This window comes from Phormidium sp. FACHB-592 (assembly GCF_014695795.1).
Lineage (GTDB): Bacteria > Cyanobacteriota > Cyanobacteriia > Leptolyngbyales > Leptolyngbyaceae > Stenomitos.
Genome location: NZ_JACJOZ010000074.1, coordinates 172,511 through 230,181, shown reverse-complemented (window position 1 = coordinate 230,181; position 57,671 = coordinate 172,511). Strand labels below are relative to the sequence as shown.

Genomic DNA, 57,671 nt, shown 5'->3' with positions numbered 1-57,671 from the left:
CGTTCGCATTACTGACTACCACATTGATTTCTACGGTTATCGCAAGCCTCAAGATCAGTAGAAATTTAAGTATTGAGGCGCTCCCGTCGGAACACCTCAATTTTATTTAACGAACCCCCAGGTATCGTTAGGCAACCAGGTATCGCTGCACGACAGCCACCAATGTTTCAGTCCAGTACGTTACGAGATCGGCAGTAGCAGCCTCTACCATGACGCGAATAAGGGGTTCTGTGCCTGAAGCCCGCACCAGAACACGTCCTCGATCGCCCATATCGGCTTCTGCTTGAGCGATCGCCTGTTGCAGTGGATCGCAGTTTTGCCAGTGCAGCCGACGATCGCGGTCTTCTACCCGCACATTTTGCAGCCGTTGAGGATAAGTTTGAAAGCTCTGATCAACCAGCGTCGTTAACGAAACACCCGACTGCTGCACCAGCGAGGCTAGATGGAGTGCTGTTAGCAAACCATCACCGCTCACACCATAATGGCTACAGAGAATGTGACCTGACTGTTCACCACCTAGCACCGAGCCGTGGCGCAACATTTCAGCATGGACGTATTGATCGCCAACCGCAGCACGAATCAGCGTACCACCCTGTTTTTCCCAAGCACGTTCAAAGCCCAGGTTGGACATAACAGTTGCAACGATCGTATTGCCAGGTAGCTGCTCTGACTGCCGCAGGGTTTGCCCCCAGAGGTAAAGAATGTAATCACCATCCACCATGCGACCGCTAGCATCCACTGCCAAAACGCGATCGGCATCGCCATCAAAGGCAAACCCCATATCGGCATTATGCGTTTTCACAGCCGCCTGAAGTGCCCCTAAATGCGTTGAACCACAGTTCACATTGATACGACTACCATCTGGCTGGTCATGGAGGCAAATGACTGATGCACCAAGTGAGCGAAACGCCTCTGGTGCCAGATGCACAGCTGCGCCCCACGCCAGATCCAGGACAATACGCATTCCTTGCAGTGGCAATGCTGCTTTTGATAGAGGCTGCTGAATAGCAATGAGATAATCGTTGAGCAACTCTGAGCGATAATAATGCTGCCCATAGCGACCGTTATCGTTGATCGCTAGAGTGCTTTTACCACGTAAAGCTGCCTCAATTTGCTCTTGAAGTGCTAGCGCTAGCTTGCTGCCGTTAGAGCCAAAAAACTTGATGCCATTATCGTCTGGTGGATTATGGCTGGCAGAAACCATCACACCACCGATCGCCTCAGACGCATTGGTCAGATACGCAACGCCTGGAGTTGGGCACAAACCCAAATTCCATACATCCAAACCCGCTGCGTTTAACCCGGCTGAGAGTGCCATCGCCAGCATATTGCCAGACTGACGTGAATCCTGCCCAATCACGACCGGACCCAGTGCCGCTGCTTGCGATCGCCCTGTGGTGCCCATCTGTGACCGCAAAATATGTCCTGCCCAAAACCCAATCTGTAAGGCCAGCGGCGCGGTAAGTAAATCCCCAGCGCGTCCACGAATGCCATCGGTACCAAACAGGCGACTGGTCGGTAGGTTTAACCCGCCCCAACCTGTGTTAGCAGTTGCCAGATTAGCCGTTTCTTTACTAACTAATGGCGGTGCTATAAAGGACGATCGCCCCAATTCTGTCGATCGTAGAGACGACGCAATGCCGATATCATCAGACTCTTGCGTCCTGACTGGAGATTGAACCATACACTGAAGAACCCCACACAACACACTCATTGTGGAGGATAACACTTTCTTTAGAAAACCGACGCTGGACAGAACCAGTAAGTTAAGCGTCTTCTCTATACGCCCGCTGCCTCAAGGACTGGTTGTATGGTTTCCCAGGTTAGCCCCTGCTGGATGTAGCGCGGTTCATTAGGGTCATAGGGACTATGGAGCCGGTCGATCGCTTGGATGATGGCATGATCGGGCAGCACTGGCAGATCAGGATCAAACGCAGTTGATCGTACTAGAGAGCTAGAGAAACCCCGAAAGATAGCAACCTGATCAACGACACCATCTACTTCAGCCATCACAAGCAGCACTTCTTGCGGACGCTTTTCGGTGTAGCGTTCCAAGCGAGTTCCTGCTGTCTGCGTCAAATCAACCATGACATCTATTGCCCTGTCGCCGATCGACCCTGCCGACCTAAGCGAACGACCACAAAGTAGCCCAAATAGAGCACATAAACTGCCAATGCCACCAATGCTAAAAAGCCCAGAAAAAACGGCTTTGTTGTAGCATGGATGGCTTCTCTAAGCGCCCAAGGTGGCTCAAGCCAGAGACGGCAAAACGGATCTCCTAACAGCGTATTGGCACCCAAAAAGGCACAGCGTAGAACTGGTATTTGAGCCAGCGCACCTAAGCCGCAATAAATCGAGACCGCCCAGCGCCAGGATGTAAAAGCCAGTTTTAAGCGACTAGACGGCTGCTCTGAAATTTCTTCGTTCAAATCTGCCCAAAACCAGAGCGATACCGGAATCAAAAGCCGTGCCAGCCAGCCAGTTACAAAGCCAACAGGCAACGCCCCAATCAATAAATAGACCGTAATGGCTAGCAAGCTCGAAACACGCCAGTAAATAGCCAGAAGGCTCTGCATCGCTTCTGCTTTGGCAATAAATGTCCATAGCAGCAGTGCCAGCGGGAACAACACTGTGAAAAGAAGCGCCAATCGGTAGTCTGTCCAGACAAGGGATGGCAACCAGGAAGGAAACGGCATAAGAATACGGTCAACGGCAAAGACAATAACCAGTAAACATGAAAATTGACGAGTAGCCTCAACGCCAACTAGGCATTCTGGGTACTCGTCAAGATTCGCGCATCCAGTATACCTAAGGGCTACAGGAGGCGGGAGATAGGAACTTCAAGCTAACGGGCTTTAGTCCTCGTAAATCCGACATTCAGCCGCTTCAGGATTGTCGTCGCAGTAGATCTCAAGGGAGTTTTTCTTTGGTTTAGCTTGCCGTTGGTGAGCCGCTTCAGATTGCAGTTCTTCGACGGCATCCCAGGCTGCGGCACACTCAGGCGAGTTGCTGCCGCTAACATCACAAGCAGCACGGGCTTGCTTCAACTCATCTTCAATTTTTTCTTGAATATCACTCATGGATTCTTCGCTGGTAATAATTCTCATCGAGTATTGGGGCAACGCAGATAAATTACTGCTTCGTAAGTTACGGTTGCCGTCCCAAACATCAGCACTTTGTCGATCGCCCGATCAATGTATGCTTACATCCATCGCTTTAGCCGTTTCTGCCTGGGTGAAGCAGAAAGCGATCGCACTTCAGTAAAGCTTGCCTCATCGCTAACGATTTTGGCTAACCTCAAAGAAGAGGCTAATTAGGCTATGCTCTACCTTTACTTATCGTAACGCTAACTCCACCTTACCAGATCCATTGATCGCCATGGCGAAGCTTGAGAATTGTTGAGGTGGTTCTAAGAATTGCTCGTAATCGTTGAGACGATCGAAACATTTCCAGCTACGCTGAGAATCATCCTTTGCCTCAAGGGGGAACGCATGACAGGAGGAGACAGCGCGAATGCAATGCAGTGGGTCAGCACCTTATCAACTCGTCCGTCTTTAGAAGCCGCTGTTGATGACGTGGTGCAAAAAGCACAAGCGCTACTAAACAATGCACCCACTGTTGGCTTTGTTTTTATTGCCGCTGCGTTTGCCAGTGAATATTCTCGGTTGCTGCCGCTGCTACGGGAGCGGTTGCCAGACATTCCACTAATTGGGTGTGGTGGTAATGGAGTCGTAGGGTCAAAGGGCACAGAGCAGCCCCAGGAAGTAGAAGATGAACCCGCGATCGCGCTCACCTTGGCAACCTTGCCAGACGTTAATGTGCGATCGTTTCATATCACAGTAGAACAGTTGCCAGACTTAGACAGTGCGCCTGATGCCTGGGTGAAGCTGATCGATGTACCCATCGACGAGCAACCCCAGTTTGTTTTGCTGGCTGATCAGTCATTTCCTAAAATTAACGACCTCCTGCAAGGACTTGATTTTGCGTACCCTGGCTCAGTGAAGGTAGGCGGCGTTGCCAGTGCAGCCACCCCAAACGGCAGTAGCGGCTTATTTTGTAATGCTCATCTACATCGTGATGGAGTCGTTGGCATTGCGCTCAGCGGCAACGTTGTCCTGGAGACGATCGTCGCGCAGGGTTGCCGACCGATTGGGCAACCGTATTGGGTAACAGAAGGTGAGCGAAACATTCTGCTAGGGTTGGAAGAACAGGCAGATACTAGCCCAGTACCTCATGGTGGCGGTGCGCTAGTGTCACAAAAACGTACGCCGCTGGAGGTCTTGCAGGATCTTATTCAAACGCTGGACGCAGATGACCAGATGCTGGCGCAGAATTCGCTGTTTGTTGGTGTAGCGCAGAATGAATTCAAGCAAGATCTGGAACAGGGAGACTTTTTGATTCGGTATTTGCTCGGTGTCGACCCAAGAGTGGGCGCGATCGCGATCGGCGATCGTATCCGCCCCGGTCAACGCATTCAGTTTCATCTGCGCGATGCCCAGACCTCTGCCGAAGATCTGGAAATGCTGCTAGAACGTTACCAACAGACTAAACCAGCCTCTGCGATCGGAGCGCTTATGTTTGCTTGTGTCGGACGAGGCAATCGGCTGTACGACGAACCCAATTTTGACTCCCAGCTTTTTAGCCGCTACTTACCGGATGTGCCCCTCAGTGGCTTCTTTTGCAGTGGTGAAATTGGTCCCGTTGGTGACAGTACGTTTTTGCATGGGTTTACGTCTGTCTTCGGTATCGTACGCCAGCCATAAGCGTAGCGTTTGAGTGTAAGTGCTAAGTCTGTATGAGCCTTCAGCAGTCAGCGATCAGCTAAAGATCCATCAACTTTAGGACAGCAATAGCGTGGCGTTGTTATCGATGCACTGCGGCTGACCGTTAGCGTCGATCGCGCTAAACCGCTCAAAGTAGCGACGAGCGGATGCGGGAAACGTAGGGAAAGCAAACCTTGCATCACCATTGGCGAGATCTGCCCAAAAGGAGTGTAGATGGGGAGCTAACTCCGCTGCTTCTGCCTGAGACAGCTTTAACGGGGGCTGCATCAAAAGTTGAAGCATGAACGGCTGGGAGCGCTCGCCCATGAAATCGCGCGACGTTTGCTGTAACGTTCCCCAACCGGGTACTGATTCAACCCGTCCAGAGGCAATGTGCAGTGATCGCTGCCCACGATCGTCCGTTCGCAACTCCAGTACACGATAGGGATGCGGATAGCTCACTAGCGATCCCGTCGTGATGTCATAAACGCCCTTAGAGCAGGCAATATCCTGCACGTGCAAATGCCCTGTAAACACGAGCTGTACGTTTGCTTCTCGCAGCATTTTTAACAATGTCGGCGCATTGTCTAACATATAGCGCTGCCCTATTGGGTTCCGCGACTGCCCCGGCAAATGCTCCACAACATTATGGTGAATCATCACTAGAATCAAATCATCCTGATGCTCTGCTAAAACGGTTTGCAGCCAGCTTAGTTGTGCATCATCCAGGCAGCCAAGCTGTTTACCATGACGATCGAACTGATTAGAATTCAATCCAATCAACCGTACTCCTGGCAGCAGTTGGCAGGTGTAATAAAGTTGCCCTGGATTGTCATAGCCGTACGAACGGTAGTAATGTGGAAAGTCCGCCAGCCCGATCGCGTTACCATCAGATTCCAACGTCGGTACATCATGATTACCAGGCACCACATACGTTGGGTAGGGCAGTTGTGCTAATCGTTCTGCCAGCCAGGTATGGTTTGCTGGTTCGCCATGCTGGGTCAAATCACCTGGCAGCAACAGGAAATCTAGCTTGAGAGTGCTTAGGCGATCGAGAATGTTTTCTAAAACAGGAATGCTCACTTCAACCAAGTGAAAGCGGCTGGGATGATTCCAAATGGTGTGGGGTAGAGCGATATGCAGATCGCTAATGACGGCGAAGCGAAAATTAAGACTCATACGATCGATCCTAAGCGATGTGCGAAGCAATCAGCTAGAAGGGAAAGGCTAAAGGGGAAAGGCTAAAGGCTAAAGTTAGAAAGCTATCATCAGTGTTGACTAAAACGTATCCCCTTTCACCCTTCTACCCCTTCACCTTTTTACCCTCCACCCTTCATCCCTTATCCTTTCTCTAAGAGGCTCTTCTCACTTGTCTATTGTCCGAGTGCGCGAACACGTTAATCCGCTTAGCAAAAAATATCAGACTCCCATCAACCCACCGGATTGGAGCCATCTTTATCATGACCTCCATCGCCCACTTTACTTAGATATTGGTTGTGGCAAGGGTCGGTTCCTGCTGCAAATGGCACAAGTGCAGCCAGAGTGGAATTTCTTAGGGCTAGAAATTCGGGAGCCACTGGTAGAGCAAGCTAATGGCTGGAAAGCGGAGTTGGGCTTGACTAATTTGCACTATTTATTTTGCAACGCCAACAACTCCCTGCGACCGCTACTGAGGTCATTACCTGTTGGACGGCTTCAGCAGGCGACCATCCAGTTTCCCGATCCGTGGTTTAAGCGCAAACACCAAAAGCGCCGCGTGGTACAGCCAGACTTAATTGAGGCGCTAGCAGAAGCAATAACGCTTGGTGGCAAGGTCTTTATCCAGTCTGATGTCGAAGAAGTCGCGGTGGAGATGCGCGATCGCTTCGCTGCCCATCCTGCCTTCGTTTGCGAACATTATGACTGGCTAGACTCCAATCCCCTCCCCATTCCCACCGAACGTGAAACGTCAACGATGGAACGGGGAGAAGCTGTGTATCGATCACTGTTTATCAAAAAATGAGTTGAGGTTGCCACCCTTCCACCCCTTCATCCCTTATACCCACGACGGTAGCCACATCCGTTGTTGAAAGCCTTCGGTCGAGAGGGGTAGCCCTAAATAAATGGGTAGCCAGAAGATGAATGCCAGTACGATCGCTACGATCGTCAGCACGCCCATCGTGCGGAGCTTTGACTTGCTGCTGTGGAGCCAGCGATCGACTAACCAAGCGATCGCCATCGACGCAAATACCGATGCGCCCATGTAGTGATACAAAAACGTGCAGCGCGTGACTTTAACCCAGGGCAACAGATTGGCAGCGTAGTTGATGCCCAGAAAAAGCGCGAGCCAGAATTCAGTTGCGTTTAAAGGAGGTCGGCGAGTAGACGGCTGTCCTTCAACATACGACGGTTTCTCAAGCTGAGGCGGCGACAGCCAGTGGAGAAGCTGCTGCACCAGGACGACGAAGACAAGGATGACCGCCAGTGTCGATAGCCACCAAAGTATGGGGTTGCCGATCGCGTGGACATCGTAAATTACGGTGTTGCCTGCTGGTACAGCCGGATCGGTGGACAACAGCGGACCACCCTGCGCCTCCACTTTGTAGTAATACGCTAACGGACGCAGCATCAAAATCCACGTATACCACTCAGCGCAGTAAGGATGCACTTGCGTACCACTGCCTACCCGCTCGTGGTAGTTCAGTATTTGCTTTTGCAAATCCAAAAAACCGACGGCTGTGTTGAATTTCAGATGAGGAATCCAGATCAGGTAATAAAACGTGGCTGGCACAATGCCCAAATTCAACGCGATTTGCCACGGTGCTAACTGAGCCAACCGTTGTAACGGACTTTGTACTGTGTGATCGTTTTGCCCAGGTTCCGCCCCACTAGACAAAAGCAGACCAGGGTGATGAGAGAAACGAGACTGAAGCCAACGGAGCAACCAGGCAGACACCCATAGCCCGTAGGCACCAAAGAGAAACCATAGTCCATTCCACTTGATCGAGGCTGAAGCTCCAAAAAATACTCCAGAGGCAATTAAGTAGAGACTACGCTGAATTGATCGCACCTCTAACGCTAGCAAAAGACACCACAAGCCCAGCAGCCCAAAGATGACCAGGTAAACGTTATTGAGTGCATAGCGTGATTCCACCAGAAACAAGCCATCTAATGCGGCAAATAGCCCAGCAAGGAAGGCATAGCTGCGGCGATGGCTCAACTGATACGCAATGCCTGCCACCACCAGCGGAATAAACGCACCCGTCAGCGCATTTAGCCAACGATAGCTCCATGTGCTGTAGGGCGCACCCGCAAGACTGTTGACGGTATCACGCCCGATCGACATCTGATTACCAAGCCAGATACCGATCGCAATTAAATATTTACTAAGCGGTGGATGCCCATCAAAAAACGGTGTTTGGGTCAGGTAGTTGTGGGCAAATTTGACATAATAAACTTCGTCAAAGACCAAACTGTTAAACCGCCCCAAGCCCCAAAAGCGTAGAGCAAGAGACAGCACCAGTAACCCCACCATACCCGGCGCAAACCAGGAGGCAGACCCACCCGATGTTTTCTTTAACAAGGTCATAACTCACGTTCAGCCTACTGTATGCGTTCCTACTTTCGCATGGGGACGTGCATCAGCCATAGCCCTTAAGTGGCAAAGTTAAGCCGTCGCCCCTCCTACTGCTTGCATCGATCGCAGCTCCTGTAGAATGAATCAGACTTGCTGGGTGAGCGATCGCTAAACCGAGACTGCCATAACCACACAACGGTTAGACACCATCGACCATCGCCTTGAAATCATCACCGAGCATCGGTCGGCTCACCGAAAGCACAACCGCATCTAGAGCCGACATGGCAGAAATCAAGAAGATGGTTAGAGAACAGTCTAAAACGAGCCAGCAACAGCCTAACAGGTAGCACGGCTGTCTCAGTGAAACTCTTTGCACTCCCTTTTTTCTAGCTTATGAACCCTACAGCCGTTGTGTTACTTTCAGGCGGGCTTGACTCTGCAACGGTGGCAGCGCAGGCGATCGCCGATGGCAACACGGTGATTGCTTTATCCTTCAACTACGGTCAGAGTCACGCTCGTGAACTCCTTGCTGCCAAGCAGATAGCCGCGCATCTAGGTATCCAAGACCATTTTATTATGGACGTTAACCTAGCGAAGTGGGGCGGTTCAGCACTGACTGATACAGCAGTAGCAATGCCCTTAAATGGCGTGCAGTCCAATGTTATTCCTGTTACCTATGTGCCGGGGCGCAATACTGTGTTTATTGCGATCGCGCTTTCGCTGGCAGAAGCCAAAAATGCTGTTGCTATCTATCTGGGCATCAACGCTGTAGATTACTCTGGTTATCCCGATTGCCGTCCCGACTATTTAGAGGCATATCAGCAGCTTGCAAGGCTCTCATCTAAAGCAGGACTCGAAGGCAACGCGCCTACCCTTGTCGCGCCGCTAGTAAACGATAGTAAGGCAGATATTGTGAGACGGGCTGTGCAACTGGGAGTGCCGATCGCCCAAACTTGGTCGTGCTATCAGGGGGATACAGTACCATGCGGCTTGTGTGATTCGTGTCGCATTCGCGATCGTGCCCTTATCGAAGCAGGGTTCGCTGATCTAGCCACACTGATCGGTAAACAACTTTACAGCGCCTGCTTTGAACCTTAGCCTGACCGATCTCCGACTGTGAAGTAGCCGGAGATCTAGTGATAGCGATGCGCTACTCTTCCTCTTCTTCGTAACCAGTTTCTTCCTCTTCTTCCTCGTAACTAGCTTCGCTGCCTTCCTCTTCCTCTTCTTCCTCTTCCTCTTCTTCCTCGTAACTAGCTTCGCTGTCTTCTTCCTCCTCTTCTTCTTCCTCCTCGTAACTAGCTTCGCTGTCCTCCTCCTCTTCTTCTTCCTCTTCCTCCTCGTAGCTTGCTTCGCTAACTTCCTCTTCTTCCCCTTCCTCTACGTCCTCCTCATAGCTGGCCTCGCTTTCGTCGTCCTCTTCAGACTCTTCTTCATAAACGTCTTCAGAATCCTCTTCTTCAGAGTCTTCGTACTCCTCTTCGTAATCGGCGTAGTAGAGCGCTTCCGCCTGGTCGTAGTCAAAAAGTGCAACGTACTGTCCATCGACATAAACCGACTGTTCGGTATATTCAACGGTGTAGTTATCGCTGTACTCTGCCAGGTTGCCAACGCCAGCAGTCTGGATAGCATGGGCGATCGCGGCAGTGGCGCTATCAAACAACGAAGCTTGTTCAGTTTGAATATCTTGGCTTAGATCAACATCAACATCAGCAACATGGCGAATCGCCCACAGGTCGCCGTTTAAGTCGGGGTTGGTCATGTAATCGTAGGGGATGTAGCAATAGCCACGATCGCCCCAGCCTTCGCCCCACGAATTGCGAACAATAAAGACCTTATCGCTATCGGAATAACCAACGCAGAGCATTGCGTGTCCACCGTCGTGTTGCTCATTGTCCGGCTCAGGCATAGGCACTAAGCCTTTTGAACCAGCCTTTTGAAACGACGAGAAGAGATGTAGCCCAAAAGTAAAGGGATAGCCATCTGCCAAACATTGCCGCATTGCGTCGAGATCGATGTCCACCCGGTAGGCATCTTCAATCAGGAAGTTAGTGGCTTCGGTGTAGGCACTTTCATGGGGTGGTTCAAAAATGCGCTCTAGATCAAAAGGCCAGGTTGCTTCAGCACAAGTGCCATATTTTTTTAGCACCTTGATACAGCTCCGGAGATAGGTGCCCTCATCCGCATCAATGGCACCATCTAACTCACGGGCATTGTAGTAAATAAATAAACGGCTCACGTCATGTGCAGACCCTTTAATGCGCTTTGCCAGGTATTCGTAAGCGCCTGCCATAGCATTTGCGGTACAGCTATTAGAGTTGCCCTGGTTCTCCACCGGAGTCATGTAGGGACGCAAATCGACGTTAGATGGTAAATCGTCCGTTGAGTGGCTAGATTTATAGGTTTTGTCTTTAGGATTTTTTTTATCGGGACGATAGGTGCCTAATTTGATCTGTCCACCATCAGGCGTTTTAACGATGCTTGTCTTACGGACATGACGGAAATGCTTGGTTGGCATCGGGAAACCTCGAGGAGTGATAAAGCGGTGTGCTTATTACTACAGGTTTCCCAATGTCACAACTGGGCTAACGAAGTCGAAAGGCTAGAAAAAGCGATCGCGTCTCAGCGCAGAGATCGCCCTTAAGGAGCGTCTACAAGTAGCCTAGAGAAAGTAGCGATCGATCAATTCACTTAAGGTGTGAGATGCGTATTAGTGTTGAAATAATAAATCGCTGCTACTAGCAGACCAGTTAGTACGACGCCGATAGTACTGAAGATTAGGGTAAATGACGCTTTCTTACCAGCAGTCTTTTCGGGTTGGTTTAATTGAGAAGACGATCGAGAGCCTTGATCAGTAGTTTTCATACAAGCAGTCCTAAAAAGGTTTATGCCCCATCTTTGTTCGAGAGTCTAAAGGCTGCATCTAACTTTCGGATTAATCGAGTCGATTGCTACCGTCTCTTGTAAAAATAGTTACTAACCAACTGTGCTGCCAGCACAATCTACTGCATTCGATCGATGGTACGGTACTGAACTGCCTCAGCAACATGATGCGTTTGCAGGTTCTCGTCGCCTGTCAAATCAGCGATCGTTCGTGCCACTTTAAGGATGCGATCGCTTGCCCTAACTGACAGGCCCAATTTACGAATCGCGGCTTCTAGCAAGTTACGAGTTGGGTCATCCAATTGGCACCATTGCCTCAAGTGACGGCTTTGCATTTCAGCATTACAGCGCAAGGTTGTGTCTTTGAAGCGATTGGAGGCGTGAGCGCGGGCAACCTGAACGCGATCGCGCACTGACGCGGATTCCTCGCCTTTTGGCTGCTGGGTGATTTCCTCTGGCTTCAGACGGTTCACTGCTACTTGTAGATCAATGCGATCCATGAGCGGCCCCGATAGCCGTGCCCAGTACTGTTCTCTAGCTCTGGGAGTACAAGTGCAGGGCTGGACTGTATCAGCAAAATAGCCGCAGGGGCAAGGATTAGCACTGGCAACAAGCGTAAACTGAGCCGGAAAAGTGACCGATTGGCGTGTGCGAGAAATGCTGACATAGCCATCTTCTAAAGGCTGGCGCAAAAACTCTAAAACATCGCGCTTAAATTCTGTAAGTTCATCAAGAAACAAGACGCCTCGATGCGATAGAGAAATCTCACCCGGTCTAGGAAAGCTACCGCCACCCACTAGCGAGGGTCCCGACGCAGAATGATGGGGACTGCGAAACGGACGGGTTGCTACCAGCGAACCTTTGTTTTTGAGCAACCCAGCAACCGAGTGAATTTGGGTAACTTCGAGTGCTTCGTCAAAGGTCAGCGGTGGTAAGATGCCAGGGAGCCTGCGAGCAAGCATTGTCTTGCCACTTCCTGGCGGTCCCACGAACACAAGATTATGCCCACCTGCTGCGGCAATTTCGAGGGCACGTCGAGCGTGTGCCTGTCCTTTGACATCCTTGAGATCGGGTCCGCTAAGTTGAGCCTGTTCTAGCTCTTCCAGGCCATTGACTTGTGTTGGCACGTATTGCTCTGGCGCGCAGAGAAAGTTAGCAACATCAGATAAATGCTTGAAGCCGAAGACTGACAGACCTCTAACGACAGCGGCTTCACGAGCATTATCGGCAGGTACGACTAAGCCTGAGATACCCAGACGTTTAGCAGCGGCAGCGATCGCCAATACACCTGCAACTGGGCGTAAGCTGCCATCCAGTGAGACTTCTCCTAAAAAAAGATAGTCATCTAGTAGATCAGTCTTCACTTGCTCTGATGCTGCCAACACGCCCACACTGATTGGCAAGTCAAAGCTGGGACCTTCCTTCCGTAGGTCGGCTGGAGTCAAGTTGACGACAATTTTCCGCATAGGAAAGGCATAGCCTGCATTCTTCAGCGCGGCTCTGACTCGTTCTTTAGATTCCTGCACTTCCTGGCTAGGCAACCCAACAACAACAATGCCCGGTAAGCCGCCCGCAATATCAACTTCTACGCCAACTTTCACTGCGTCAATGCCAACCAGTGATGCACTCCAGACTCTAGCAAGCATACTTTCCTGCGCTCGTTGCTTTGCCAGCATACCCAGAATGACTCATTCGACAACACGGCGATCGCCTGTACAGCTACAGCAACAGTCCTCCTCACCAAGAATGCAGGACGATAGAAGTTTTGTGCCAGAGCCATCTACAGAGCGATCGCGCCCCCTTGCTCCTTCACCCCTTTTTACTCCTTTACCCTTCACTCCACTAGGGTTTACTTACAGTTTTTACCGTCAAAACCTGAGGCGGAGTAGAATCGGGCGGATAGAGAAAGTCAAGCTGTACGAGGCGACGATCGCCCTTTGGCATACTCAGCGAAATCAACGGCTCACCCTCTTGTCCCCGCTGCATCGTCAGGTGAGTGTAGCGGGTTTGAGGCGCACCTTTATCATCCGTATAGCGCACACGCACGGGACCACGAAAGAAAACGCGCTCTTCTGGGGGTGTAAAAAACAGCAATCCACCTTTGATTCGATCTTCCTTGACAGGCGTTTGAAGGGCTAATGTCACTGTTTGGGGTTGTCCAGTAGTGTTGTGAAGCGGCAACGTTAGGCTGTACTGAATACCGTAGTTGCCATGAGCCCGGTAGGCTGTATCGTCATAGCGAGCCACCAGGGGAGCACTTTGCACTTGCCCTGTGCCAAAGGTGCCCCGCTCAAGCATACTAAGCCCGTAAGAGAAAGCACGTCCCCGTTTTGGAATGCTGAGAGCATCAGACTTCGGGCTGTCTGTTAAGTTTGCCTTCCACTCCGACCCCATTGCTACGCCTGCCACGCGTCCATAAATGACGGTTGCATAATCCTTCAAGCGGCTAATCGGCGTTGGCGGAATATCACGTGGTCCTGCCAATCCGCTGTTAAGCAGTAGGTTTTGCCATTCCTCAGACGAGGGGCTGCGCTCTGTTTTATCAGGATTCAGAGGCGCAAACATGGCTAGACTCGCCATGTAAATGGGTCCGCTGCTTCGTAGTCGCAATAGGGTTGAACGACCGTTGGAGGATGGTGTGACGGTGCCCACTGGGATGGGCAGGTTCATAAGCATCCAGCTTTGGCGGGGCGGAATGACTGTGACAGCGGGCCAATTTCCCTGCCGCCGTCCGCGCAAGACATCGTTGACTGCACGGCTACCGGGTCCTGCATACACTCGACCGATCGGATCATCTACGTAGGACGGTAAATTGATAAACAGCGCATCTGGACGGGTGAGGTAGCTTGCGCCTTGCAAAATATCAACTGTGACAGGCTCATAGGTTGGGTTATAGAGCAACACTCCCTGGAATAGGGTGCGCGTCTCGCTAGCATCTTTCGCTTTCGCGATATGGTGCGAAAAGATGTCAAACCGACCCTGGAAGGGAAAATTGAGATGAGCGGCGGGCACTGCTTTCCCGTCGGGTGGAAAGGTAGAGAGCAAAATCCCTTCAGTTTGCACCAGCTCTGGACTGTTACTATTGAAAACCGGCACGTTATCAAGCTGACCAGGCAAGGGGCGGAGTTCTTGCGGTGCAAATACCTCTTGACGCTGCAATGGTTCCAGGGGTGGTAAGCGTTGCTCCTGCGATGGCACAATCTCTTGCGGGGGCGGCACCCTGGACGGTTGCGGCGCGGGGAAGCTTGGAGGTGATGGTAAGGGAACGGGAGCAGCGATCGTCTGCGCGAGAGTGAAGAACGAGAACAATGACAACATCAGCAAACCCGAAAGAATCCTACAACAAAGGCATTAACAGGCAGCAACGCAAAAAGGAGAGGAGTAAACCTCGTTCGCGGCGATCGCTGCCAGTTTTCACCACAGCACTTGAGCCAAACGTAAAGTCTGAGACAGACAAAGAGAGGCAAACAGATGGCATGAGCATGACGGCTGCTGCAACATCAAGCTTTTTATACCCACAACATCAACGAGGACAAGTATAAATCCAGAGTTGGAGTCAACATCATTACCGATGCTTACACTAGCTAGAGACCATCATCAGGAGCTTTAACAGTTTCTCGTTAAGCGTTCATCCTGACAAGCGAACGTTTACCCTGAACAGAATACGTATCTTAGCTGATTCGATACCGTAACCTGCTACATCAAGGCAACAATCTGCACTGCTTCATCATGGAGAGAATTTTGCTTAAACCGCTTTCATTCCGCTCTCTAGGGCTGATGTTATGGACTTCAATCAGTATCACCAGTGCTGGTTATGGCTATGAGGCCCTTTTCACCCCAGCGATCGCCCAAGCGTCTGACTCTGATGGCTACTGCAAGGGGCGAGGGAGCGAGGGCTTAATCAACGGTAAAGGCGTTTGTACCTTTCCAAGTGGCAATCGCTATGAGGGTGAACTCCGTGATAGCCAACGCCAGGGTAGAGGCACATTCATTTTTACCAATGGCACCCGTTGCGAGGGAAACTTTCAAGATAATTTGTTGAATGGTAAAGGCATCTGCATCTTTCCCAATGGTAGCCGCTATGAAGGCAACTTCCGCAATAATCAGCGTGAAGGTAGAGGGATTGTCACCTTAGCTGATGGCACTCGTTGCGAGGGTGAGTTTCGAAACAATTTGCTAAATGGTGCTGGTGCCTGCGCCTTTCCGGGTGGCAATCGGTATGAGGGTTTGTTTCAAGACAGTCGTCGGCAAGGCAGAGGTACGTTCACTTTTGCTAACGGCACCCGCTGCGAGGGCGATTTTCAGAATGAAGTGCTGAACGGGTTTGGCATTTGTACCTTTCCCAGTGGGAATCGGTATGAGGGAGAGTTTCGCAATGGCAGGCAAAACGGCAAAGGTACTTACATTTTTGCAGACGGCGTTCGCCTGGAAGGCGTTTGGAGAGACGGCAGCTATCTTAGCAATGCTAAAACGGGGCGATCGTAAAAACGAGAGTCACAATTACCGTTTATCTTTTTCAGAAGTTTTTAGTTTTCTTAAGCGCAGTGCTTAAATTATTGCTCTTTGTAAGGATTGCTGTCTCTCAGAACACATCATCCTTTAGGCTGAAGATTCGTTCTGAATTTTAAGCACTTAGGTCACAAGGATATGCCACAGCTTTCCTGGCACGATTATTTAATGGTCTTCTCCTTTTTCGCTGCGATCGCAGGTATTGGTCTTCTTTTTAGCAGTAGCCAAGCATCTGAGAGCGATTGGGAAATTACTGATCGGGTACTCATGTTAATGACATTTACCTATTGGCTGGTTTATTGCGCCGCGGCTGGCTTACAGCGCTTTATTTTGCCCGAGTGGGAAATGTTGCTATGGAGCGTGAAATTGACAGGTGTCCTTTCCTATCTGCTTACGGCAGCGTGTGTCTTGAGCTTGCCGCTGCATCGAGTCTCAGTGCGTCAGCCGGAGTAGTGTCTCTTCTTATGTGAATCGGCAAAAACGTCAGTTGGGTTGAGCCTCTGAAACCCAGTAGAGTAAGACAGGCGTTAAGTTTCACGCTGTTCGATCCAACCGACGTTTAGCAATTCTATCTTCTACAAAAAGAATTGGTTTCAGTTGTCCCCTCATGCTTTTTGTAGCGGCATAAAACTAGGCATTCCCTTGTCCTCTCATGCTTTTTGTAGCGGCATAAAACTAGGCATTCCCTATACGCTCTCTTGCTTCTAGCGCAGCATCATAATGGCGCGATTAAGGCAACAGATGAGAGTTGAATTATGTGCCTTTTTAATCTTAGAAAACTGCGCTGAAGGCTGGTTATAAGCAACAGTTTGCTTGCGAGACTAGCGACGAATCGTCCAACGACGTGTTGCCAAAAACAACCTATCGCAGTTGAAGAGAGAATTAGGACAGATTAAGGTTCCTAGTTCTGCTTCTGGTAAGAGTTCTACTTAATCCTTTAGCCTTTTGCAATATCAAGGCTCTTGTTCATTGAGTTCTGCCAGTAATTCGATCGTGCTTAAGCGGAACCCGCAGGACTGGAACAAGCGTCGTGCATCGTCGTTGGCGATCGCTGTATCAAGCCGAATCTGCTGGATCTTTTTGTGCCGAAACTCTTGTAGCGTGCGCTCGACTAGTTGCCGTCCCAATCCTAATTGACGGTAATCAGGCTCAACCCAGAGATCGTGAATGAAACCAAACTCCTTGAGGCGATAGATGGGAATTTCGGCTTCGATCGTAGCAATTACGAAGGCAACGAGCTGTTCAACCTGATCTACAGAGGCTCTATGTGTGGCAACCAGGAAGACGCTGCGATCGTTCACTGTTTGTTTTGCTAACCAACGCTCATACCGCTGAGCAGGATTGGGCAAAAAGCCATATTTAGCAGGGTCCCACGCTTCATGTAAGGTGCAAATCTTTGCCACCATCGGCAGTACGACAGGCACATCAGCAGGCGTAGCGGGGCGAATTTGCATCACAATGGCTAGCGGCGTTTGATGACAAAGGCAATTGCTGCTTCGAGTTGCTCCTGTGGCAAGAGCGTCAAAATAAAAACTTCTTGTACTGTTTTACCCTGACGTGCGATGACCTTAAAGCCCCCGCGAATGGGCACCGATATCTTTAGCACCAGCTTGGGGGCATGAGAACGCACAGGACCAATAACACCAGGGGTGATAGTTTGAATGCCTGTTTGACGGGTTAGCCGCTCTAAAACCGGAATCAGCCCAGGAATATGAGTGGAATGGTTGAGGACAAGTCTGCCGTCTGGAGAACTGCTCATGAGAAGGGTGCGCTTTGGGATAGTTAAATGAAATCTTTTTGAACAACGCTCTGCCTCCCGCCTCCTGGCAGCTACAGCCATCACAACTTGTTTCTTACGCCGCTTCTAGAGGAGCCATCGTCAATCCTTCCATACCAAGCTGCATATGGTAAAGCTCTGCCTGCTCCTGCGGTCCCACCCAGACGATCGCCTGTCCATCAAAGTGAATCTGGTTAGTCAGTTCCCAGGCGCGATCGGCGGTCATACCGGGAATATGTTCTAACAAACTTTCAGAAACGTGCTGAAAGGTGTTGAAATCATCATTTAGTACAATGATCTTGAAGTTTGGGTAATGCTGGCGAGTCGTCTGGCTAGACCGCGAAGGGGCTATAGTTGGCGCAGCGGTCATTACAGAGGAAACTAGCGGAAGTGTCGTCGCCATAGAGTAAGGGATTCCAAAAGCACTAAGGGAACAACGCCGCTAGCCTTTTGTGCTAACGACTTAGTTTTTAATCGTAGCTTACTGTTCTACTTCAAGTAGAAGGAATCGCTGGAGTTTGTTTGAAACGTGTCTAGCGGTTCAAACCGCGGCTACATAAATATCGTTAGTGTGTTGCAAACATCTCTCAGCTTCTAAGTGAACGTCTTTGAAAGAGTACGGTGATCGCCCCCAGTACTAGCAAGGATGGTGTTAACCAGTCTCCCCAGCGAACATACAGAGTCTGTGTCTTACGACGAAAAATAGTGGCTGCATGAGTTTGGTAAGTGCGGGGTTGCGATCGCCACTCTATATGCCCGTGTGGATCAACAATGCTGGAGTAACCTGTGTTGGTCGCACGCACTGCCCAGCGATCCGTCTCAATGGCTCGCATAATATCCTGCGCCTGGTGTTGCGCCATCAACACTTCACTGTACGGGTCGAGATTTGAGGCTGTGAGAATGAACTGTCCGCCTGCTGCTGCTTGTGTCCGAAACACTTCAGGAAACGCTGAATCGTAGCAAATGCTGGCGATCGCTCGTCCAAAGGGCGTATCAAACTGTTGATGGAAGGCTCCTGGCTGCCCATTTTCGGTAATGGGAGAAAGGAGGTTAATAATGCCACCGAGAGCGGCTTGAAAAGGAATGTATTCACCCAGCGGCACAAGCTTGATTTTGTCATAGCGGCTGGTTGTTGCGCCATTAGAAGCGATCGTCAACAGACTACGGGCAATGCCGCCCTTTTGTGCCGTAAAAGTGCCCAACCAAAGCACCGCACCCTTCTCTAAAACTGCCTGATAAAGCGGGCTGCGAAGTTTATTCGGCTCGTTCCACAAAAACGGCAATGCCCCCTCTGGTGTCAGCACTGCATCCACACCCTGAGCTGCAAGTGCTAGATAGCCGTTGGTGTAGCCTTCCATAGCACGGCGAATGCCGTCGCTCCCCAGTTTAATGCGCGTTGGCACATTGCCTTGAATAATCCCGACCTTGAGTGCTGTTGTGTTGGACGGGGCGATCGGCTGTAGCCAAAGCACTGCACCAAGCAGATGAACAGCGATGAAAAGAATAGTGGCAGAGACTAACAGTGCAATTATTTTGAGTTTTGAGTTTTGAGCTGCTGACTGCTGGCTGCTGACGGCTGACCGCTGACCACTGACCGCTAACCGCTGCCCACTCATCCACGCTTCTGCTAGCAGCCCATTGACCGCTACGATCGCCGCTGTTACCCCAGTCGCCCCAGAGATTTGCCCAAAATGCAGCACCGCCAGATTCCCCGGACTTTGGGTATAGGCTAATGCCGTCCAATCCAGTGGTCCCAGACTCCAGAGCCATTCCAACCCACACCAGAGAGCGGTGCCAAGAAGAACGCGGCGCAGCGATTGCTGCAATGGCTCCAAAGGATGCCGAGGGGTTGAGGTGTGAACCGAGAGCAGTGCTACATCGTCATCGCGCTCCTCTTTCTTCACCTCAAAACTTTCAAGGCGGTGCATCAGCCAAGCCCACAGTGCCACCAGCACAGCACCCCAAACAGTAATAAACCCCCAGCAAAAGAGAACGATCGCCACGCTGGCAAGCCAGGGTACGCCTAGCCATGTCAGCGGATGTAGCCCCGTGATCCATGACAACGCCAAGCCGTGATAGCCCACGCCCCAGGCAAAACTAATGCCGAAGGAAAAAGAAAAAAGGAAAAAGGGGCGCTTGGATTCGTTCTTTTTGCCTTGAGCCTTTACCTTCGAGGGCGTAAAAAGTAGCACCCAAAGCGGAGCTAAGGCGACCCAAGCTAGCGGAAAAAAATTGAGCGGTGCAGGAGCGAACCCCATTAAAATACCGCTGCTAAAGGCGATCGTTACAGGCAGCAGTGTGATGGGGCGAAAGGGGCGATCGTTCTGCAATGAGTGCCACCGTTTGGTCATAATTCAGCCAGTTTCATTTGCCGTAAACACACCCTACATCTGTACTGATGGAAGCGCAGCCAAGGCGGGTGAGATAGCCCCTTAATATGGTCACTCCCCCAGCAACCCGCCAATTTGATGCTTGATCTCCTGCCATTAGACAATTCTTCAGGATTAATGCCCTAGAATAGGAAAGCTGTAAAAACAAATCCACTGCAATGGCTGTTCCTAAGAAGAAAACCTCTAACTCCAAGCGCGACAAGCGTAAAGCAACCTGGAAGCGCAAGGCAACCCTGCAAGCGCAAAAGGCTCTCTCGATGGGCAAATCAATCCTGACTGGGCGTGCGGAAGGCTTTATCTACCCACAACCAGACGCTGAAGACGAAGAAGAGTCATAATACAACCGTCATTAATCTAATTCGCCATGCTGGGAAAGTTTTTTCAAAAGCCCCCTCCAGAGCTACAAGACCGTGTGCCTCCTGGTCAGCATCTTGCTAAAGGCTTTCCAGTTTTGACGTACGGTGATACGCCAATTGTTGATCGTAGCAATTGGCAACTACGCGTCTGGGGGCTTGCTACAGCAATCACCTTTAGCTGGGACGATATCATGGCGATGCCGCAAAGCAGCTTCACTGCTGACTTTCACTGTGTCACCACCTGGTCAAAGCTAGATGTGCAGTGGTCAGGCGTAAAGGTTACTGACTTGATGCGCCAGATTGAACTTGATCCAAGAGCAGTGCATCTGATGGAGCATTGCTATGGTGGCTATACGACCAACCTGGCGATCGACGATTTCCTGCGGGAGGAAAACTTCTTCGCGCACACGCTTTTTGGTGAGCCGCTCCCGGCAGAACATGGTGGTCCCTTACGTCTAGTCGTGCCTCATCTCTATGCCTGGAAAAGCGCCAAATGGCTCAATGGGTTAGAATTTCTCGACCACGAAGCGTTGGGCTTTTGGGAACGGAACGGCTACCACCGTCGCGGCGAACCCTTTGCCGAAGAGCGCTATAGCAATTAACCATTCTTCAGCGCTTAGGCTTGTAAGTTTAATTGAATTAAATGCTTGTGTAGAATGCTGATAGCCTGTGTCGCCTTCTAAAGAACGCAGGCTAAGAGAAAAGCGTGGTGTTATGCATCGCTTTTCAGAATCAATGCGCGTCGCTCTTGCCTGACAAGTCCGAACAAGGCTGAGCGCTGTTCTTATGAAACATCGAAGCTGATCCCTTTAACGAAACCAAATTAAGCGCTTCTTTGCCTTTTTCAAGTCACCTTGATGATTTGTTGATAGTGAGCATTAACTCGATACTCACTACCAAGTTGGATGAAAAGCAGTGTTTTAGCCGTTAATACCAATCATTACAAACTAAAAGCTGTTTTTATTAGCCTTGCACTGGTAGTCGCACTGTGAAGACGCTGCCTTTACCAACTTCTGATTGCACATGAATTTGACCCTGGTGTGCCTCGACAATCTGGCGTGAGAGGTGAAGCCCTAAACCACTGCCCGAACGTCGATGGCTACCAGTAATAAAGCTTTCAAACAGCTTAGGCTGATCCGCGATCGGTATTCCAGGACCCGTATCTTTGATCTCTAAGACGACTGTATCCCCTTTTTGCTCCTCCATTGGTTGCCTGGTGAGCCGCACTACAACCGAGCCTGTATCCGTAAACTTAATGGCGTTGCCAAGCAGATTGGTAATCACCCGTCGTAGCTCAAGGCGATCGCCCAAAATCGTTCCCACAGGCTGAGTATGCTCAGGATCGACCTCAAGTAACAGCGCCAATTTTTTCTCGGCTGCGAGAGGCTGCAATTCAGCAATCACAGCTTGCACCAGTTCTAGTAGATCGACCGATGTAAAGTTTAGTGTTTTGCGACCCGCTTCGTAACGGTAAACCTCCAGCAGCAAGTTCACCATCGTCAGCAAATTTTGGTTGCTGCGAATCATCGTGCCAAGCGCCTCCCCCATTGTGGGCGGCACTTCACCCAACGCGCCCTCTTGAAACAGGTTCAACATGCGATCAGCAGCAACCAGTGGTGTCCGCAAATCATGCGTTAGGCGGGAGACAAAATCTTCACGTTGACGAGCAATTAAATCACGCTCGTCAACACTATGCTTCAGACGCAGCAGTGATCGTACCCGTGCAACTAGCTCATCTAGCTCAATCGGTTTACGAATAAACTCATCAGCACCAATATCCAAGCCACGCGCAACGCTAGGCTGACCATGAGCCGTAATTAACAAAATAGGCAGAAACGGAAGCGCTGTATTTTGGCGAATGCGTCGTGTCACCTCGTACCCGTCCATGCCTGGCATCATGACATCCAGCAGCAGCAAATCAGGTGGAGAGTTTTCGATGTAAGTAAGAGCCTCGCTGCCACTGTAAGCGATGTCAATATGGTAGCCCTGCTGCTGGAGGAGTGTTTGAGTTAAAAAGCAGTTATCAGGAATATCATCAACAACCAATATGCGATCGACTTTAGCGGGTCGCGTCATGAGTGATTGGCTCATATTGCCTGCTCGGAGAGAGGAAATGGACACATCGGTTAAAGGCATTTTGCAGCAGTTGACATTGTAGCAGTCGGTAGGTACGCCTTTCATGCGGCTACATTGCTGTGTCACTTTATACGCTTAGAGCCGTTAACGCTTCACTCCTAAGAAGGATCTTTCAGGCATTGCTTCAATAATGACGAAGCAAAACAAATCAGTTAGGACTTATGCAAAAGCTATTGTGAGAGACGGCTTTTTGAGTTGCTGACAGCGGTCATCATTAAGTAAGCCGTGTTTAAGTTGAGCCATCGTTTGCCTAGGTGGGTTGGCAAGAGCATGGAGCCAGACCCATACGAGGACGGCACAGCCAAAATGATTGCGTTGAATCCGTGCTTTGCGGCAGTGACACGCCGCTCAACTCGTCACTGGCTTACCTTCGCGGTGCCGTTGCTCAAGCTTCTTACGGAAGCCACACGCCCTATGGTGTCGCCTCGGTCGGCTGTTGAACCCAAGCGTTCGTGACAACAACATCTGTACCTATACCCATGAGAGGACGGACTCGCTCAAATGAGATCAGCGTCTTCCTGAATGCAGAAGGGGATGTACTCAAGCTAAGCAACAGTGTCTTCGAGCTTTAAGTCACGATTCTTCTTCCCAATGGTGAATCACTGGTAGAGAGGAATCTGCGCTTAGAATTAGGGAGTGCCACAACTCAGGGTTCGCCCACTTTAGAAGGTACAAGTGCTGTTGCCTTCAAGCTGATTGATTTAGTGGCGACTCATGATAGTGCTGCACTAGCTCGGCGGGATCATCATAGATGGCGATCGCCCCTGCTAATTTTTCATCGCTAAAACCGCCTGTGCGGAAAGCAATGACACTAACCCCTGCTTTGCTTGCCGCTTCAATATCGTAGGGAGCATCACCCAGCATGATGACCCGGTCAGGAGCAAGCTGTGCCTTACTCAACGCTGCTTCGATAATGTCTGGCTGTGGTTTAGAGGCTTCAGCATCATTAGAAGTTGTGGCTTCATGCACCAAATCATCGATTTGAGCCACTTTCAGCAAAAGCTCTAACTCTTCTGAGGTTGCAGAACTGGCAACCATAAGATGCAATCCATGCTCCTTTAGCTTCTGCACCAGTTCGCGTGCACCTGGTGCTGGAGCAAGATGAGAGCCAAACTTTGTCAGAATTAATTTTTTCCGGTGATCGGCGATCTGCTTTCCAGTCCCTTCTTTATCGTTCAGCTCTGGTGCAAAGCGGGGAATAATTTGATCCCCACCCATACCAATGAGAGGACGGACTTGCTCAAATGAGATCTTGTAGTCATAAGCTGTAAAAGCCTCAACCCACGCCTGAGCATGAGCATCATTACTCAGTACAAAAGTTCCGTCAATGTCTAGCAATACGCCATCAAGAATCACACGATCGTCCTCTAGCAATTCCTTGACGGTCCCATAAAGCGTATTAAAAAGCGTCTTCCTGAATGCAGAAGGGGATGTACTCTAGCTAAGCAACAGTGTCTTCGAGCTTTAAGTCACGATCTTTCTTCCCAACGGTGGATCACTGATAGAGAGGAATCTACGTTTAGAATAGGGAGTGCCATAACTCAGGGTTCGCCCGCTTTTTCTATGACTGTTCGCGTTCGCATTGCTCCCAGCCCGACTGGAAATCTCCACATTGGTACAGCCCGTACAGCCGTCTTTAATTGGCTCTATGCCCGTCATACTGGCGGTACGTTTGTGCTGCGGATTGAGGATACTGACCAGGAGCGATCGCGCCCTGAATATACGCAAAATATTCTTGATGGCTTGACCTGGCTTGGTTTGACCTGGGACGAAGGACCGTTGTACCAGAGCAAACGCCTGGATTTGTATCAGCAGAAGGTACAAGTGCTGTTGGACAAAGGCTTGGCATATCGTGCCTATGATACGCCAGAAGAACTAGATGCCATGCGAGAGGCGCAAAAAGCGAAAGGTGAAGCGCCTCGCTATGATAACCGTCATCGCAACCTGACTCAGGAGCAACGGGCTGCCTACGAAGCGGAAGGGCGATCGTCCGTTATTCGGTTCATTATTGAGGACGATCGAGAGATTGTTTGGAACGACCTTGTGCGCGGCACCGTTAGCTGGAAAGGTCGCGATTTGGGCGGCGATATGGTGATTGCCCGTGCTGCGTCTGGTACTGATTTTGGTCAACCCCTGTACAACTTTGTTGTCGTTATCGATGACATTGACATGAACATCACCCATATCATTCGCGGCGAAGACCATATCGGCAATACGCCGAAGCAAATTCTGCTCTATGAAGCGCTGGGAGCCGAACTTCCTACGTTTGGGCATACACCGTTGATCCTGAATGAGGCTGGGGCAAAACTTTCCAAACGCGATGGTGTCACGTCGATTTCAGACTTTCAGCGCATGGGTTACGTTCCAGAGGCATTAGTCAATTACATGACGCTGTTAGGCTGGTCACCACCGGAAGGCGTCAATGAAATCTTCTCTTTAGAAACTGCTGCCCAACAGTTTGGGTTGGAACGGGTCAATAAAGCTGGTGCGAAGTTTGACTGGGACAAGCTTAATTGGCTCAACAGTCAGTATTTGCATGAGATGCCCGCTGACAAACTTACCCCTTTGCTAATTCCTTACTGGCAGGCGGCGGGCTTTGAAGCTGACTGGAACGATCGCCCCTGGTTAGAACGCTTGACCGGGATGATTGGCGCAAGCTTGGCACGTTTGGATGAAGCGGTGCCGATGAGTGAATATCTTTTCACTCCTACTGTAAATTTCACAGAGGAAGCAATCGCTCAACTACGGCAAGATGGTTCGGCTACAGCCGTTGAAGCAGTTTCTGCTGCGATCGCCAACTATTCTCCTCTGACTGAAGCTACAATCCAGGACTTGCTTAAACAAGTTGTCAAAGAGCAGAATTTGAAAAAAGGCTTGGTGATGCGAACGCTCCGTGCTGCCCTCACAGGAGCCATGCATGGTCCTGACCTGGTGCAGTCCTGGCTGCTGCTACATCAGCGTGGGCTCGATCAATCTCGCCTTCAGCAAGCGCTAGAAGCAGCGGGATCGAAGTAGCTAGTTGTTAAACGACGATCGTTGGCAAGCAGCGGGCAACGATCAGGCAACTGTTAGTCAGTTAGTAGTCAGAATTAATTCAAAACTTCCTCACTCCTTACTCCTCTCACCTCATCGTGTCAGGAACTCTACCTACGTCTACACGTCGTTGTGAGTCCAACCGTCACCTTTCCTGGCTACCTTACATGAACTATCGAGGCTTACAGGCTAGCGCAAGACTACTCGCTCCGATCGCGCCCGTTTCGTTCTTGGTGACTGCCTTTCTATTGGCTAGCTACACCTCAACTACACCTGCGCAAGCTCAATCGCCTCAAAACCTTAGTGTTATTACTGTTGGTCAGCGCTTCTCGCCCAATCCGTTAGAGGTAAAGGGCGTTGCAGGGGGTGATACGCCTGTCAAAGATGTGGTAAAGGTTGCTAAAACGCCAACAGGTGAATGTGTTGGAAATGCCAATGTCAAGCCAAATCATACGGTTGAACTGACCGACTTTTTTGAGTCGTTGAGACTTGTTGTGCAAAGTGCAGATGACACCGCCCTTACCATTCAAGGTCCCGGTGGCATCTGGTGCAACGACGACTATCAAGGCAAAAATCCTGGTGTTACTGGCGAGTGGTTACCCGGCACATATAAAATCTGGGTCAGCTCCTATGCTAAGGGTCGTGCTCCTGCATACGTGCTTCGCATCACTGAGAAACGTTAACAGAGCAATACGTAGCAGTTAAGCGGTTCAACTGTAGGAGCAAAGAGCCTTTTGGTTCATAGAGTTTGCCGCAGCTAGTCAAGCATGACGGAGCAAAAAACGCAGCGTCGAAAAAGAGCACTGGCAGAAGTCAGTTGCTCTGATCCTGCTAAATACGTTAAATTTAGTTAACAATTGTTCTCATACATGATTGCTTGTTGATGCAAGTTTGCGATTGCTACTTGCAGAGCGAGCCTTTCGGTTTCTAGAAAAGGATATTCATTCGTTGTCGGTTGAATGAAATTAATGAGATATCGCAGGTGCCTTCACCCTGATTGCACTGACACCAAACTGTTTTAACTGTATTAAGAGGGCGTTAGCGTATGAAATTTTCTTGGCGAACTGTCCTACTGTGGACTCTGCCAGCCGTAATTATTGGGTTTTTCTTGTGGCAGGGCTCTTCACTTAGCACGACTGCTAACGTGGGTAGCAATGCTGCCAGCACCCGGATGACCTATGGTCGTTTCCTAGAGTACCTGGATGCTCATCGCGTCACGAGCGTTGATTTTTATGAGAATGGTCGGACAGCGATCGTTGAAGCGGTTGACCCTGAACTTGATAATCGTCTGCAACGCTTGCGCGTAGACCTTCCCGGAAACGCTCCTGAAGTAATCACTCGGCTTAGAACTGACAAGATTAGCTTTGATTCGCATCCCGCTCGTAACGACGGTGCAATCTGGGGGTTGCTGGGTAACTTGATCTTCCCAGTGCTGCTGTTAGGGGGGCTGTTTTTCCTGTTCCGCCGTTCTGGCAATGTGCCTGGTGGCCCTGGACAGGCAATGAGCTTTGGTAAATCCCGCGCTCGCTTCCAGATGGAAGCCAAAACAGGCGTGATGTTTGATGATGTGGCGGGCATTGAAGAAGCAAAAGAAGAACTCCAAGAAGTCGTCACCTTTCTGAAGAAGCCCGAACGCTTTACCGCTGTTGGGGCACGGATTCCTAAGGGCGTATTACTTGTTGGCGCACCGGGTACAGGTAAAACCTTGTTGGCAAAGGCGATCGCGGGCGAAGCAGGCGTGCCCTTCTTCAGCATCTCTGGCTCTGAGTTTGTTGAAATGTTCGTGGGTGTGGGTGCGTCCCGCGTCCGTGACCTCTTTAAGAAAGCGAAAGAGAATGCCCCTTGTATCATCTTCATTGATGAAATTGATGCGGTGGGACGGCAACGTGGAGCCGGTATCGGTGGTGGCAACGATGAGCGGGAACAAACGCTGAACCAGTTGCTGACTGAGATGGATGGCTTTGAAGGCAATACCGGTATCATCATCATCGCTGCGACGAACCGTCCCGACGTGTTGGATTCGGCGTTGCTGCGTCCGGGTCGCTTTGACCGTCAGGTGACAGTTGATGCGCCTGATATGAAGGGTCGCTTGGAAGTGCTTCAGGTACATGCTCGCAACAAGAAGCTGAGTCCAGAAGTGTCGCTAGAAGTAATTGCGCGTCGTACTCCCGGCTTCACTGGTGCTGATTTGGCAAATTTACTGAACGAAGCAGCGATTCTCACAGCACGTCGTCGGAAAGAAGCGATGACGATGCTAGAGGTAGATGATGCGGTCGATCGCGTAGTTGCGGGCATGGAAGGTACGCCTCTAGTAGACAGCAAGAGCAAGCGGCTGATTGCGTATCACGAAATTGGTCATGCCATCATTGGCACGTTGATTAAGGATCATGACCCGGTGCAGAAAGTAACGCTGATCCCACGGGGTCAAGCGCAAGGTCTTACCTGGTTTACACCAGGAGAGGATCAAACGTTGATTTCACGATCGCAAATTCTGGCTCGCATTGCAGGTGCCTTGGGCGGTCGCGCGGCTGAAATCGTTATTTTCGGCGATGCTGAAGTAACCACAGGTGCTGGCAACGACATTCAGCAAGTTGCTAACATGGCGCGTCAAATGGTCACCCGCTTTGGGATGTCTGATTTGGGTCCACTCTCGCTGGAAAGCCAACAAGGTGAGGTCTTTTTGGGGCGGGATTGGATGACACGCTCAGAATATTCTGAGGAAATTGCGTCTCGTATTGATGCTCAAGTCCGCACCATTGTTGAGCATTGCTACGATGATGCCCGACGTATCATCCGTGAAAACCGCACTGTGATCGATCGCCTAGTTGATTTGCTGATTGAGAAAGAAACCATTGATGGAGACGAGTTTCGGCAAATCGTTTCTGAGTATACAAACATACCTGAAAAGGAACAGTATGCTGCTCGTATCTAATCTCGAAACTCTCAGTAAGTAGTTGAGCGGGAGCGATCGTTTGATCGCTCCCGCTTTTGTTTTGTCGCTCTTTAACTAGCTGAATGCTTTTGTTAAAGTCTGCAAGTTAAGGTTAGGCTATCACAACTGTTGTGACGGCAAACATTGAGTCGATCGCCTGTACTGGCTGAAGGGCGTTCGTACTACAAAGTCTTCGCGTCGTAAGATTTGGCTGTCAGCACCTAGGACACGTAACTCGCAAACACCGGTTGCGCCAGCTGAAAAGAGAGCAAAGACCCCGTTGTGGCTCACATCACGAATCGTTTTTCCGTTGTTAAAGGTTGCCTCAACTGCAACAACCTGTGGCTTGAGCGCCCGACCATACAAGAGCGTATAGGGTTCATCGTTCTTAGCAGCAGTGTTTGTAGGGGATTGGGCTGAAGCATGACTGATCCCATACTCTACCAGTCGCGCTGATGGTGCCGACTCATTCTCTGCACCATAGCTACCGCTACCGCTCACCTGCCATATCATTCCGTTTCGTTTAACAACCTTGTGCCCAAACACCTGCTGCGCACCATCGCTCGTGGGGCAAAAAGCGCTGTAAAGCACAATCACACCTTGAGACGATCGCTGCGTACTTAAAACCTTGAAGCGTTCTGCCTTTGGTTTTGCATTTTTGGGACAGCTTACTGCCTGCTCAACTACGCTTTTGGGCGTGATCGTTAAGAAGGAAAGGGCATAACCTGACGTTGTTAACGCTACAAGCCCAAGGGCGCTAATAAGCAACCGTTTCATCGTCTGTTATGGGTGATTAGAAGAGCGCAACTGCACAGCAGACGATCGCCCATCTTTGCGAGTGCTCGATCGCTGCAAAGGCTTTAGCTTAAAGTTTGCCCTTGATTAGAGGGGTGTTACCTCTCTCTGAAGGTAGTTTATGTTGCCCACAGAGCCGTTTATAACAAGTCTTTTGTTGTCCGCCGTCTTGCGTTTGCAGATATAAAAAGGCAACGTTAAGCAACGGGCGTAACACTGTGTCAGACGGGTCAGCGTTGGGTTATCGTGATCAATAGTGTTTCAACTTGCCTCACATCATGACCGTAGCGCCCTCTCATAAAAAGGCGAAAGCTCTCAACCCTTCTAGTCGTCGCCCTGCCAAAGCGTTGTGCAGCGAATGCGGACTGTGTGACACCTATTACATTCACTATGTCAAAGAAGCGTGTGCCTTCCTACATCAGCAGATTGCTGAACTGGAAGCAGACATCCACGATCGCAGCCGTAATTTAGATAACCCTGATGAGTGGTACTTTGGGGTTAGTCAATCAATGATGGCAGCGCGCAAGACGGAGCCACTGCCGGGCGCACAGTGGACAGGCATTGTTAGCACGATCGCCATTGAAATGCTGACTCGTGGCATGGTTGAGGGTGTCGTTTGCGTGCAGAACACAGACGACGATCGCTTTCAGCCCAAACCTGTGCTAGCTCGCACACCAGAGGAGATCTTGGCGGCAAAAGTAAATAAGCCGACGCTGTCGCCGAACCTATCAGTGCTAGAAGAAATTGAACAGTCGGGCATGAAGCGGCTGCTAGTCATTGGTGTTGGCTGCCAGATTCAGGCGCTTCGGGCAGTAGAGAAACAGTTGGGCTTAGAAAAACTCTACGTCCTGGGAACGCCCTGCGTGGATAACGTGACCCGCGCTGGCTTACAGAAATTTCTTGATACTACCAGCCGATCGCCCTCTACCGTCGTGCATTACGAATTTATGCAAGACTTCCGCGTTCACTTCAAGCACGAAGACGGTTCTAGCGAAACGGTGCCCTTCTTTGGCTTAAAAACAAACCAGCTCAAAGATGTATTTGCGCCCTCGTGCATGAGCTGTTTTGACTACGTTAACTCCCTGGCTGATCTGGTAGTGGGTTACATGGGTGCACCCTTTGGCTGGCAGTGGATTGTGGTGCGCAACGATCGTGGTCAGGAAATGCTCGATCTCGTGCAGGATCAGATCGAAACTCAGCCTGTGATGTCGCAAGGCGATCGTCATAGTGCTGTGCAGCAAAGCATTCCTGCCTATGATAAGGGCGTAACTTTGCCGATGTGGGCAGCAAAGCTTATGGGTGTTGTCATTGAAAAGATTGGTCCTAAAGGGTTAGAGTACGCCCGTTTTTCGATCGACTCTCACTTCACCCGCAATTACCTCTACGTCAAGCGCCACTACCCCGAAAAGTTGGAGGCTCATGTGCCAGAGTATGCGAAGCGCATTGTAGCGCAATACAAACTGCCAGAATAAGGCTAAGGGATGAAGGCTAAAAGGGATGAGGGATGAAGGCTAAAAGAGACGTTTTTTTTATACTTTAGCCTTTAGCCCTTATCCTTCTGGTTTCCGCCCCTTGCTAAACACTCCCTGAAAAGCGGTGGCTTCAGCAACATTTTTGCCTTCATTCAACAGATAGTCGAAGAAGGTGCGAGCAATCACGGATAGCTGCTTACCAGAGGGATAAATGACATACCAATAGTGTTCGATCGGAAAGCCGTCTACATCCAGAATGGTTAACTGACTATTAGGTCCTTCCAGCGCCAGCGTATGCAACGACAGTACCGAAATGCCCAGCCCACCAGCGATTGCCTGCTTAATTGCTTCGTTACTGCCCAAATCTAGTTTTACCTTAAGCTCTAAACCCTGCTCATCAAACCGCTTTTGCACCGCTTTGCGCGTTCCCGAACCAGGCTCCCGCATAATGAACGGTTCTTCTGCCAACCGTTTAAGGGGAATATTGCGCTCCTGCGCCAGGGGATGATGACGTTGAGCCAGCACTACCAAAGGGTTTTCGAGAAAGGGATGCACTTTTACATCAATGTCTTCAGGTAGCTGGCTCAGAATGTACAGATCATTGCGATTGTCTGCCAGACTTTCTAACACCCACGCATGGTTATTCACCGTTAATGAAACATCAATACCGGGATAGCGTTGACAAAAGGGTCCTAGCAAGCGGGGAATGACGTACTTTGCAGTCGTCACCACTGCCAACCGCAATGCGCCTTGTTTGAGCCCTTTGAGATCAGCGATCGCAATCTCAAACTGCAACAAGCGATCAAAGAGTTCTCGGCAAGTTGTGTACAGCTCCTTGCCAGCACTAGTGAGATAGAGCCGTTTGCCGACCTGCTCAAATAACGGCAAACCAACTGATTTTGACAGTTGTTTCACCTGCATCGACACGGTTGGTTGCGTCAGAAAGAGTTCTTCCGCAGCGCGAGTAAAGCTGTTGTGGCGCGCAACTGCCTCAAACACTTTCAACTGATGGAGCGTTGCATTCTTCAAGCAGGGTTCCTCTAAGGCTCTTCCATAAACCAGAATCTATGATTCTAGAGGAATAGTGTGATTTCTGTTTATGAATTTCAACAGTATCATCGTTGGTATGAGTCCAAACTCCCTTCTCACTAGCGTTGCACACGCTTCACTGTTAGCGACATCTCAGAGCATCCGTCTTGCCTGACTCACAAGCCGATAGGTCTGAAAAGCGATGGTGCTGTGCCACTGTGCAACGCTTCCCTTTTTGCCTTTGCGATCGCCTACCGTTGAGCCAATAGTTGAACGCACTATATCAAATTATACAAAGAGATTATCCCTTCATCATCAATCAGGTTTGGCAGGGCAATAGTTAGATAAAAGTGGTAGCGATCGCACGGAGTGTTGCTCCTCTAAACAACGCCAAAACTGCAAAAGTTGTTCTCCCACTGCTTCTGGATAGAAGTAGTGAAAAAAGTGACGACCATCGGGACACTGCCAGAGTGCATCGTCTGACTTAAAGCACTCTAGCCATTCTTGCAGCGCTGGCGGATGGACGACCGGATCGGTCTTGCTGCCGCACACCATTAAGGGCATTGTGACGCCACCTCTTGGTAAGTGAGCCAGCCTAAACAGGGAATGTGGTGAAGGCGCCTCTTCTAAATCGCGCTCTAGAGACGTAACTAACGCTTTGATGCCATAGGGAAGTTGTTGCCCAAACAGACTACGAATAACGCACGCCAAAAGCTGCTGACGACTACATGCAATGAGTTGGCGCTGTACATAATAGTGCGCTTGCCATGTAATACCAGGCTGTGCCGCTACTGACAGGAGCGTCAGCGATTGTACTTGCTCTGGATACAGACGGGCATAAGTCAAACCTAAGACTCCACTCAGACCATGACCTGCTAGATGAACAGGATGCTGACGGCATTGCAGAAAGTCATGTAGTAACTCAACGGCTGTCTCCAGTGAGCTGGCTTCATCGTCCGCTTGGCTATACTCCCATCGTGCCACTGTAAGATGCTCTGACAGGTAACGTAAAAGCGGTTGATCAAAACGCTTCAAACTAGGGCTAGCGTTGAGCCAAAGGACGTCAAAGGAGAGGGACATGAAAACTCCAAGTGGTAAGGGGTAAGGAGTGAGGAAAGTTTTAAGTTCTGAGTTCGTTTTGCCAGTTGACAGCTAACAACTTCTTCCGGCTGCTAGCTTCAAACAGACAGCTGCCACAAACTTATTGCATTAAAGTCTCAATAAGAAACTGGGCACATCCTATCATGACTATTGCGACTATGTAGCAATAGCAAGCTGCAAATAAGTGTAAATTTAGATGTTGAGTGAAACTCTCAGCCTTGAAGACCTGCTTTTCAGCGTTAAAGTAGCTTGGGACGATTCCTTCTAGAAGTAGGACGGCAAAAGCTATTGCCATTTAGTTTCAATAGCTTTGTGCTACAGTTGCCTCTGTGACAAGTGCTTGTCCAAGACTGTTATCCCCATCATTTAGCAGCTTTATGCTTCTCGCTTCCAATGCTTAAGGACTGGTGGCGGCAAGTATTCAAGCTGTTTTTGTTCCTGAACAAACATGATTGGGCTACGTATGGCACTGCTCCTTCAAGTAAGGCTGGCACTCGTGACAGTTAGAGTCAGCTTTTTAGATGGCTTACCAGTAGCTACTAAGAGTATCCAGTAAGAAGATACGCTCTAGTTTTAGCGTGATTGTGTAGGGCAAGGCTGCGTCTATTTTTTAGACTTCCTTTAGTTGGAAGCGAAGTTGGCTGAAGGGTAAAATTACGGGTCACAAATCTTGGCGATCGTAGCAAAATAGGCTAGGGTTGCCTGAAAGCCTGGCTATAAGGCTGATTTCCGACGGAAGATGAGAACGCCTGCTTTCTACTTCAGTAAGCATCCTGGCATTAGTCACTGTCTTGAAATAGTTGGTTTCTGTGCGGCATTTAGTCTTTCAAGCCCGCTGCCTAGGGTCTATATAGTGAGTTTACGGTTGGAGGAAAAAGTGGTGTTGCGTCATGTTTCTGTGTCGTTCTTGACGGTCATAGCCTTGCTACCTAGTTATGCCGTTGTTCATGCTGCTCCTGTGCCGCAACTATCGCTACCTGCCGTCACTACTGTGCTGCCAGCCAATACTCCAGGCTTGGTGCTAGTGAATGCTAAACCAACTGCATGGGCAGCGCTCGATCGCTTCAATCCCTTACCAGAATCGCTCCGCATTCCTTTCAGCGCGCCGTTTTTACCCGGCGCGATCGACTTTACTCAGGATATTCAGCCCTGGCTTGGCGACCAAGTAGCAGTGGCGTTAGTACCAACAGCAGGATCGATCGCAGGAACCGTGTTCCAAACCCTGGACGCAAGTGCAGTGTTAGTGGCACCCATCAAAGATCGCGATCGCTTCGATCGTTTTCTCAGTAAGCTCAAAGCAACACGAGGCAACCCAGACATTGAGCGGGAATATAAAGGGGTCACGCTGCTGCAATGGTCTGCATCGGCTGAGGAAACCTCCCCTGCTACAGAAGAACCAGATGCAACAACTCAACGTAGCATTCCGTGGCGTGGGTTTGTCCAGCCGACTCGTGCCTTGCTAGGGCAGCCCGTGAAGCAGCTAGTGGCGCAGCTAGAGACAATACCACCTGCTTCAGAACCAGAGGAGCCGTCAAGCTCAGACGAGTCAACAGACCCGGACGAGACACCAAAACCAGATAAACCATCAGATTTTGATGCGTCAGAGTTGTTAAAGCCAAAAGGTATGGCGATCGCTTTACTACCAGGCAATGTTGCTGTGGCTGTACAGGCGCAGACTCTAGAAGACTTGATTGATGCCCGTGCTGAAAAAGAACCACTGACGCAGAACCCTTTGTTTCGACGCACGCTGCAACATCCTCATGCAGAACGATCGCTCCTGACTAGCTATGGCAATGTTGCAGCAATTAGTAAGTTTATCTTAGCGATCGTCAAAGCCTCGCCAGCATCAACGTTTGGCTTGGGCTTACCAACTCTGTATGAAAGCCAACTTTCTGCCCTGACGAAGCTCTACAGCACGGCTGATAGTCATGTCTGGCTACAACCAGAGGGCATCCACAGTCAGGTCAATATCTACTACACAACACCGCGACCCGATCTGGCAACACGGGCAACGTCCGATGCAAACCAAATTATGACTCGTCTACCTGCTGCGACCTTCCTCTCTGCTAGCAGTCGCAACTTTAAGGAGCAGTGGCAAACCTCGCTCAAAGAGTCCCAGAACGATCCAAATACTCAGCTTGCCCTGACAGGCTTTCGCGAATCACTGCGTGCTGTGGGGCTAGATCCTGAAAAAGACGTATTTCCTTGGATGGACGGTGAGTATGCGTTTTTCCTCTTTCCAGCTAGGGGTGGTCTTTTTAACTCCATTAACTCCAAGCTTGACTTGGGAGTGGGTTTGATGATTCAAACCAGCGATCGCGCTGCTGCGGAACTTGCCCTCAAAAAGCTGGATCAGTTTGTTAAAAAAGAGGCGAAGGGTGAAGTGGTAATTGTGCCCAAACGACTGAAAGGACAGTCGATCGTTAGTTGGGAAGCCAAGGATAGGGGCAAAACGCTGAGCTTTCTTTCGCATGGCTGGGTTGATGCCAACACACTCGTCATTACAACAGGGGTGACACCAATGGCCGCACTCAACCCCGAACCTTATTTGCCCCTGCACTTGAATCATACCTTTCAAACTGCCACCGCTAGTTTTCCTATCCCTAACGATGGCTACTTCTACGTCAATATGGGCGCAACGCTTTCTTTCCTTTACAACCTAATCTTGCCCCCTGTATCTACCAGTGATTCGCTGTTTGTACAGGAATTTCAACGGATAGCAGGCACCGTTCGCAGTGTTAGCACGTCAAACTCTGCAACTGCCGACGCACAACGATTGGACTCGCTTTGGGTACTGGCTCCAGTAAAACAGCCGCAGTAGAATGACTCGCCGTGGCTGCATTGCTACGGTTAGCTCAATGCGTTTTCTTGCTGCCATAACTTTATGTGTGCGAGAGAAGGGCTATTCGCTTACATAAAGTTATGGCTTACCAGACGGTTGATCGACCCTTTCGTACTAATTGAAGCTAGAACTCTACAGGCTTGACAGTACAGTCCGAGCGGCTTCGAGGGTATGGTCAATATCCTCATCTGTATGAGCCAGCGAGGTAAAACCAGCCTCAAACTGCGAAGGAGCTAGATAAACGCCGTGCTCCAACATTCCGCGATGGAAACGGCTAAATTTGCTCAGGTCGGACAGTTTGGCATCCTCATAGTTGTGGACAGGTCCAGCAGTGAAGAAGAAACCAAACATACCGCTAATTTGTCCGCCACAGGAGGCGTGCCCAGTCTCTTTCGCAATTTGTAGCAGCCCGGTTGCAAGGCGCTTCGTGATGCGATCGAGCTGCTCGTAGGTGCCTGGTTGCCGCAGTAGCTCCAGCGTCTTAATACCCGCTGTCATCGCTAGAGGATTACCAGACAGCGTACCTGCCTGGTACATAGGACCGGCTGGAGCAACCATTGCCATAATGTCGCGTCGTCCGCCATACGCACCCACTGGCAAACCACCACCAATGATCTTACCGAGGGTTGTCAGGTCAGGAGTAATGCCAAACTTCTCTTGGGCACCACCATAAGCAATGCGGAAGCCAGTCATCACTTCATCAAAGACTAGCAGCGCGCCGTATTCACGGGTTAGTTCCTGTAGCCCTGGCAAGAAGCCTGCATCAGGTGGAATAAAACCCGCGTTACCAACGATCGGCTCCAAAATGACGCCAGCGATCGCATCAGGATTAGCTTCAAACAACGCTTTCACAGCTTCTAAATCGTTGAATGGAGCCGTCAGCGTATTGTCAGTTGTCGATTTTGGCACTCCTGGGGAATCAGGCAACCCTAGCGTTGCTACACCCGACCCAGCTTTCACCAGAAACATATCAGCGTGCCCGTGATAGCAGCCTTCAAATTTGATGATTTTTTCCCGCCCGGTGAAGGCACGCATCAGGCGCAGCACCGACATACACGCTTCTGTACCTGAATTGACGAAGCGCACCATTTCGATACTGGGCACAGCATCAATAACCATTTCAGCCAGAACATTCTCCAGACTAGAAGGCGCGCCAAAGCTAGTACCTTTTTCTAGCGCTTCATGTAGTGCTTTCAGTACGTCGGGATGAGCATGACCACAGATAGCAGGTCCCCAGGTGCCGATGTAGTCAATGTAGCGGTTGCCATCGACATCCCAGGCATAGGCTCCTTTAACATGGTCGAACACAATCGGCTGTCCACCGACTGATTTGAATGCACGGACAGGCGAGCTAACGCCTCCTGGCATCAGCTTTTGAGCAGCGGCAAAAATTTCTTCTGATTTGGTTGTATTCAAGCTTGTGGTAATCAAAGTTGTCTCCTTAACGTTCGGTAGGTTGAATAGCTTCGATCGAAGGAATTCAGCCTAAAGAGGGTGTGCAGTTTTTTGCAGCGTTTTACTATGTCATTATCCCATTCGCCATCGCAGGAGTTGATTGCTATGTCTTACTTAAACAATCAAGATTTGCCTGTTAGTATTCGTACCCGTCTCTCAGAGGCAGCACAAAACTTTTACCGAGTTGCGTTTAACTCAGCGATCCAATGGTATGGCGAAGAGTCAAAAGCACATCAGATTGCCTGGAGTGCGGTGAGAAACCAGATGTGTAGTCCCAACAGGGCTATCCTTCGCTAGTCTAAAACGATCAGCGGTTTGCTTTAAACTTATCCTTGAGATGATTCTGCCTGTAAATCATTAATCAGTTGTGCAAGTTCCTCGCTGGTGGCTCGGTAGACGTTACCACAAAAGTCGCAGATTGCTTCGGCTCCGTGATCGCGATCGATCATATCTTGTAGCTCCGCTGTACTAAATAGTTTGAGCGCCCGAAGGGCACGATCAAACGAACAGCGGCAATGAAACCGTACTAGCTGCACTTCTGGCAAAATTTCTAGCCCCAAATCACCTAGCAGCAGCTCAAAAATATCGGGCAGTGTTTTGCCCTCTTGCAACAGTGGTGTAAAGCCAGATAGGGAGGAAAGGCGCGACTCTAATAGCTCAACTAACGTTTCATCGCTGGCAGCTTTAGGTAAGACCTGAATCAGCAAGCCTCCTGCTGCCGTCACACCACTTGCTTCGACAAACACGCCCAAAACAAGCGCTGAAGGCGTTTGCTCAGAAGTGACGAGGTAATGCGTCAAGTCGTCGCCGATTTCACCTGAAACCAGTTCTACCGTGCTGGAGTAGGGGTAGCCATAGCCAACATCTCGAACCACATATACATAGCCATCTTGCCCAACTGCACCGCCTACGTCTAGTTTGCCTTTAGCACTCGGCGGTAATTCGATCGTGGGGTTATCCACATAGCCACGTACTGTCCCATCCAGTCCGGCATCAATCAAGATGCCACCCAGAGGACCATTGCCCCGTATGCGAATGTTGATCCTTGACTCAGCCCGCTTCATGCTGGATACGAGCAGTAGTCCGGCTGTCATTGTCCGACCCAACGCTGCTGTCGCAACATACGAAAGATTGTGCCGCTGTCTGGCTTCTTCGGTCAAGCGGGTTGTGATCACTCCCACAGCCCGGATGCCTCCCTCAGCTGCGGTAGCGCGAATTAGCTGATCAGCCATGAAAATTCCTTACGTTTCTTAACCATCTTATCCTTCTATTCTAAAGTGTTGGAGAACAGTCAGAAGGACGGAAACAGGTTAAAGACGTTTCATTTAAGGGCTCGCTCCACCACTTTCCGCTTTTGGCTTTTTAGCGTTTCTCCTACATTTGGCATACTGAAGGAGTTGTCTCTATCATTGTCATGCTTGGCATCTTTCAGCAAAGTAGTCTCCGCATTGAAATTGCTGCTTCTGAAGCAGATTTACGGCAGAGTTTAACTGACTCAGGCAAACTACAACAGTGGATGTCACCGCTGCGGCTTGAGCGCGGTTTGCCTGAACAATTACAGCCAGGGTTGACGTTTACTAGTTGGGCAGGTCCGATCGCCATTCAGCAGACTGTGGATCAAGTACAGCCAAACAGCCTGCGTCTACTCTTGAGCCAAGGTGTTGATGGTTTTCACGAATGGTACTGGGGTGATGGTTGGGTACAGTCGCGGTTAGAAGGTGTTTCGCTATTGCCCCTAAACTTGGCGCAGACGGCAAGCCTGCTGCAACTCCGACGGTTTCTTGCTAGCAAATAAATTAACGAATGAAAACACTTCACGCTTTGGTTCTAACAGGCGCGTTAGTCAGTACAGGTTTGGCGCTGGCAGTCAGTGTCGTACGCTCGGATGCGATCGCTCCTTCATTCTTCGGTTCTAAGGAAGGGACGACGATCGCTCAACCGACCGTCGCTCCAATCACAGTGGCTCAATCTGAATCTACAGTTGCTCCGGTTGGCACTCTTCCGCCTATCACTACAACGTCTAGTACTGCGGCGATCGCGCTAGCAAAGCACCTCAAACGTGTAGGAGCAAAGATGTATGGAGCCTATTGGTGCCCTCACTGTCATGAGCAACTGCAATTGTTTGGGCAGAAAGCTGTCGCCCAGCTTCCTTACGTTGAGTGCGCTAATGATGGGAAAAACTCACGCCCTAACCTTTGCGAAGCAGAAAAAATTGAGGGCTATCCTACTTGGAAAATTAGGGGCAAAACCTACATGGGCACTCAATCGCTTGACGAGCTTGCAACGGCATCAGGCTACAAAGGCTCGCGCAGTTTCTAGCTACTCCAAATGTGCGGTAATCTTCCAGGTTGCCCCTGCCCTGTTACGGCTCTGGGTTAAGGCTACCGCGTACACGCAAGCGAACTGATTCGCCATGAGAGTGTAGACCTTCTGCTATTGTCAGCGCGTCGATCGCGCCCGCTACTTTTTGCAGCGCTGTCTGGGAGTACTGCACCAAGCTGGAGTGCTTTAAGAAGGTTTCCACACTAAGCGCCGAGGCATAGCGAGCAGAGCCAGACGTGGGCAAGGTATGGTTTGGACCAGCTAAATAATCGCCCACCGCTTCTGGCGTAGAGCAGCCAAGGAAGATTGCTCCAGCGTGACGAATCTTTTCTAGCAAACCCCAGGGATCAGCAATTTCAAGTTCTAAATGTTCAGGGGCAAATTCGTTCGACAATTCAGCCGCATCGTCCAACGACTCGACGACCACGACTAAGCCATAGTGCGCGATCGCTTTCTCCGTCAGCAAACGACGAGGGTGATCCATTAACTGTCGTGCTACTTCGTCTACTACCTTGCGTGCTAACACAGAGTCATCAGTCAGCAAAATTGCGGCTGCCATCTGATCGTGCTCCGCTTGCGCCAGCATATCCGCCGCAACGTGGACGGGATTCGCTACTTTATCCGCAATAATCAGCACTTCTGATGGACCTGCTAGCGAATCAATACCCACCGTGCCATAAACCAGTTTCTTTGCCAGCGTGACATAGATGTTGCCAGGTCCAGTAATCACATCAACTTTAGGGATCGTTTCGGTGCCATAGGCAAGCGCTGCGATCGCCTGTGCCCCACCCACTCGATAAATCTCTTCAACCCCTGCTTCTTGAGCTGCTACTAGCACGGCGGGATGGATCGTTTTCCCCGCACCTGGAGGCGTCACCATGACAATACGGGGCACATTCGCGACTTTAGCGGGCACAGCATTCATTAGCACCGTGCTGGGATACGACGCTTGTCCACCAGGAACGTATAGCCCTGCACGATCAACTGGCGTGTAGCGTTTACCCAGCACAACCTCATCTTCGGCAAACTGCACCCAGCTTTTTGGCACGCGCTGACGATGAAAGGCTTCAATTTGCCGACAGGCAAGGCGAATCGCATTCAGCAGTTCCTTCGATACTTGTTGGTATGCAGCATCCAGTTCAGAACCGCTCACGCGCAACTCTTCCGGCTTAAGGGTAAGCCGATCAAATTCGGTGGTGTAGTGCAGGACGGCTCGGTCTCCCTGACGCTTTACAGCCTGAAGCACTTCCCGTACCGTTGCTTCTTTATGGACAACCTGCTCATCGTGAGTACGATCGCAGATCCGTCGCAATTCAGTTCGCGCATCAGCCCGCTGAGTAATAATTCGCAGCATGGAGTAGGAATGCCAAGTCTTAGGAATTGTCCCAGTGAAAACAGAGTCGCGGTGCCTCCTGGAAACCCTGAGCACCAGAGATATCTGTAATCGCTACTCTAGCTTAACCTGGATTTTTTGGGGATCACGTTATCATTGGAAGGAGATGCTATAGTTATTTACCTGACGTATAGCGCGTCTGCTCAAATAATGTTCAATAGAAAGGTCTCCGGGATTTACTGTGGCTAATATTAAGTCTGCTATTAAGCGCGTTGATATCGCCGAACGCAATCGTCTACGCAACAAGAGCTATAAGTCCGCTGTAAAGACGTTAATAAAGAAATACCTTGCAGCAGTAAGTAGTTATGCGGCAAGCCCAAGTCCTGAGTTGGAGCAAGCTGTTAAGCTGACCCAGGCTGCTGCATATAGCAAAATTGATAAAGCCGTTAAGCGAGGCGCTTTGCACCCTAATACAGGTGCGCGGAAAAAGTCCCTAATTGCTCGTACGTTGAAAAAGCATGAAGCACCTAGATCAGCTTCCTGAAGATTAAGTTTAGTGCCATCCTACGGTTGCAGACTCAAGACTGCTCATCTTCTGACCGTTAGCCCTTAATCTTTGTTTTCATGCAGTTGATTGATACTCATGTCCATATTAACTTTGATTCATTCCAGGCTGATCTGGACACAATCGCTGTAAGGTGGCGTGACTCTGGTATTACTCGTCTTGTTCACTCTTGTGTCTCTCCCGACGAGTTTCCAGTCATTAAATCTTTAGCGGATCGATTTTCAGAGCTTTTTTTTGCTGTGGGATTGCATCCTCTGGATGTTGAGACAAAGTGGATGGACACCTCTGCCAACGAGATTTTGACGCTAGCTCAGTCTGATACGCGAGTAGTGGCGATCGGTGAAACAGGCTTGGACTTTTTCAAGGCGAGCAATCGGGAGCAGCAGGAAGCAGCCTTTAACGCGCAATTGCGAATTGCCCAGCAGCTTGATCGTCCTGTGATTATTCATTGTCGTGAGGCTGCGGAGTCAATGGCAGCGATGCTCCGGACATTCTGGCAGCAACACGGTGCCGTTAAGGGGGTCATGCACTGCTGGGGCGGCACTCCTGAGGAAACGCAGTGGTTTCTAGATCTAGGTTTATTTGTCAGCTTTAGTGGGACGGTGACGTTTCCTAAAGCAACGCAAATCCATGAGTCGGCTCAGATGGTGCCTGGCGATCGTCTGCTCATTGAAACGGATTGCCCCTTTCTGGCTCCAGTTCCAAAACGGGGTCAACGTAATGAGCCTGCTTATGTCCGGTTCGTGGCGGAACAGGTTGCCCGGTTACGGCAGATGCCTCTAAGCGATTTGGCGCTGCAAACAACTCAAAATGCTTGCCGATTATTCAACTTACCCATACCTGTTCCTTTGCTGCCTGCAACTGAATTGGATTTGTCTGCTGAACTGATGATGGGAACTGCTACCAGCACTGTTGACTGAGTCGCCGATTTTTGGTATTGGTTAATCCGCCAAATTAGCATTTCTACGTCATAATGAATGGAAGTATGGATACCCAGTTACTCAACGCCACGATCGATTACAGGGTGGCTGCTGCCTTTGTGCTTCAGGCACCTAATAGGATATAAAGACGCTTTCTCTCCTATTTTCATAGAGAGATGTGATGAAGCAGTACACGCTCTGAACCTGACATTAATGCCTTGGAGATAGCCCTGAACTGTCAAACGTCTACTTAAACTGAATCATTTGTTTCTTGGGTTCTCGCTAGAACCCAGGCTTTTTGTATTGACATTTTCGTACAGACCACATAAAATCTGGGACTCGCGCTGGGCGTGACCCCTTCGAGGAGACGCATGACTGAGCAGACATATACCCCACCCGCCTTTACACTACCGGATCTAGTTGAGATTCAGCGGGCTAGCTTTCGCTGGTTTCTCGAAGAAGGGCTGATTGAAGAGCTGGATAGCTTTTCCCCCATTACTGACTATACGGGAAAGCTAGAGCTACACTTCTTGGGCAAAGATTACAAGCTCAAGCGACCAAAGTACGATGTAGACGAAGCTAAGCGGCGGGACAGTACCTATGCGGTGCAGATGTATGTACCCACTCGCTTGATCAATAAAGAAACGGGCGAAATCAAAGAGCAAGAAGTTTTTATCGGCGATTTGCCGCTGATGACCGATCGCGGCACGTTCATCATTAACGGAGCCGAGCGCGTGATCGTTAATCAGATCGTACGTAGCCCTGGTGTCTACTACAAATCCGAAACTGATAAAAACGGTCGCCGCACCTACAATGCTAGCTTGATCCCCAACCGGGGCGCGTGGCTCAAGTTTGAAACTGATAAGAATGATTTGGTTTGGGTGCGGATTGACAAGACTCGCAAACTCTCGGCGCAGGTCTTGCTAAAAGCGCTGGGCTTGAGTGATGGCGAAATTTTTGATGCGCTACGCCACCCTGAGTACTTTCAGAAGACGATCGAAAAAGAAGGGCAATTCGGCGAAGAAGAAGCGCTGATGGAGTTGTATCGCAAGCTGCGTCCAGGTGAGCCACCAACCGTTTCTGGTGGTCAACAGTTGCTCGATTCTCGCTTCTTTGATCCCAAGCGCTATGACTTAGGCAAAGTTGGTCGCTACAAGCTAAACAAGAAGCTGCGGCTAAACGTGCCTGAGCCAACCCGCGTGTTGACAGCGCAGGATATTCTGGCTGCGATCGACTATCTGATCAATCTAGAATTCGACATTGGTAGCATTGATGATATTGACCATCTTGGCAATCGTCGCGTGCGATCAGTCGGTGAACTGCTTCAAAACCAGGTGCGTGTTGGACTCAACCGTTTGGAACGCATCATTCGAGAGCGCATGACTGTTTCGGATGCCGAATCTCTCACGCCAGCGTCTCTGGTTAATCCCAAGCCTCTGGTTGCGGCAATCAAAGAGTTCTTCGGGTCCTCTCAGCTCTCTCAGTTTATGGATCAAACGAATCCATTGGCAGAGCTAACTCACAAGCGCCGTCTCAGTGCCTTAGGGCCAGGTGGTCTCACTCGGGAACGGGCTGGCTTCGCGGTGCGGGATATTCATCCCTCCCACTACGGTCGTATCTGTCCCATTGAAACGCCTGAAGGTCCGAATGCAGGATTGATTGGCTCTTTGGCAACCCATGCGCGGGTTAATGCTTACGGTTTTATTGAAACCCCCTTCTACCCTGTAGAAGCAGGACGAGTCATTAAAGAACGTCCTCCTGTCTATATGACAGCAGACGAAGAAGACGATCTACGGGTCGCGGCAGGTGATGTCACGATGGATGAAGCTGGAAACATCCTGGGTGAAACGGTGCCAGTACGTTATCGGCAAGAGTTTACGACTACGACACGGGACGAGGTGGACTATGTAGCGGTCTCACCTGTGCAGATTATTTCGGTAGCAACATCGCTAATTCCCTTCCTTGAACATGACGACGCGAACCGAGCGTTGATGGGATCAAACATGCAACGTCAGGCAGTACCACTGCTGCGTCCAGAACGTCCGTTAGTCGGTACTGGTCTAGAAGCGCAGGCAGCGCGTGACTCTGGGATGGTTATCGTGAGCCGCACAGATGGGGAAGTAACCTATGTCTCTGCTGATCGCTTACGGGTAACCAGTTCTGATGGAAGTGAAATTGAGTACCAACTGCAAAAGTACCAGCGCTCTAACCAGGACACCTGTTTAAACCAGCGTCCAATCGTCTTCGTTGGTGACAAAGTAGTTACAGGTCAAGTGCTGGCTGATGGCTCTGCGACTGAAAAGGGTGAACTGGCGCTTGGGCAGAACATCCTGGTCGCTTATATGCCCTGGGAAGGCTACAACTACGAAGATGCCATCCTCATTTGCGAACGTCTTGTTTCTAATGACACCTATACCTCTATCCACATTGAGAAATTTGAGATTGAGGCGCGGCAGACCAAACTTGGACCAGAAGAAATCACTCGCGAAATTCCTAACGTGGGTGAAGACTCTCTACGTCAGCTCGATGAAACGGGTATTATCCGCATTGGTGCTTGGGTAGAAGCTGGCGACATTTTAGTTGGTAAAGTAACCCCCAAAGGTGAGTCAGACCAACCACCTGAAGAAAAGCTGCTGCGTGCCATCTTTGGTGAAAAAGCGAGAGATGTACGTGACAACTCTTTGCGTGTGCCAAACGGTGAAAAAGGTCGGGTTGTTGACGTGCGCGTCTTTACTCGGGAGCAAGGAGACGAACTGCCGCCCGGAGCCAACATGGTCGTACGGGTCTATGTCGCCCAAAAGCGGAAGATTCAAGTCGGCGACAAGATGGCGGGTCGTCATGGCAACAAAGGCATTATTTCCCGCATTCTGCCGGTGGAAGATATGCCTTATTTGCCCGATGGTACACCTGTAGATATTGTGCTAAATCCTTTGGGTGTGCCGTCCCGGATGAACGTGGGGCAGGTTTACGAGTGTTTGTTGGGCTGGGCAGGTGAAAACTTGGATGTCCGGTTCAAGGTGGTACCCTTTGACGAAATGCATGGCGAAGAAAAGTCCCGTGAGACGGTTCACGGCAAGCTGACTGAGGCAAGTGAGATTCTGGCAAAGGACTGGCTGTTTGATCCTGAAAATGCTGGCAAAACGCAAGTGTTTGATGGACGGACAGGTGAGGCCTTCGATCGCCCCATTACCGTTGGCAAGGCATATATGCTGAAGCTGGTTCACCTGGTTGACGACAAAATCCATGCTCGTTCAACAGGTCCTTACTCGCTTGTTACCCAACAACCATTGGGCGGTAAAGCGCAGCAAGGTGGACAACGGTTTGGTGAAATGGAAGTTTGGGCACTGGAAGCGTTTGGTGCTGCCTACACCTTGCAGGAGTTGCTCACTGTCAAATCAGATGATATGCAGGGTCGGAACGAAGCGCTAAACGCGATCGTGAAGGGCAAGGCAATTCCCCGACCTGGCACGCCTGAATCGTTTAAGGTGCTGATGCGTGAGCTGCAATCGCTCTGCCTTGATGTAGCGGTGCATAAGCTAGATACCCGAGAAGATGGCACTAGCCGCGACAGTGAAGTTGACCTTATGGCGGATGTTAGCAGCCGCCGCGCACCCTCCCGACCAACCTACGAATCTATTTCAAGAGATGAGATAGACGAGAGTGACGAATAGCTAGGGAAAGAAGCTGAGGGAGAAGGGTTCAAAAAAGCTATTTAGTTTTCTGTGCCCTTCCCCTTAGCCACTTGGTCCTACCGTATAAGATTTTTGTCGCCACAGTAAAGAAGGAAAGACACGATGCCAAAGCTAGAGCAGCGGTTTGACTATGTGAAGATTGGTCTGGCGTCGCCAGAGCGGATTCGCCAGTGGGGAGAGCGCACCTTACCAAATGGGCAAGTTGTAGGCGAAGTCACAAAACCAGAAACAATTAACTATCGGACGCTCAAGCCCGAAATGGACGGGCTGTTCTGTGAGCGCATCTTTGGTCCCGCGAAGGATTGGGAGTGTCACTGCGGCAAATATAAGCGTGTGCGTCATCGGGGTATTGTATGCGAACGCTGTGGCGTAGAAGTGACCGAATCGCGTGTCCGTCGTCACCGCATGGGCTATATCAAGCTAGCGGCTCCAGTTGCTCATGTTTGGTATCTCAAGGGCATCCCCAGCTACATGGCAATCTTGTTAGATATGCCCCTACGGGATGTCGAGCAAATTGTTTACTTTAATGCGTATGTAGTGCTGTCTCCTGGTAACGCAGAGAACCTTACTTACAAGCAACTGCTGACGGAAGATCAGTGGATTGAGATTGAAGATGAACTCTACAGTGAAGATTCTAAACTGTCAGGTATTGAGGTTGGTATTGGTGCGGAAGCACTGCAACGCCTACTGCAAGACATTGAGTTAGAAAAAGAAGCTGAGCAACTCCGCGAAGAGATTGCTACGTCTAAAGGGCAGAAACGAGCAAAGCTGATCAAGCGCCTGCGGGTTATTGATAACTTTATTGCAACTGGTTCACAGCCTGACTGGATGGTTCTATCAGTCATCCCTGTAATCCCGCCTGACTTGCGCCCTATGGTGCAGCTAGACGGTGGACGTTTTGCAACCTCTGACTTGAATGACCTCTATCGCCGGGTCATTAACCGGAACAATCGTCTGGCGCGCTTGCAGGAAATTCTAGCGCCTGAAATCATTGTCCGTAATGAAAAACGGATGCTGCAAGAAGCCGTTGATGCCCTGATTGATAATGGTCGTCGTGGGCGTACGGTGGTTGGTGCCAATAACCGTCCACTCAAATCTCTATCCGACATTATTGAAGGGAAGCAAGGACGTTTCCGTCAAAACCTACTAGGTAAGCGAGTTGACTACTCTGGACGATCGGTCATTGTGGTCGGTCCTAAGCTGAAAATTCATCAGTGTGGGCTGCCAAGGGAAATGGCGATCGAGCTATTCCAGCCATTTGTGATTCATCGGTTGATTCGGCAGGGCTTGGTCAACAACATCAAAGCTGCGAAAAAGCTCATTCAGCGCAACGATCCAACGGTGTGGGATGTTCTGGAAGAGGTGATCGATGGTCATCCTGTGATGCTCAACCGGGCACCCACGCTGCACCGTTTAGGTATTCAGGCGTTTGAGCCGATTTTGGTAGATGGACGGGCGATTCAGCTTCATCCATTGGTTTGTCCAGCCTTTAACGCTGACTTCGATGGTGACCAAATGGCGGTACACGTGCCGCTGTCGATCGAATCTCAAGCAGAAGCACGGCTGTTGATGTTGGCATCCAACAATATCCTGTCGCCTGCTACGGGTCGCCCGATTATTACTCCTAGTCAAGATATGGTGCTTGGTTGCTATTACCTGACAGCAGAGAACCCAGATGCTGATAGCAGTCGTGAGCGCTATTTCTCTAGCCTAGAGGATGCCATCACGGCTTACGAGCAGCAGCAAGTAGACCTCCATGCTCATGTGTGGGTGCGCTTTGACGGCGAAGTTGAGACGGATGAGCCGGACCATGACGTAGTAGAAGAGCTAACGTCGAGCGACGGAGTGGTTACCCGCATCTATAAGTTTCGGCGATCGCGGCATGATGCTGACGGAAAGCTGATTTCGCAATATATCCAAACGACTCCAGGACGGATTATCTACAACAAAGCCATCCAAGATGCGTTGGCGGTCTAGGCAATTTTAGCTTCGGGCTTTTAGCGTTTTGTCTTTGAGAGTGAGACCAAACGCTAAAAGCCAAAATTGACATTCATTCATGGGATAAGCGGGACAACTCATGGTAGAGCAGCAACAGAACCAACCAGTTTTTCGTAACCGTGTGGTAGACAAAGGGCAGCTTCGGAAGTTGATCTCTTGGGCCTTTACCACCCACGGTTCAGCTCGCACAGCCCAGATGGCAGATCAGCTTAAAGAGCTGGGCTTCCGCTACGCGACTCGAGCAGGCGTTTCAATTAGTGTGGACGATCTGCAAATCCCCCCGACTAAGCGAAAATTGCTGGATGCCGCTGAAGAAACAATCCGGGTAACGGAAGAACGCTATACGCGGGGCGAGATCACTGAAGTAGAGCGCTTCCAAAAAGTAATTGATACCTGGAACGGTGCAAGTGAAGAGTTAAAAGATGAGGTGGTACGCCACTTTAGAGCGAACAACCCCCTTAACTCGGTTTATATGATGGCCTTTTCTGGCGCACGGGGAAACATCTCGCAGGTGCGGCAGTTGGTTGGTATGCGAGGTTTGATGGCAGATCCGCAGGGCGAAATTATTGACTTGCCGATTAAGACTAACTTTCGTGAAGGGCTGACCGTTACTGAGTACATCATCTCATCCTATGGTGCGCGCAAAGGGTTGGTAGATACGGCACTTCGTACTGCCGACTCTGGCTACCTCACCCGCCGTCTGGTCGATGTCTCTCAAGATGTGATCATTCGGGAACTAGACTGCGGCACCCAACGCGGCATTCCGGTTCAAAGCATGATGGATGGCGATCGCGTCCTCATTCCGCTGAAAAATCGCTTGCTGGGTCGTGTTGCGGCTGAACCAATGGTTGATCCCGAAACAGGTGAAGTCATTGTGGCTCGCAATCAGTCCATTACGGACGAAATGGCAGATCACATCGGCAGAGCAAAGCTACAAGAAGTAATTGTGCGATCGCCCCTTACCTGCGAAGCCACTCGATCTGTCTGTCAGCATTGCTATGGCTGGAGTCTGGCACACGCTCACATGGTTGATATTGGTGAAGCAGTAGGGATCATTGCTGCCCAATCCATTGGTGAACCTGGTACACAGCTCACGATGCGAACCTTTCACACAGGTGGTGTGTTCACAGGTGAAATGGCGCGTCAAGAAAAGGCACAGTTCGATGGCACTCTGAAATTCCCCAAAAAACTGCGTACCCGCCCCTATCGTACCCGCCATGGTGAAGATGCCTACACGGTCGAATCGGTGGAAGCGAGTTCTAAGTTGACTCTGGAAAACAAGGACGGACGGCAGCAAACCTTCTCTGTTCTACAGGGTGCAACGCTGCTGGTTAAAGATGGTCAAAAGGTCAAAGAAGGTCAAATCTTAGCAGAAGTGCCTTTGACGGGGCGCGCACGCAAAACGACTGAAAAAGCGGCGAAAGACGTTGCCTCTGACATGGCAGGCGAAGTCCAATTCGCTGATCTTGTACCTGAAGAGAAAAAAGACCGTCAGGGCAATACAACCCGCATTGCACAGCGGGGTGGTCTGGTCTGGATTCGATCGGGTGAGGTGTATAACTTACCGCCAGGTGCCGAGCCGACCGTCAAGAACGGCGATCGTATTGATGTCGAAAGTGTAATCGCCGAAACCAAGCTGGTCACCGAGCATGGTGGGGTCGTTCGCTTGCCCCAAGAAACAGAGGGCAAAGGCGGACGAGAAGTGGAAATCATCACTGCTTCTGTCTTCTTAGATGAAGCGAAAGTACGAGCAGAGAGCTATCAAGGGCGCGATCATTATCTGGTTGAAACTAACTACAACCAGCTCTTCTCGCTTAAAGCGACTCCAGGGACTAAAGTCACCAATAATCAGGTTGTCGCTGAACTGATTGATGATCACTACCGGACGCAGACAGGCGGCATCATCAAGTACTCAGGCGTTGAAGTTGCCAAACGTGGCAAAGCAAAGCAAGGGTACGAAGTCGTTAAAGGCGGTACCTTGTTGTGGATTCCTGAAGAAGCACACGAAGTCAACAAAGACATTTCGCTTTTGCTGGTCGAAGATGGTCAGTATGTCGAAGCGGGAACCGAAGTGGTGAAAGACATCTTTTGCCAAAGTAATGGTGTCATCGAAGTCACGCAGAAAAATGACATTTTGCGCGAAATCGTGATTAAACCAGGCGATCTGCACATGATTGATAGTTTAGACGACATCATCACCAAAGAAAGCGTGCTGGTGAATCCTGGTCAAACGGTCATGCCAGGATTGGTCTCTGAAGAATTACGCTATGCCGAGTATGTTGAAACGCCTGAAGGTCCAGCCATGTTGCTGCGTCCTGTGACGGAATTTGCTGTGCCTGACGAGCCTTCTGTACCCAGCCAAGAATCGACGAACGAGGAATCGGGACGTGCTATTCGTCTGCGGGCAGTGCAGCGTTTACCGTACAAAGATGGTGAGCGTGTCAAATCGGTTGAAGGTCTGGAACTCCTGAAGATTCAGCTTGTGCTGGAAATCGGTCAGGATGCTCCCCAGCTTGCGGCTGACATTGAACTAGTGCCAGACGAAACCGATGCAGACACTATGCGCCTCCAACTTGTGATTCTAGAGTCGCTGGTGATCCGCCGCGATATTGCCGCTGATCCAACCCAGGGTCCCACAAGAACACGTGTGCTAGTTAAAGATGGCGACCAAATTGCCCCTGGCGCTGTTGTTGCCCGCACTGAAATTCTGTGTAAAGAAGCAGGGGAAGTGCAAGGGATTCGCGAGGCGGCTGAAGCTATTCGCCGGATTCTAGTTGTACGTCCTGCCGATATGGTGACAGTGCCAACGAAAGGCAAGCCCCCGACCGTTAAAGTAGGTGATCTCCTAGTGGCAGGTTCTGACCTGGCTCCAGGTGTTCCTCTACAAGAGTCGGGGCAGGTCGTTAGCGTTGGAGAGGCTGAGGTGACGCTGAGGTATGCTCGCCCTTACCGCGTTTCGCCGGGAGCCGTTCTGCACATTGATGATGGTGATCTGGTGCAACGGGGTGACAACCTAGTCATTCTGGTGTTTGAGCGCACGAAGACAGGGGACATTATCCAGGGTTTGCCCCGGATTGAAGAACTGTTGGAAGCGCGGAAACCTAAAGAGGCGTGTGTGTTGGCAGCACGACCGGGGGTCGCACAGGTTGTATACGGTGATGACGACTCGGTGAAGGTGAAGGTGATTGAAAACGATGGTGTGATTGCCGAATACCTCATTGGTCCTGGGCAAAACGTCATTGTCTCGGATGGGCAAGAAGTCCTTGCAGCCGAACCGCTTACCGATGGACCGGCTAATCCTCACGAAATTTTGGAGGTCTTCTTCAAATATCGTCGGGAAAGTGATGGTGTCCATGATGCGGCACTGGTGAGTTTGCAGATGGTGCAGACATTCCTGGTGAACGAGGTGCAGTCGGTGTATCAATCTCAAGGGGTTGATATTTCAGACAAGCACATCGAGGTTGTGGTACGTCAGATGACCTCCAAAGCACGTGTGGACGACGGTGGTGACACGACTATGCTGCCCGGTGAGCTTGTAGAGCTTTACCAGGTAGAGCAGGTCAACGAAGCCATGGCGATTACAGGTGGTGCACCCGCAGAGTATACTCCCGTGCTGCTAGGCATCACAAAAGCCTCGCTAAATACCGACAGCTTTATCTCGGCAGCTAGCTTCCAGGAAACCACACGGGTGTTGACGGAAGCCGCGATCGAAGGTAAGTCTGACTGGTTGCGCGGCTTGAAGGAAAACGTGATCATTGGACGCTTGATTCCTGCGGGGACAGGGTTTAATGCGTACGAGGAGCAGGGTAGCCCAGATGTAGATCTCTCCTACGACGGCATCGGTGTCTTTGACGATGATGCTGATCTTAAGGATGTGGTGCTGGACGATCGCACCGCTCGTTCCTACGGGTTAGACAGTTTCGATGAGCGTCCTAGCTATACCTTCGACAACTTCGGTGTAGTTGGTGCGGCGGCTGAAGTCGAACCGTTGTCGCCCATTCTGGAAGATGACGATTTAATCAGCGATGATGTTGACGATATAGACGTTGATGTTGACGTGGATGTCGATGTTGATCTTGACGACGAGTAACATCTAAGGGGTATAAAGCTCTGTTGATAGAGGGGTGCGGCAATCGCGCCCCTTTTTCATTTAAATTGGTTTACAGCAATTTTTATTTATGTATGCCATACGAATTGTCTGGTTTGCCTTAATCCAGAGGCGTTACTTGTGTAGCACTCGTCTAAAGACCGCTGTAAGACTAATCAGCGCAAGACCAACTGGCTCAAAACCAATGGGCTTAAGACAGTATCACTAGGTGGAGTAAGGCTTGATGATCAGTCCTAACGATGAGGTGGTAATCCTACTGCATAACGGTGTTTGTGGGACACAGGGCAAAACGGGCTTGACTCTCTTGCGTTACAGCGAAGCCAGCATTGTGGCAGTGATTGATCGTGCGACTGCTGGTGGCTCTTTACCTGAATTAACAGGCATTCCGCGATCGGTGCCCATTGTTGCTTCGGTAGAGGAGTCGCTCACGTACAAACCGAATGTGCTGGTCATTGGTATTGCGCTGCTGGGGGGCATTTTGCCTGAGGATTGGTATCAAGACATACGGCAAGCGATCATGGCTGGACTATCGATCGTCAATGGGTTGCACACACCCTTAAACCGTGATCCAGCACTTCAGGCGCTCCTTAAACCGGGACAATGGATCTGGGACGTGCGGCAAGAACCACCTGGCTTAAGCGTAGGTACTGGGCAAGCTCGCTCACTCTCCTGTTTACGGGTTCTGACTGTGGGCACTGATATGAGCGTGGGCAAAATGTCTACCAGTCTAGAACTCCATCGTGCTTCTCTACAACGAGGACTACGATCGCACTTTCTTGCCTCTGGGCAGACGGGGATAATGATTGCTGGCAGCGGTATACCTCTGGATGCCATTCGGGTCGATTTTGCGGCGGGTGCGGTCGAACAACTGGTGATGAAGGCGGGCAGCGATCGCGACATTTTACACATTGAAGGGCAGGGTTCTTTGCTGCATCCATCCTCTACAGCGACGCTTCCCTTGCTCCGAGGCAGTCAGCCTACTCATTTGATCTTGGTGCATCGAGCTGGGCAGACTCATATTCGCAATGCTCCCCATGTGCATATTCCACCCTTGCCTGAAGTCGTGCGGCTTTACGAAGCAGTGGCAGTGGCAGCAGGAGCATTTGCCTTAACACGGGTAGCTGCGATTGCCCTCAACACAGCGCACCTATCCGCTCAAGAGGCTCAACAGGCGATCGATCGGGTACAGCACGAAACCAACTTACCCTGCACTGACCCTGTACGTCTGGGTGCGAAACTATTATTAGATGCTGTTCTGGCGTGATGCGATCGCACCATTTCTCGGCTATTTTGACAACAACAGACGCGATTGCCAGCAGCACCGCGCCCACGCTGTTGCAGTTGCTCCAAACTACTGTCCAGACTGCTGGCTTAACCGCTGTAGCAGAAGCAACGGCAACTTTTTCCCCTCAGGGCGTTTCGGTAGTGCTGCTGCTAGAAGAATCTCACGTTGCGCTCCATGTTTGGACTGAATACTGCAAAGCAACCGTCGATATTCACGTCTGCGATTATCAGCAAGACAACTATGCCAAAGCACAAAAATTAGCGGTGTTATTAGCAAGCGCTCTCACAGATAGTGATCGTGCCCAGTGGCATTACTTAGAAATAACGGGTTAGAGACAGGCTAAAAGTAAAGTTTTGCGTGCTCAGAGCTGAGTTTTGGATGTAGCAATTTAATTTAGAGTTCAGGCTTCCAGGACAATACTCTCTCTTTAAGCAATATCCCATGACAGCAGGGCTAACCGAAACCCAATTGCGGCAATTACGGGAAGGCAGTCGTCTGAAATATCACGGTGTGCAGTGGGAGATTCAAGACTACAGCACCTATACAGATGACAACGGCTACAAAACAGAAGAATGGCTGCTCCGATCGAGCAGTGGCAAAGAGTATTACTTAATGCGTGAGATCGATCCGCAGCATGCCCAAGCGCAAGTTCATTGGTATCTTGCCGAAGAGCTACGGTATCCTACGCTGATCGACCCAAAAACGTCCCGTGATCGGCTGACAACGATCGGTGGAGATATGCGATCACACGTCTCTCCTTACCCAGAACTGCAACTATTCAATCGCGTTTATGCCTTTGAATCTCAAACCGAGGGCGATTACGAATCGGACGGAGAAACCCGCCATCGGATTACTTGGGACTACTGGGATGCCGCCCATCTCTGGAATTTGGCGCTAGAAGCCTGGAGCGATGGCACGTTAGTTGTCTACTCCACCCGTGAAGTGCAGCCCAGCGACTTTACTGAAATGCAGTCAAGCAACCGTGCAGCGCTCGCCCCAGGACAAAGCTTTAGCTCTTCTCTGACCTCTGATAACCGTAAGGCACGCAGTCGCGAATTTGTGATTGCCTGGATCATCACGATCGTCGGCTTCCTTTTAATGATTTCTGGCATTTAACCATCGTGTTGGGTGTTGAATTGATGTCAGCGTTTAACCCTGAGCCTTTTAACCCCTTACTTCACTGCCCAGCAGCAGTGAGGTATGCACCTCACACTTTACGCCTCACGCCTCTCTCCTCCCTTTTCCCTCACCGCTCCTAATGCCCACATCCCTCTTCATCGAACAGCACCCCAACGGTCTTGCCTTTTATATCAACGGCGACTTGCAGTTTGATACGGCAGATGAAACCATTTATCACGAATATCTGGTGCTGCCGGCGATCGCTCTTGCTGCTCAGCGCTTTCCACAAACGCCCTTGCGTGTCTTAATCTGTGGTGGTGGCGATGGTTTAGCCGCACGGGATGCACTACGGTTTTCGCAAGTCAGCGACGTGACGCTAGTAGACTACGACTCAGAGGTTTTGGCGTTAGGTCGCACAGTCTTTGTGCCCTACAACCAGGGTAGCTTGCTAGATGAGCCTGGTGCCGCATTGGGGGAAACCCGCCTGACAGTACATACTCAGGAAGCGTTTGAGTTTGTTTCTCGCTTGCCTGATGCTTGCTATCACGTGGTCATTTGCGACTTCACGTTTCCAACGCGAGCAGAAGACGCACAAATTTACAGCCGCGAATGGTTTCAGCAAGTAGAGCGCATACTTTGTCCAAGCGGGGTTATGAGTACTAATGGCGTTTCGCCCGAACAACGCACATTGGGCTTTTGGTGTCTTTACCAAACGTTATTAGCCGCTGGGCTACAGGCAAAACCCCTCCAGGTTGCTATTCCGTCGTTTCAGGCACATGGCTATGGCGCTTGGGGTTTCTTGCTTGCGTCAGCAATGCCCATCACGCGATCGGAGGTCGAAGCGCTTTCCTTCCCTCCAACCCTGAGCGCGTTACAGCCCCAGGATTGGATGGCTGCCTTTCAGCTTCCAACGACGATCGCCCAACATCGACACGCCGTCAATATTCACACGCTGACTTGTCCTCAGCTTTTTTACTACCTGCTCAATCCTCGGTTACCGTTAGAAACAACGGCAATCGCCCCCTCAGATGCAGAACTACAAACAACTGATTTTTTAGATCTTCAAGAAGCCGGAACAGGTTGCCTTGGTACGCGCGACTTGCTGCAATTAGACTCCATTGCTTCCGTCTGGCTAGAGGAGTTGTATCGATCAGACAACCTTCAAACGCCTCAAGCTCTCGATCAACTAATGCCTGTGCAGCATCGCTACCACAGCGCTCAAATGACGAGTGAATGGATGGGCTATCTCAAAGCGCTCTTAGAAGAAGTAAACCTCAATCAACTGATTGCTAGCCTACTGGAACGCGCCCAAGAATTACCCCCGCAACTTGTACGTGAACTTAAGCAATTAGCAGAAAAGATTCGTACAGGGCAACCATTAACCTACGTTTCTGAGCATACAGCTGAAGTCATCACACTCCTTTCTGTAACGTTATTGATGGCAAACTTGACAAGTCCAGATGTTGTCTTTGCAAAGGGATACTCCAGTTCCTCAGGCGGTTCCAGCTATAGCGGCAATGGTAGCGAATCGGATCTTGGTATATTTGGCATGTGGACGATGATCATTGGTGGTTTCTGGCTTTGGAATTTGTATAGCAACCCCGATGATTAATGCACTCGTCCTTAGCTTTCTCCACCTTGCGTGACCATGTTGACTAAACTGCTGGAATCAGTCAAACCATCTGGTCAGCTTACGATGCGTCTGCTGACACTAGACGATCGCACTCAATGGGATACGCTCATTCAAACATTACCCACTGGTTGCTTCATGCAGTCGTGGGCATGGGCAGACTTCAAAGTGTTAGAAGGCTATCAAGCCTTTCGTTATGGTCTTTTTGCCGAAAAAACATCTGCCGAAAACCCGTTGGCTGACAAAAACTTAGCTGAGCAAGTCTTAGTGGGTGGCTGCTTTTTCTACTATTATCCGTGCGGATACACAGCCAATTTATTGTTCGCTCCTGGTGCTCCTTGCTTCATGCCAGGCTTTGAGCAGGAAGGGATGACACTGCTCCTGGAACAAGCAAGCGTTTTGGCAGAAAAGCTAGGGGCGATCGCTCTCCGAATCGAGCCATTGTTAGCACAAAAGCCGACGTATCTCGATCGCTTTGTCCCTGCACCAGTCGAGCTTTTGCCATCAGAAACGCTGCTGATTGATCTCCAGCCTCAAACAGCGGCAATTCTAGCGGCAATGAAGCCGAAAGGACGTTACAACATTCGTTTGAGCCAGCGCTATGGCGTGCAAACGCAATTTACAACAGATATGCAAGCACTGCCGCTGTTCTACAATTTGTTTTGGGAAACCGTAAAACGGCAGCATTTCTTTGGTGAACCCTATCGCTTTTTCATCAACCTTTGTCAGACGCTCTTTGCTGCTCAAATGGCAGAAATCGGCTTGGCAACCTGGCGTGGTGAAGTGTTAACAGCCGTTTTAGTCCTGTACTGGGGCGATCGAGCGACATATCTTTACGGTGGACGCAGCACTGATTATCCACACGTGATGGCAAGCTATGGGCTTCATTGGGCAGCCATGCAGCGTGCTAAAGCTAGAGGCTGCAAACACTACGATTTCTACGGTTATACCTGCAATCCAAACCACAACTATGCCAAGTTTTCGCAGTTCAAGCGCCAATTTGGTGGCACGTCTGTAACCACAATCGGCGCTCACGATTATTTTTTCTACAATCAGCTAGCAGGTACATTAATTGGGTTACTAAAGCGAGTGAAAAGAGAGGGATGAGGGATGAAAGCTAAAAAAGAAAGTTTTAAGTTACTCCCCATTCCCTACTCCCTACTCCCCATTCCCTACTCCCCGTTCTTCCGCCTCTAACAACTAACAACTAATAACCAACAACTATATGAACCCTTTCTTTCTTGACGGCATGACCCGCATTGGGTTTGTAATCACTGAGCTAGCGGTTGGCTTTGGTATTTTTTGGCTGGGACAGTTGGCGTATCAAAAGCTGTTCCGGCGCATGGATTTAAACCTGGAGTTGTTTGTGCGGGATAATCCGGCAGTGGCGATCGCGCTGGTCGGCTACAACTTCGGCATCATCCTAGCACTGGCGGGCGTATTGGATAAAGAAGGAGAAACATGGCTCGACCAGTTGCTTTACCTGGCAAGCTACGGTGCAGGAGTCATTTTACTGATGCTAGTGGGCGCATGGGTAGGCGATCGACTCATTCTCCGCCGCTGTGACTGTGCCCGCGAAATAGTCGAGGAGCAAAACGTTGGTGCTGCCTCAGCCGAAGCGGGTGTACATATTGCCAACGGACTTGTTTTAAGCGCAGCGCTCGGCGGGC

At 50.3% G+C, this 57,671-nt stretch carries 51 protein-coding genes (2 of these 51 running past the window's edge); 30 read left to right on the top strand and 21 right to left on the bottom strand.

The window, feature by feature from the left end:
- On the top strand, window positions 1-61 hold the end of the coding sequence (locus tag H6F86_RS19915; RefSeq protein WP_190450437.1) for a Fur family transcriptional regulator. 386 nt of this gene lie to the left of the window's left edge; the window shows 61 of its 447 coding nt (coding positions 387-447); the start codon falls outside the window, past its left edge; its stop codon occupies window positions 59-61.
- Between the two features lie 66 nt (window positions 62-127).
- Here the strand turns inward: H6F86_RS19915 and glmM are convergent, their stop codons facing one another.
- The 4 genes from glmM to H6F86_RS19895 all read right to left on the bottom strand — a co-directional run bounded on the left by glmM (window position 128) and on the right by H6F86_RS19895 (window position 3,080).
- Window positions 128-1,684, bottom strand: a complete 1,557-nt coding sequence (gene glmM, locus H6F86_RS19910; RefSeq protein WP_190450436.1) for a phosphoglucosamine mutase — start codon at window positions 1,682-1,684, stop codon at window positions 128-130.
- 95 nt (window positions 1,685-1,779) lie between these two features.
- Window positions 1,780-2,088 (bottom strand): hypothetical protein, encoded by a 309-nt coding sequence (locus H6F86_RS19905; RefSeq protein ID WP_190450435.1) that lies wholly within the window; start codon window positions 2,086-2,088, stop codon window positions 1,780-1,782.
- A 5-nt stretch (window positions 2,089-2,093) separates the two neighbouring features.
- Entirely contained in the window at window positions 2,094-2,696 is a 603-nt protein-coding gene (locus tag H6F86_RS19900) for a DUF3177 family protein (protein ID WP_190450434.1), read from the bottom strand.
- Window positions 2,697-2,855: 159 nt separating this feature from the next.
- A complete protein-coding gene (locus H6F86_RS19895; RefSeq protein ID WP_190450433.1) occupies window positions 2,856-3,080 on the bottom strand; it encodes a Calvin cycle protein CP12 in 225 nt (74 codons plus the stop codon).
- On the opposite strand from H6F86_RS19895, the gene H6F86_RS19890 reads away from it, so the two are divergent.
- Both H6F86_RS19890 and H6F86_RS19885 read left to right on the top strand, forming a co-directional pair.
- Window positions 3,079-3,264 carry a hypothetical protein gene (locus tag H6F86_RS19890; RefSeq protein ID WP_190450432.1) on the top strand — a complete coding sequence of 62 codons (186 nt, stop codon included), beginning with the start codon at window positions 3,079-3,081 and terminating at the stop codon, window positions 3,262-3,264. The genes H6F86_RS19895 and H6F86_RS19890 overlap by 2 nt on opposite strands.
- Before the next feature lie 254 nt (window positions 3,265-3,518).
- Window positions 3,519-4,763, top strand: a complete 1,245-nt coding sequence (locus H6F86_RS19885; protein WP_190451046.1) for an FIST N-terminal domain-containing protein — start codon at window positions 3,519-3,521, stop codon at window positions 4,761-4,763.
- A gap of 75 nt (window positions 4,764-4,838) precedes the next feature.
- On the opposite strand, the gene H6F86_RS19880 is transcribed toward H6F86_RS19885, so the two are convergent.
- Window positions 4,839-5,942 carry a metallophosphoesterase gene (locus H6F86_RS19880; protein WP_190450431.1) on the bottom strand — a complete coding sequence of 368 codons (1,104 nt, stop codon included), beginning with the start codon at window positions 5,940-5,942 and terminating at the stop codon, window positions 4,839-4,841.
- Between the two features lie 190 nt (window positions 5,943-6,132).
- Here H6F86_RS19880 and trmB point away from each other — a divergent pair, with 190 nt between their 5' ends.
- Window positions 6,133-6,765: a tRNA (guanosine(46)-N7)-methyltransferase TrmB gene (gene trmB, locus H6F86_RS19875; RefSeq protein ID WP_190450430.1), complete on the top strand. Its 633-nt coding sequence runs from the start codon at window positions 6,133-6,135 to the stop codon at window positions 6,763-6,765.
- Window positions 6,766-6,798: 33 nt separating this feature from the next.
- Here the strand turns inward: trmB and H6F86_RS19870 are convergent, their stop codons facing one another.
- Entirely contained in the window at window positions 6,799-8,331 is a 1,533-nt protein-coding gene (locus H6F86_RS19870) for a phospholipid carrier-dependent glycosyltransferase (protein ID WP_190450429.1), read from the bottom strand.
- 381 nt (window positions 8,332-8,712) lie between these two features.
- Between H6F86_RS19870 and queC the strand changes: the two genes are divergently transcribed.
- Window positions 8,713-9,417: a 7-cyano-7-deazaguanine synthase QueC gene (gene queC / locus H6F86_RS19865; protein ID WP_190450428.1), complete on the top strand. Its 705-nt coding sequence runs from the start codon at window positions 8,713-8,715 to the stop codon at window positions 9,415-9,417.
- Between the two features lie 52 nt (window positions 9,418-9,469).
- Here the strand turns inward: queC and H6F86_RS19860 are convergent, their stop codons facing one another.
- From H6F86_RS19860 to H6F86_RS19850, 3 genes are all read right to left on the bottom strand, one after another.
- Window positions 9,470-10,837 carry a C1 family peptidase gene (locus H6F86_RS19860; RefSeq protein ID WP_190450427.1) on the bottom strand — a complete coding sequence of 456 codons (1,368 nt, stop codon included), beginning with the start codon at window positions 10,835-10,837 and terminating at the stop codon, window positions 9,470-9,472.
- Window positions 10,838-11,321: 484 nt separating this feature from the next.
- Window positions 11,322-12,848: a YifB family Mg chelatase-like AAA ATPase gene (locus tag H6F86_RS19855; protein WP_190451044.1), complete on the bottom strand. Its 1,527-nt coding sequence runs from the start codon at window positions 12,846-12,848 to the stop codon at window positions 11,322-11,324.
- 196 nt (window positions 12,849-13,044) lie between these two features.
- On the bottom strand, window positions 13,045-14,520 hold the full coding sequence (locus tag H6F86_RS19850) for a DUF3370 domain-containing protein (protein WP_190450426.1): 1,476 nt from the start codon (window positions 14,518-14,520) through the stop codon (window positions 13,045-13,047).
- Between H6F86_RS19850 and H6F86_RS19845 the strand changes: the two genes are divergently transcribed.
- The 3 genes from H6F86_RS19845 to H6F86_RS19835 all read left to right on the top strand — a co-directional run bounded on the left by H6F86_RS19845 (window position 14,511) and on the right by H6F86_RS19835 (window position 16,164).
- Window positions 14,511-14,744, top strand: a complete 234-nt coding sequence (locus tag H6F86_RS19845; protein ID WP_190450425.1) for a hypothetical protein — start codon at window positions 14,511-14,513, stop codon at window positions 14,742-14,744. The genes H6F86_RS19850 and H6F86_RS19845 overlap by 10 nt on opposite strands.
- A 235-nt stretch (window positions 14,745-14,979) precedes the next feature.
- The gene (locus H6F86_RS19840; protein ID WP_190450424.1) at window positions 14,980-15,687 is read left to right on the top strand and encodes a membrane-binding protein; all 708 of its coding nucleotides are present in this window, start codon (window positions 14,980-14,982) and stop codon (window positions 15,685-15,687) included.
- A gap of 162 nt (window positions 15,688-15,849) precedes the next feature.
- A complete protein-coding gene (locus tag H6F86_RS19835) occupies window positions 15,850-16,164 on the top strand; it encodes a hypothetical protein (protein WP_190450423.1) in 315 nt (104 codons plus the stop codon).
- Between the two features lie 500 nt (window positions 16,165-16,664).
- On the opposite strand, the gene H6F86_RS19830 is transcribed toward H6F86_RS19835, so the two are convergent.
- From H6F86_RS19830 to lnt, 4 genes are all read right to left on the bottom strand, one after another.
- Window positions 16,665-17,165: a GNAT family N-acetyltransferase gene (locus tag H6F86_RS19830; protein ID WP_190451042.1), complete on the bottom strand. Its 501-nt coding sequence runs from the start codon at window positions 17,163-17,165 to the stop codon at window positions 16,665-16,667.
- An 8-nt stretch (window positions 17,166-17,173) separates the two neighbouring features.
- Window positions 17,174-17,470, bottom strand: coding sequence for a DUF2103 domain-containing protein (locus H6F86_RS19825; RefSeq protein WP_190450422.1), 297 nt, complete (start codon window positions 17,468-17,470; stop codon window positions 17,174-17,176).
- 94 nt (window positions 17,471-17,564) lie between these two features.
- Window positions 17,565-17,858, bottom strand: a complete 294-nt coding sequence (clpS, locus tag H6F86_RS19820) for an ATP-dependent Clp protease adapter ClpS (protein ID WP_190451040.1) — start codon at window positions 17,856-17,858, stop codon at window positions 17,565-17,567.
- 217 nt (window positions 17,859-18,075) lie between these two features.
- Window positions 18,076-19,839: an apolipoprotein N-acyltransferase gene (lnt, locus tag H6F86_RS19815; RefSeq protein ID WP_190450421.1), complete on the bottom strand. Its 1,764-nt coding sequence runs from the start codon at window positions 19,837-19,839 to the stop codon at window positions 18,076-18,078.
- Window positions 19,840-20,036: 197 nt separating this feature from the next.
- On the opposite strand from lnt, the gene rpmF reads away from it, so the two are divergent.
- Complete coding sequence (rpmF, locus tag H6F86_RS19810; RefSeq protein WP_190450420.1) at window positions 20,037-20,216, top strand: 50S ribosomal protein L32; 180 nt, start codon at window positions 20,037-20,039, stop codon at window positions 20,214-20,216.
- Window positions 20,217-20,242: 26 nt separating this feature from the next.
- A complete protein-coding gene (locus tag H6F86_RS19805) occupies window positions 20,243-20,836 on the top strand; it encodes a sulfite oxidase-like oxidoreductase (RefSeq protein ID WP_190450419.1) in 594 nt (197 codons plus the stop codon).
- Window positions 20,837-21,197: 361 nt separating this feature from the next.
- Here the strand turns inward: H6F86_RS19805 and H6F86_RS19800 are convergent, their stop codons facing one another.
- Complete coding sequence (locus H6F86_RS19800; protein WP_190450418.1) at window positions 21,198-22,325, bottom strand: hybrid sensor histidine kinase/response regulator; 1,128 nt, start codon at window positions 22,323-22,325, stop codon at window positions 21,198-21,200.
- Between the two features lie 315 nt (window positions 22,326-22,640).
- Between H6F86_RS19800 and H6F86_RS19795 the strand changes: the two genes are divergently transcribed.
- Window positions 22,641-22,826, top strand: a complete 186-nt coding sequence (locus H6F86_RS19795) for a hypothetical protein (protein ID WP_190450417.1) — start codon at window positions 22,641-22,643, stop codon at window positions 22,824-22,826.
- Between the two features lie 231 nt (window positions 22,827-23,057).
- Here the strand turns inward: H6F86_RS19795 and H6F86_RS19790 are convergent, their stop codons facing one another.
- Complete coding sequence (locus H6F86_RS19790; RefSeq protein ID WP_190450416.1) at window positions 23,058-23,726, bottom strand: HAD-IA family hydrolase; 669 nt, start codon at window positions 23,724-23,726, stop codon at window positions 23,058-23,060.
- 207 nt (window positions 23,727-23,933) lie between these two features.
- Here H6F86_RS19790 and gltX point away from each other — a divergent pair, with 207 nt between their 5' ends.
- The 3 genes from gltX (at window position 23,934) to ftsH2 (ending at window position 28,335) form a co-directional block, all read left to right on the top strand.
- Window positions 23,934-25,385 carry a glutamate--tRNA ligase gene (gene gltX / locus H6F86_RS19785; RefSeq protein ID WP_190450415.1) on the top strand — a complete coding sequence of 484 codons (1,452 nt, stop codon included), beginning with the start codon at window positions 23,934-23,936 and terminating at the stop codon, window positions 25,383-25,385.
- A 116-nt stretch (window positions 25,386-25,501) separates the two neighbouring features.
- Window positions 25,502-26,086, top strand: a complete 585-nt coding sequence (locus tag H6F86_RS19780) for a hypothetical protein (protein WP_190450414.1) — start codon at window positions 25,502-25,504, stop codon at window positions 26,084-26,086.
- A gap of 362 nt (window positions 26,087-26,448) precedes the next feature.
- Entirely contained in the window at window positions 26,449-28,335 is a 1,887-nt protein-coding gene (gene ftsH2, locus H6F86_RS19775) for an ATP-dependent zinc metalloprotease FtsH2 (protein ID WP_190450413.1), read from the top strand.
- A 120-nt stretch (window positions 28,336-28,455) separates the two neighbouring features.
- On the opposite strand, the gene H6F86_RS19770 is transcribed toward ftsH2, so the two are convergent.
- A complete protein-coding gene (locus H6F86_RS19770; RefSeq protein ID WP_190450412.1) occupies window positions 28,456-29,112 on the bottom strand; it encodes a hypothetical protein in 657 nt (218 codons plus the stop codon).
- A gap of 296 nt (window positions 29,113-29,408) precedes the next feature.
- Between H6F86_RS19770 and H6F86_RS19765 the strand changes: the two genes are divergently transcribed.
- Window positions 29,409-30,602, top strand: a complete 1,194-nt coding sequence (locus H6F86_RS19765) for a Coenzyme F420 hydrogenase/dehydrogenase, beta subunit C-terminal domain (RefSeq protein WP_190450411.1) — start codon at window positions 29,409-29,411, stop codon at window positions 30,600-30,602.
- Window positions 30,603-30,680: 78 nt separating this feature from the next.
- Here the strand turns inward: H6F86_RS19765 and H6F86_RS19760 are convergent, their stop codons facing one another.
- Both H6F86_RS19760 and H6F86_RS19755 read right to left on the bottom strand, forming a co-directional pair.
- Window positions 30,681-31,631: a LysR family transcriptional regulator gene (locus H6F86_RS19760; RefSeq protein WP_190450410.1), complete on the bottom strand. Its 951-nt coding sequence runs from the start codon at window positions 31,629-31,631 to the stop codon at window positions 30,681-30,683.
- 315 nt (window positions 31,632-31,946) lie between these two features.
- Window positions 31,947-32,711, bottom strand: a complete 765-nt coding sequence (locus tag H6F86_RS19755) for an alpha/beta hydrolase (RefSeq protein ID WP_190450409.1) — start codon at window positions 32,709-32,711, stop codon at window positions 31,947-31,949.
- 901 nt (window positions 32,712-33,612) lie between these two features.
- Between H6F86_RS19755 and H6F86_RS19750 the strand changes: the two genes are divergently transcribed.
- The gene (locus tag H6F86_RS19750) at window positions 33,613-35,553 is read left to right on the top strand and encodes a DUF3352 domain-containing protein (RefSeq protein WP_190450408.1); all 1,941 of its coding nucleotides are present in this window, start codon (window positions 33,613-33,615) and stop codon (window positions 35,551-35,553) included.
- A 153-nt stretch (window positions 35,554-35,706) separates the two neighbouring features.
- On the opposite strand, the gene hemL is transcribed toward H6F86_RS19750, so the two are convergent.
- The gene (gene hemL / locus H6F86_RS19745; protein ID WP_190450407.1) at window positions 35,707-37,005 is read right to left on the bottom strand and encodes a glutamate-1-semialdehyde 2,1-aminomutase; all 1,299 of its coding nucleotides are present in this window, start codon (window positions 37,003-37,005) and stop codon (window positions 35,707-35,709) included.
- A gap of 90 nt (window positions 37,006-37,095) precedes the next feature.
- On the opposite strand from hemL, the gene H6F86_RS19740 reads away from it, so the two are divergent.
- Window positions 37,096-37,326 carry a ChaB family protein gene (locus H6F86_RS19740; protein WP_242033603.1) on the top strand — a complete coding sequence of 77 codons (231 nt, stop codon included), beginning with the start codon at window positions 37,096-37,098 and terminating at the stop codon, window positions 37,324-37,326.
- A 29-nt stretch (window positions 37,327-37,355) separates the two neighbouring features.
- Here H6F86_RS19740 and hslO read toward each other — a convergent pair whose 3' ends face one another.
- Window positions 37,356-38,261 carry an Hsp33 family molecular chaperone HslO gene (gene hslO / locus H6F86_RS19735; RefSeq protein WP_190450406.1) on the bottom strand — a complete coding sequence of 302 codons (906 nt, stop codon included), beginning with the start codon at window positions 38,259-38,261 and terminating at the stop codon, window positions 37,356-37,358.
- A gap of 182 nt (window positions 38,262-38,443) precedes the next feature.
- On the opposite strand from hslO, the gene H6F86_RS19730 reads away from it, so the two are divergent.
- Entirely contained in the window at window positions 38,444-38,824 is a 381-nt protein-coding gene (locus H6F86_RS19730; protein ID WP_190450405.1) for a hypothetical protein, read from the top strand.
- Between the two features lie 8 nt (window positions 38,825-38,832).
- Window positions 38,833-39,348: a hypothetical protein gene (locus H6F86_RS19725; RefSeq protein ID WP_190450404.1), complete on the top strand. Its 516-nt coding sequence runs from the start codon at window positions 38,833-38,835 to the stop codon at window positions 39,346-39,348.
- Between the two features lie 43 nt (window positions 39,349-39,391).
- On the opposite strand, the gene hisD is transcribed toward H6F86_RS19725, so the two are convergent.
- Window positions 39,392-40,705 carry a histidinol dehydrogenase gene (hisD, locus tag H6F86_RS19720; RefSeq protein WP_190450403.1) on the bottom strand — a complete coding sequence of 438 codons (1,314 nt, stop codon included), beginning with the start codon at window positions 40,703-40,705 and terminating at the stop codon, window positions 39,392-39,394.
- A 220-nt stretch (window positions 40,706-40,925) separates the two neighbouring features.
- Between hisD and rpsT the strand changes: the two genes are divergently transcribed.
- From rpsT to H6F86_RS19665, 11 genes are all read left to right on the top strand, one after another.
- Window positions 40,926-41,228: a 30S ribosomal protein S20 gene (gene rpsT, locus H6F86_RS19715; RefSeq protein ID WP_190450402.1), complete on the top strand. Its 303-nt coding sequence runs from the start codon at window positions 40,926-40,928 to the stop codon at window positions 41,226-41,228.
- 80 nt (window positions 41,229-41,308) lie between these two features.
- Window positions 41,309-42,169, top strand: a complete 861-nt coding sequence (locus H6F86_RS19710; RefSeq protein WP_190450401.1) for a TatD family hydrolase — start codon at window positions 41,309-41,311, stop codon at window positions 42,167-42,169.
- Between the two features lie 371 nt (window positions 42,170-42,540).
- On the top strand, window positions 42,541-45,840 hold the full coding sequence (gene rpoB, locus H6F86_RS19705) for a DNA-directed RNA polymerase subunit beta (RefSeq protein ID WP_190450400.1): 3,300 nt from the start codon (window positions 42,541-42,543) through the stop codon (window positions 45,838-45,840).
- A 123-nt stretch (window positions 45,841-45,963) separates the two neighbouring features.
- Window positions 45,964-47,838, top strand: coding sequence for a DNA-directed RNA polymerase subunit gamma (locus tag H6F86_RS32895; protein WP_190450399.1), 1,875 nt, complete (start codon window positions 45,964-45,966; stop codon window positions 47,836-47,838).
- A 100-nt stretch (window positions 47,839-47,938) separates the two neighbouring features.
- Window positions 47,939-51,949, top strand: a complete 4,011-nt coding sequence (locus tag H6F86_RS19695; protein ID WP_190450398.1) for a DNA-directed RNA polymerase subunit beta' — start codon at window positions 47,939-47,941, stop codon at window positions 51,947-51,949.
- Between the two features lie 241 nt (window positions 51,950-52,190).
- Entirely contained in the window at window positions 52,191-53,231 is a 1,041-nt protein-coding gene (locus H6F86_RS19690) for a DUF1611 domain-containing protein (protein ID WP_190451037.1), read from the top strand.
- A gap of 26 nt (window positions 53,232-53,257) precedes the next feature.
- Window positions 53,258-53,584 carry an S-adenosylmethionine decarboxylase gene (locus tag H6F86_RS19685; protein ID WP_206756058.1) on the top strand — a complete coding sequence of 109 codons (327 nt, stop codon included), beginning with the start codon at window positions 53,258-53,260 and terminating at the stop codon, window positions 53,582-53,584.
- 109 nt (window positions 53,585-53,693) lie between these two features.
- Window positions 53,694-54,368: a DUF4178 domain-containing protein gene (locus H6F86_RS19680; protein ID WP_190450397.1), complete on the top strand. Its 675-nt coding sequence runs from the start codon at window positions 53,694-53,696 to the stop codon at window positions 54,366-54,368.
- A 142-nt stretch (window positions 54,369-54,510) separates the two neighbouring features.
- On the top strand, window positions 54,511-55,983 hold the full coding sequence (locus H6F86_RS19675; protein WP_190450396.1) for a spermine synthase: 1,473 nt from the start codon (window positions 54,511-54,513) through the stop codon (window positions 55,981-55,983).
- A 36-nt stretch (window positions 55,984-56,019) separates the two neighbouring features.
- A complete protein-coding gene (locus tag H6F86_RS19670; protein ID WP_190450395.1) occupies window positions 56,020-57,108 on the top strand; it encodes a peptidoglycan bridge formation glycyltransferase FemA/FemB family protein in 1,089 nt (362 codons plus the stop codon).
- Window positions 57,109-57,226: 118 nt separating this feature from the next.
- Window positions 57,227-57,671, top strand: partial view of a DUF350 domain-containing protein gene (locus tag H6F86_RS19665; protein ID WP_190450394.1) — the 5' portion only. 422 nt of this gene lie beyond the right edge of the window; only the first 445 of its 867 coding nucleotides appear in the window; it begins with the start codon at window positions 57,227-57,229; its stop codon lies off the right edge, out of view.

Coding starts and splice junctions, on each gene's coding strand:
- glmM (WP_190450436.1), bottom strand. CDS start 1,684: ATGGTTCAATCTCCAGTCAGGACGCAAGAGTCTGATGATATCGGCATT.
- H6F86_RS19905 (WP_190450435.1), bottom strand. CDS start 2,088: ATGGTTGATTTGACGCAGACAGCAGGAACTCGCTTGGAACGCTACACC.
- H6F86_RS19900 (WP_190450434.1), bottom strand. CDS start 2,696: ATGCCGTTTCCTTCCTGGTTGCCATCCCTTGTCTGGACAGACTACCGA.
- H6F86_RS19890 (WP_190450432.1), top strand. CDS start 3,079: ATGGATTCTTCGCTGGTAATAATTCTCATCGAGTATTGGGGCAACGCA.
- H6F86_RS19895 (WP_190450433.1), bottom strand. CDS start 3,080: ATGAGTGATATTCAAGAAAAAATTGAAGATGAGTTGAAGCAAGCCCGT.
- H6F86_RS19885 (WP_190451046.1), top strand. CDS start 3,519: ATGCAGTGGGTCAGCACCTTATCAACTCGTCCGTCTTTAGAAGCCGCT.
- H6F86_RS19880 (WP_190450431.1), bottom strand. CDS start 5,942: ATGAGTCTTAATTTTCGCTTCGCCGTCATTAGCGATCTGCATATCGCT.
- H6F86_RS19870 (WP_190450429.1), bottom strand. CDS start 8,331: ATGACCTTGTTAAAGAAAACATCGGGTGGGTCTGCCTCCTGGTTTGCG.
- queC (WP_190450428.1), top strand. CDS start 8,713: ATGAACCCTACAGCCGTTGTGTTACTTTCAGGCGGGCTTGACTCTGCA.
- H6F86_RS19860 (WP_190450427.1), bottom strand. CDS start 10,837: ATGCCAACCAAGCATTTCCGTCATGTCCGTAAGACAAGCATCGTTAAA.
- H6F86_RS19855 (WP_190451044.1), bottom strand. CDS start 12,848: ATGCTTGCTAGAGTCTGGAGTGCATCACTGGTTGGCATTGACGCAGTG.
- H6F86_RS19845 (WP_190450425.1), top strand. CDS start 14,511: ATGACAACATCAGCAAACCCGAAAGAATCCTACAACAAAGGCATTAAC.
- H6F86_RS19850 (WP_190450426.1), bottom strand. CDS start 14,520: ATGTTGTCATTGTTCTCGTTCTTCACTCTCGCGCAGACGATCGCTGCT.
- H6F86_RS19840 (WP_190450424.1), top strand. CDS start 14,980: ATGTTATGGACTTCAATCAGTATCACCAGTGCTGGTTATGGCTATGAG.
- H6F86_RS19835 (WP_190450423.1), top strand. CDS start 15,850: ATGCCACAGCTTTCCTGGCACGATTATTTAATGGTCTTCTCCTTTTTC.
- H6F86_RS19830 (WP_190451042.1), bottom strand. CDS start 17,165: ATGCAAATTCGCCCCGCTACGCCTGCTGATGTGCCTGTCGTACTGCCG.
- H6F86_RS19825 (WP_190450422.1), bottom strand. CDS start 17,470: ATGAGCAGTTCTCCAGACGGCAGACTTGTCCTCAACCATTCCACTCAT.
- clpS (WP_190451040.1), bottom strand. CDS start 17,858: ATGACCGCTGCGCCAACTATAGCCCCTTCGCGGTCTAGCCAGACGACT.
- lnt (WP_190450421.1), bottom strand. CDS start 19,839: ATGACCAAACGGTGGCACTCATTGCAGAACGATCGCCCCTTTCGCCCC.
- rpmF (WP_190450420.1), top strand. CDS start 20,037: ATGGCTGTTCCTAAGAAGAAAACCTCTAACTCCAAGCGCGACAAGCGT.
- H6F86_RS19805 (WP_190450419.1), top strand. CDS start 20,243: ATGCTGGGAAAGTTTTTTCAAAAGCCCCCTCCAGAGCTACAAGACCGT.
- H6F86_RS19800 (WP_190450418.1), bottom strand. CDS start 22,325: ATGAGCCAATCACTCATGACGCGACCCGCTAAAGTCGATCGCATATTG.
- H6F86_RS19795 (WP_190450417.1), top strand. CDS start 22,641: ATGGAGCCAGACCCATACGAGGACGGCACAGCCAAAATGATTGCGTTG.
- gltX (WP_190450415.1), top strand. CDS start 23,934: ATGACTGTTCGCGTTCGCATTGCTCCCAGCCCGACTGGAAATCTCCAC.
- ftsH2 (WP_190450413.1), top strand. CDS start 26,449: ATGAAATTTTCTTGGCGAACTGTCCTACTGTGGACTCTGCCAGCCGTA.
- H6F86_RS19770 (WP_190450412.1), bottom strand. CDS start 29,112: ATGAAACGGTTGCTTATTAGCGCCCTTGGGCTTGTAGCGTTAACAACG.
- H6F86_RS19765 (WP_190450411.1), top strand. CDS start 29,409: ATGACCGTAGCGCCCTCTCATAAAAAGGCGAAAGCTCTCAACCCTTCT.
- H6F86_RS19755 (WP_190450409.1), bottom strand. CDS start 32,711: ATGTCCCTCTCCTTTGACGTCCTTTGGCTCAACGCTAGCCCTAGTTTG.
- H6F86_RS19740 (WP_242033603.1), top strand. CDS start 37,096: ATGTCATTATCCCATTCGCCATCGCAGGAGTTGATTGCTATGTCTTAC.
- hslO (WP_190450406.1), bottom strand. CDS start 38,261: ATGGCTGATCAGCTAATTCGCGCTACCGCAGCTGAGGGAGGCATCCGG.
- H6F86_RS19730 (WP_190450405.1), top strand. CDS start 38,444: ATGCTTGGCATCTTTCAGCAAAGTAGTCTCCGCATTGAAATTGCTGCT.
- H6F86_RS19725 (WP_190450404.1), top strand. CDS start 38,833: ATGAAAACACTTCACGCTTTGGTTCTAACAGGCGCGTTAGTCAGTACA.
- hisD (WP_190450403.1), bottom strand. CDS start 40,705: ATGCTGCGAATTATTACTCAGCGGGCTGATGCGCGAACTGAATTGCGA.
- H6F86_RS19710 (WP_190450401.1), top strand. CDS start 41,309: ATGCAGTTGATTGATACTCATGTCCATATTAACTTTGATTCATTCCAG.
- rpoB (WP_190450400.1), top strand. CDS start 42,541: ATGACTGAGCAGACATATACCCCACCCGCCTTTACACTACCGGATCTA.
- H6F86_RS32895 (WP_190450399.1), top strand. CDS start 45,964: ATGCCAAAGCTAGAGCAGCGGTTTGACTATGTGAAGATTGGTCTGGCG.
- H6F86_RS19695 (WP_190450398.1), top strand. CDS start 47,939: ATGGTAGAGCAGCAACAGAACCAACCAGTTTTTCGTAACCGTGTGGTA.
- H6F86_RS19690 (WP_190451037.1), top strand. CDS start 52,191: ATGATCAGTCCTAACGATGAGGTGGTAATCCTACTGCATAACGGTGTT.
- H6F86_RS19680 (WP_190450397.1), top strand. CDS start 53,694: ATGACAGCAGGGCTAACCGAAACCCAATTGCGGCAATTACGGGAAGGC.
- H6F86_RS19675 (WP_190450396.1), top strand. CDS start 54,511: ATGCCCACATCCCTCTTCATCGAACAGCACCCCAACGGTCTTGCCTTT.
- H6F86_RS19670 (WP_190450395.1), top strand. CDS start 56,020: ATGTTGACTAAACTGCTGGAATCAGTCAAACCATCTGGTCAGCTTACG.